The following is a 57,671-nucleotide window of genomic DNA, read 5'->3' as shown; positions in this document are numbered from 1 at the left end:
GCCATGGCCGCGGAACATAGCCATGCCGCAAGGAGGACGGCTCAACGATTCTGGCGAGCGTGCACCGCGTTACATCCGGGCCGTGCCGGCCCCGGGATTCAGGTGGCGATTCAACGGGCCACGGCCGCCGCGCTGGATGAGGACTCGCCTTGGGGCGCGGGCTCCGGGAGCTCCTCGGCCGGGGTGGCGGCGTTCTCTGGGAGGAACGCGAGCAGCACCAGCGCGGGCACGGCGAGCAGCACGGTGCCGGCGAAGAAAGTAGGCCAGCCCAGCCACTCAGCCAGGTAGCCGGAGGAGGCGGAGATGAGACGGTTGGCCACCGTGCCCAGCGCGGACAGGAGCGCGTACTGCGTGGCGCTGAAGCTCTTGTGGCACAGCGACATCAGGTAGGCGGCGAAGGCCGTTACCGCCAGACCGCCGCAGAGGTTGTCCACGGTGATGGTGGCCGCCAGCATCAGGTCGTTCTTCCCCACCAGCGCCAGCCCCATGAACATCAGGTTGGTGAGGGCTTGTGCCGCGCCGAAGACGAAGAGGCTGCGCCGCGTGCCCAGCTTCACCATCAGCACGCCGGCCAGCAGTCCACCCGCGATGGTGGACACCATGCCCAGGCCCTTGCTGAGCGCGCCAATCTCCGTGTTGGAGAAGCCCAGCTCTTTGTAGAAGGGCGTCACCATTCCGGCGGCGATGGCGTCTCCCAGCTTGTAGAGTACCAGGAAGAGGATGACGGCGACGGCGCCCTTGCGCGTGAAGTACTCCACGAAGGGCTTCACCACGGCGTCCGTCAGGTTGCGCGGCGGCTTCGAGCCCTGGGGCTCCGGGGCCAGGAGCGTGGCCACCACGCCCACGGCCATCAGCAGGCCCATGATGAAGTACGTCTGGGACCAGCCGGCGATGTCCGACAGCGTCAGGGCCAGGGCGCCCGCGGTGAGCATGCCCAGGCGGTAACCGGTGATGTACGTGGAGTTGCCGAGGCCGCGCTCCTCCACGGTGAGGATGTCCGTGCGCCACGCGTCCGCGACGATGTCCTGACTGGCGGACAGGAACGTCACCAGCACCGCCATGGCGGCCATGGTCACCGGCGCGTCCTTGGGATTCACCAGACCCATGGCGGCAATGGCGCCCATGAGCAGCACCTGCGTCACCAGCATCCACCCGCGCCGCCGGCCCAGGAAGGGCAGGGTGTAGCGGTCCATCAACGGCGCCCAGAGCACCTTGAAGGTGTACGGCATGCTCACGAGGCCGAAGACGCCAATCGTCTTCAAGTTGACGCCCTCGTCCTTCATCCACGCCGACAGCGTGACGCCCGTCAGCCACAGGGGCAGGCCCGAGGCGAAACCAACGGCCACGAGCAGCCAGATGCGCGGGCTCTTGAGAACTTCGAGGATGGAGGGCTTGGACATGGAGGGCGCGGGAGAACAGCGGCCAGCATAGAGAATCCACCCCGCGCGTCACCATTCATGCGCGGGAATGTCCGCTCGGCTGCCCTCCTGGCCGTCCGGCGCGGAGAAGTCCGGGCAGGTGGCGCGCTCACCCTCGGTGGGATTGAGTAAATCCCAGCGCCGTGGCGGGGCAGGAGCGACTGCATCTTCCGGGCGTCGTCCCGAGCGAAGCGCGGCGGACGCGCGTCGGCGCCGCCCTGGTCATTGCCGGCCACCAGCGCGAAGCAGCGCAGCGTGTCCGCGGCGGACGCGGACAGGGCGAGCACCCGCGCCAGGGCGCGCGTGGGGCAGGGCAGACGGCTCATGGCTTCTGCAGCACCCAGTGCGTCTGCGCTCCGGGGACTTCCAGTTCGGCCATCCGGCCGACGTCGCCATCCGCCTGGGCAAAGGCGCGCCGGGCGGCTTCCACCAGCGTCTCCTGGGGCAGGGGCTCGTCACTCAGCACGACGATGACGCGCTCAGCTCCGGAGCCGGTGAACTCCCAGCCTCCGGGCAGCCAGTGCTGTCCACTGCCAGGGACCACGGGGGCGCTGGCTCCCGCCTCCGGAAACAGCGGCGTCACCTCGCCAATGGCATCCACCGACAGCGCCGCCACGTAGCGGTGCGTCCCCGCCGTGTAGCCCACCGTCACCCGCTCACCCAGGTCGAGCGCCTCGGGCCTTCCCGGAATGGCCTCCCGCTGTGGCCCCAGCCCCCCGCCGATGAGCAGCTCCGCCGTCGCGCCGCCCTTGAGGCGGTTGAGTCCCTCGATGGCGCCCGACTCCGCGCTGGAGCCCAGCAGCGGGCGCACCAGCACCACCACCAGCAGCGACGCGGCGATGGCCACCGTCGTCGCCACCCAGCGTCGCGGCGGTGGCCGGGCGGAGTCCTGCTGCCGCCGCAGGGCCTGCTCCACGCCGGCCTCGAAGCGCCCGAAGGGGCCTTCCGCTTCGAGCCGTGTCTGGGCTGCCTGGATGCCGCGCAGGGCCTGGGCGCAGGACTCGCACGAGGCCGCATGGGCCTGGACGCGGGCGGCCTCGGTGGTGGTCAGCTCTCCGGCGCTCAGGCGGCGCAGCGTCCATTCCGATTCGTGCGCGCTCATGGGACCTTCAGCTCCTCTCCGCCCAGCGCCGCGAAGTGCTCCAACTGCTTGCGGCGGGTGGGCACCGAGCGGCTCCGCAGCGCGGCTGCTTCATCCAGCGTCATTCCATCGACGTGGTGGTGGATGGCGGCCGCCCGTGTCTCCACGTCCACGCGCACCAGTTCCCGCGTCTCCACGGCCTCCTGCCCGCCCTGGCCTTCAGGATGGTACCCGGCCTGTGGCCCTTCGCCGTAGGAGGCCGTCAGCCCCTGCCCGTTGTTCCTGGAGGGCGAGCGCATCTCCGCCATCGCCTTGGAGGGCAGTCCTTCCCGGAAGGTGTCTTCGTCGCTCGTCGCGTTGTCACAGCCCGTCACCAGCAGGGCGGCACATAGCAGGCTCATGGTCCACGTTCCCTTCGAACGGCCCCCGGCGGGCCGTGCAGCAGCGTGTCTGCCTGTATGGACACAGCTCGGCCGGAAAACGGAAAAGGCGCCTGCAGGGTGCGTGAAACGTCCGGAATCACGATGCTTGTAGGTTGGCTGCCCGCTCCCCAGGCATCTATTCCGCACCGGCGGACGGCTGAAATTCTCAGTCCTACCTTTCGGCCATGGAAAAGAGACACCCCAACCATCCCGGCGAGATGGGTACGGACGCGCAGCTGGCAGAGCGTGAGCGGGCCCCGGACGAACTCAACGCCCGGGCCAGGGCCGTCGGGTTGCTGATCGACGCCGGGGTGCCCTTCGTCGTGGGCGGTGCCTACGCCTATGCGACGTACACCGGCATCTACCGCGACACGAAGGACCTGGACCTCTTCCCCCGCAAGGCGGACGCGCTCCGAGCGCTGCAAGTCCTGGAGAAGGATGGCTGGCGCACCGAGCGCGCGGACGAGGTCTGGCTCTACAAGGCCTTCAAGGGCGACTACTTCGTCGACTTCATCTTCTCCTCCGGCAACGGCGTGGCGGTGGTGGACGACGAGTGGTTCGAACACGCCCCGCGCGCCACCATCTTCGGGCACGAGTGTCTGGTGGCTCCCGCCGAGGAGATGATCTGGTCCAAGGCGTTCGTGAACGAGCGCGAGCGCTATGACGGCGCGGACGTGAACCACCTGCTGCTGAAGGCGGGCCGGAACATGGACTGGGAGCGGATGATGCGCCGGTTCGACCGGTACTGGGAGGTCCTGCTCAGTCACCTGATGATGTTCCGCTTCGCCTATCCGTCCGAGCGGGACGCCATTCCCGAATGGGTGATGGCGGAGCTGATGAGCCGCACGCTGCACACCCTGCGCGAGGGGTGCTGGGAAGAGAAGCTGTGCCGCGGCAACCTGATTTCCCGCGTGAACTATCACGTGGACATCCACCACTGGGGCTTCAGTGACGGGAGGTCCTGGGACGAGAACGAACGACAGCGAGGGGACGAGAGTGGCGCGCGATCCGGGCTCGAAAATTCGGTTGGCGGCGGTCGGTGACCTGCACTGCCGCGAGGACCACCACGGTCGCTTCCGGCAACTGGTCAAGCAGGTGAACGCCACGGCGGACCTGCTCGTGTTGTGCGGCGACCTCACCGACCGCGGAATGATTGAAGAGGGCAAGGTGCTGGCGGAGGAGCTGTCCGCGCTCCGCGTTCCCTGTGCCGCGGTGCTCGGCAACCACGACTATGAGCACAACCAGGTGAAGGAGATTTGCGGCGAGCTGGCCAAGGTCGGCGTCCACGTGTTGGACGGGGACCACTTCATCTTCGAGAAGGTGCTGGGCGTGGCGGGCGTGAAGGGCTTTGGCGGCGGCTTCGGCAACGCGACACTCCAGGCCTTTGGCGAGGGTCAGACGAAGGCCTTCGTGCAGGAGGCCGTCACGGAGTCGCTCAAGCTGGAGGCCGCGCTGAGCCACCTCGACGTGGAGAAGAAGGTGGTCATCATGCACTACGCCCCGGTGCCGGACACGCTGGAGGGGGAGAACATCGAGATTCGCCCCTTCCTGGGCACCAGCCGCCTGTCCATGCCCATTGACCACTACGGCGCGGAGGCGGTGTTCCACGGGCACGCGCACCACGGCGCTCGCAACGGAAAGACGAAGAGCGGCATCCCCGTCTACAACGTGGCCATGCCCCTGTTGGCGAAGCACACCCCGGACCAGCGGTATGTGTTGCTGGAGGTGTAGCCACCCCTCGGGGCAGCACAGTGTCGCGTAGCCGATATTGTGCGACGTGTCTGGCGGGTGGGCGCCTGAGGACCCAGCGCGGCCTGTGGTACGCGGTGACCTGCTGCGTCGACCCCCGCTACCGGACGCGTCTCAACATGACAGGTGTTCCTCAGTGCCTCAACAGCGGCCTGGCTGGCCGTTCGTGCCGTCGCGGAAGTGAGCGCGCCCTCTCGACCGTGCGGGAGGTTCGATGAGCTCCTCCACCCCTCGCGTCAATCGTTTTGGACCACCGCTGCCGCCGCCGACGCTCGCTGGCTACGTGGTGGCGGCGCTGGCGGTGTTGCTCATCGCCGTCCTGACCTACCAGGCGCTGGAGACGCGGACGAACGCCGTGGAGATGGTCCGCCACACCATGGGGGTGGTCGAACGTCTCAAGACGCTCCTCTCTTCGGTGAAAGATGCGGAGAGCAGCCAGCGCGGCTTCCTGCTGACGAGCGAGGACAGCTACCTGGAGCCGTACACCAACGCCAACCGGCTGCTGCCGACTCAACTGGCGGAGCTCCAGACGTTGATGGGCGACAACGCGCTCCAGCAGCGGCGGCTGGTGACGCTCAACGCCCTCATCACCGAGAAGCTGGCGGAGATTCAGCGGACGGTGGAGCTGAAGCAGACGGGCCAGCCGGATGCCGCGCTGGCCCTGGTCCGGACCGATGAAGGCATCGAGCTGATGACCCGCATCCGAGCCCTGGTGGAGCAGATGGAGACGGAGGAGCGGCGGCTGCTCGAGCTGCGCGATGGCGACTTCCAGCGCGCGGCCACCACGTCGCTGACCGTCACCTGGCTGGGGTCGGCGCTGCTGCTGGTGCTCATCTTCATCGCGGCGTACATGACGTCGCGCGAGTTCCGGGCGCGCTCCATCCAGGCTTGGATGCAGCAGGGACAGTCGCTGCTGAGCGCGGCGATGCAGGGCGAGCAGCGCCTGGAGCAACTGGGCGACAACGTCCTGCGCCTGCTGGCGGAGTACCTGGATGCGCAGGTGGGCGCCCTCTACCTGGCGGATGAGGCGGAGCGCTTCCGCCGCTTCGCGGGCTATGCGCTGCCCGCGACCTTCCCGAACTCGGGCGCGGTGCTCCAGCCAGGAGAGGGGCTGGTGGGACAGGCGCTCAAGCACCGTCGCGTCTTCCACGTCCAGGACGTGCCCGAAGGCTACCTGCCCGTCAGCTCCAGCCTGGGGCAGGGGACGCCGCGGCACCTGCTGGTGGTACCCGCGCAGGTGGACGGCAAGGTCAACGCGGTGTTGGAGCTGGGCTTCCTCCACCCCATCCACCCCTCCGACCTGACGCTGCTCGAACGGGTGGCGGAGTTGGTGGCCATCGCCGTGCGGACCTCCCATGACCGCACGCGGCTGGAGGAGCTGCTGGAGGAGACGCAGCGCCAGTCCGAGGAGCTCCAGGCCCAGCAGGAGGAGCTGCGCGTCTCCAACGAAGAGATTGAAGAGCAGAGCCGCATCCTGAAGGAGTCCCAGGCCCGGCTGGAGGAGCAGCAGGCGGAGCTGGAGCAGACCAACTCCCAACTGGAGGCGCAGACGCAGCTGCTGGAGAAGCAGAAGGACGTCCTCACCCGGGCCCAGGCGGAGCTGACGGAGAAGGCCGAGGAGCTGGAGCGCACCGGCCGCTACAAGTCCGAGTTCCTGGCCAACATGAGCCACGAACTGCGCACGCCGCTCAACAGCTCGCTCATCCTGGCCAAGCTGCTGGCCGACAACAAGGATGGGAATCTCACCGAGGAGCAGGTGAAGTTCGCGCAGACCATCTCCGCGGCGGGCAACGACTTGCTCGCGCTCATCAACGACATCCTGGACCTGTCCCGCATCGAGGCGGGGAAGGTGGACCTCCTGCCGGAGGCGGTGAGCCTGCCGCGCTTCGTGGAGAACCTGTCGCGCACCTTCCAGGTGCTGGCGCAGGAGAAGGGCATCGGCTTCACCGCGCAGGTGGAGCCGGGAGCGCCGGCCACGGTGGAGACGGACCCCCAGCGGTTGGGCCAGGTGCTGAAGAACCTGCTCTCCAACGCGCTCAAGTTCACGGAGAAGGGCGTGGTGTCCCTGCGCGTCCTTCCCGCCGGTCCGGGCCGGGTGGCGTTCGCCGTCACGGACACCGGCATCGGCATTCCCGCTCACCTCCAGGGCCTCATCTTCGAGGCCTTCCGGCAGGCGGATGGCAGCACCCACCGCAAGTACGGCGGCTCGGGGCTGGGCCTCTCCATCTCCCGCGACCTGGCGCGGCTGCTGGGCGGCGACGTGTCGGTGGAGAGCACGCCCGGTCAGGGAAGCACCTTCACCGTGACGCTGCCGGTGGCGCTCGGCGACCGGACGCTGGTAGCTCGCGAGTCTCCTGGCGCGGTGGCCTCCTTCCGTGCGCCGGTGGCCCCGCCGCCCGCGCCCGTTCCCGCGTCGTTGGTGGAGACCGCGCCGCGCCCGCTGGCCGCCAGCGCCGTGGAGGACGACCGCGAGCAGTTGGCTCCGGACGCGCGCGTCATCCTCGTCGTCGAGGATGACCGGCGCTTCGCCCTCATCCTCCGGGACCTGGCGCGGGAGCTGGGCTTCCTGGCCATCGTCACCGACAACGGTAGTGACGCCTACCAGGCCGCCGTGCGGTACCAGCCGAGCGCCATCCTGCTGGACATGAACCTGCCGGACCATTCGGGCCTGGCGGTGCTGGACCAGCTCAAGCGCAACGCGAAGACGCGGCACATCCCCGTGCACGTCATCTCCGTGGCGGACCACTCGCGCGAGGCGCTGGAGCTGGGGGCCGTGGGCTATGCCCTCAAGCCGGTGCAGCGCGAGCAGCTCATGGAGGCCGTGCGCAAGCTGGAGACCAAGTTCTCCCCCGGCGTGCGGCGCGTGCTGGTGGTGGAGGACGACGCCCGCCAGCGCGAGAGCATCCAGCACCTGCTGGAGAGCGACGAGGTGGGCATCGTCGGCGTGGCCACGGCGGGGCAGGCGCTGGAGAAGCTGCGTGAGCGCACCTTCGACTGCATGGTGATGGACCTCAACCTGCCGGACCTCAGCGGCTACGAGCTGCTGGAGCAGATGGCCGCGCTGGAGAACGTCTCCTTCCCGCCCGTCATCGTCTACACGGGCCGCTCGATGACGCGCGACGAGGAGCAGCGGCTGCGGCGCTTCTCCAAGTCCATCATCATCAAGGGCGCGCGCTCGCCCGAGCGCCTGTTGGACGAAGTCACGCTCTTCCTCCATCAGGTGGAGGCGCGGATGCCCCCGGAGCGGCAGCGCATGCTGCAGGTGGCGCGCGACCGGGAGGCGGCGCTGGAGGGCCGGCGCATCCTGGTGGTGGAGGACGACGTGCGAAACATCTTCGCCCTGTCCAGCGTCCTGGAGCCGCGGGGCGCCAAGGTGGAGATTGCCCGCAACGGAAAGGAAGCGCTGGAGCGTCTGACGCGCAGCCTCGCCCAACCGTCGCAGACGGTGGACCTGGTGCTGATGGACATCATGATGCCGGAGATGGATGGGCTGGCGGCCATGCGCGAAATCCGCAAGCGCACCGAATGGCACAAGCTGCCCATCATCGCCCTGACTGCGAAGGCCATGCGGGATGACCAGGAGAAGTGCCTGGCCGCTGGCGCCAATGACTACATCGCCAAGCCTCTGGATGTGGAGAAGCTGCTGTCGCTCATCCGCGTCTGGATGCCCAAGGCCTAGGGACGGGCGGGCGGCATGAGGGCATCCAAGGACCTGGACATCGAGTTGAGGCTGCTGCTGGACGCCATCTACTTGAAGTACCACTACGACTTCCGTGGCTATGCCATGGCGTCGCTCAAGCGGCGCATGACGCTGGCCGCGGACCACTTCGGCTGCCGCACGTTGTCACAGCTCCAGGGCCGCCTCATTCACGAGCCGGACCTGTTTCCGGAGTTGCTCAACTACCTCACCGTGCAGGTGAGCGAGATGTTCCGGGATCCGTCCTACTTCCGCTCGCTGCGTGAGAGTGTCGTCCCGCTGCTCAGGACGTACCCGTCCCTCAAGGTCTGGGTGGCGGGGTGCAGCACGGGCGAGGAGGTCTACTCGCTGGCCATCCTGCTGCGCGAAGAGGGGCTGCTGGAGCGCACGCTCATCTACGCCACGGACATCAACACCCAGGCACTCCAGAAGGCGGAGGCGGGCGTCTACGCCGTGGACCGCATCGCCGCCTTCACCCAGAACCACAGCCAGTCCGGGGCTTCGGCCTCGCTCTCCGACTACTACACGGCGGCCTACGGGAACGCGGTGTTCGACCGCACATTGAAGAAGCACATCGTCTTCTCGGACCACAGCCTGGCCACCGACAGCGTCTTCGCGGAGGTCCAGCTGCTGTCCTGCCGCAACGTCCTCATCTACTTCAACCGCGAACTGCAGGAGCGCGCGCTCGGGCTGTTCAAGGACTCCCTCTGTCGCAGGGGGTTCCTGGGCCTGGGGGCCCGTGAGTCCTTGCGATTCTCTCAACACGCGTCGGCTTTCACCTCCCTCGTCTGGGAGGACCGCCTCTTCCAGAAAGTGTAGGGCGCTCGTGGACTTCGAAAGCCTCCGGGGCCGTATCGACGCCGTGGTGGTGGGCGCTTCCGCCGGGGGCGTGGAAGCGCTGGTCACGGTGTTGCCCTCGCTTCCCCGCGCGTTCCGCCCCTCGGTGCTCGTCGTCATCCACCAACCCCGGGAGCGACGCAGCATGCTGGTGGACATCTTCTCCGCGCGCTGCGCGCTCCCCGTCCGGGAAGCGCAGGACAAGGAGTCCGTCCAGCCAGGGACCATCTACTTCGCGCCGCCCGACTACCACCTGCTCGTGGATGAAGGACCTTCGCTGGCCCTCTCCGCGGATGACCCCGTGCTCTTCTCCCGGCCGTCCATCGACGTGCTCTTCGAGTCGGCCGCGGACGTTTACGGTCACCGCCTGGCGGGCCTCATCCTCACGGGCGCGAATTCGGACGGTGCGCGCGGGCTGGCGGCCGTGCGGGACGCGGGCGGCGTGACATTGGTGCAGCGCCCCGACACGGCCCACGTCGCCACCATGCCCGCCGCGGCGCTGGCGCGTGGCCCCGTGGATTTCGTGCTCTCGCTCGAACAGCTGGCCGACCTGTTGCGGAGGGTAGGAGGTGGACATGAAGGTTGACGGTATCGGGAAGGACTCCGTTCCCATGACGCCCCGGGTGAAATGCCTCCTCGTCGATGACCTCGAGGAGAACCTCATCGCGCTCGCTGCCCTGCTGCGCCGTGAGGACGTCGAGGTGCTCCAGGCCCGCTCGGGCGCGGATGCACTGGAGCTGCTGCTGGAGCACGATGACGTCGCGCTCGCGTTCCTCGACGTGCAGATGCCGGAGATGGATGGCTTCGAGCTGGCGGAGTTGATGCGCGGCTCGGAGCGCACGCGCGACATTCCCATCATCTTCGTCACCGCGGGGGCACACGACCAGCGTCGGCGCTTCAAGGGGTATGACGCGGGCGCGGTGGACTTCCTCTACAAGCCGCTGGAGCCGCACGTCCTGCGGAACAAGGCGGAGGTCTTCTTCCAGCTCCACCGGCAGAAGCAGCAGCTGGCCCACCAGTTGGAGGAGCTGACGGAGACGCTTCGCCTCAACGAGATGTTCACCGCCGTGCTGGGCCATGACCTGCGCAACCCGTTGAGCGCCATCCTCACGGCCGCGGACCTGCTCTTCCGCCGCACGGAGGACCCCGCTGTCCGCAAGAGCGCCAGCCGCATGCTGACGAGCGGCAAGCGCATGGGCCGGATGATTGAGGACGTTCTCGACCTGGCGCGGGCCCGGCTCGCGGGTGGCATCCCGCTGCGCCGGAGCGAGACGGACTTCGGTCTGCTCGTCCAGCGAATCGTCCAGGAGCACCACGCGGCGTTCCCCCAGCACTCCCTCGACGTGCGGAAGGAAGGGGACCTGGTGGGGGACTGGGATTCGGACCGGCTCGCGCAGGTGGCCTCGAACCTGATTGGCAACGCGCTTCAGCACGGGGACACCAGCGAGCCGGTGCAGCTCCGGCTGGATGGCAGCCACGCGGACTCCATCACCTTCTCCGTGTCCAACGTGGGCGTGATTCCCGCCGAGCAGCAGCCCTACCTCTTCGACCCGTTCCGGGGATGCTCACAACAGCGGGCTCGCACCGGAGGCCTGGGGCTGGGGCTCTACATCGTCCAGCAAATCATTCACGCGCATCACGGCAGCGTGGACGTGGAGTCCGGCTCCGGCCGTCACACCGTGTTCCGCGTCGTCCTGCCCCGGCGGGGGACGGAGGTCATCAAGCTGTGAGCTGCGCCAGGTCCTTGTTCCGCGCCGGCGCTCGTGAAGGGATGCCGGTGACGGGCGCTGACCTCGCGTGAATGGGCGCTGTCTTCTGATGGTGAGTCGGGGACGGGGTGGTCAGGGAGCTTGCTCCGTCTTCGCGGGCGGCTTCGGCGCGTCGGGGGCCTTCGGGGCCTCCTGCAAGTCCTCGGGCCTGGTGGGCAACGTCAGTCGTGACTCGGGCACCTTGAGGACGTCGGGGCCGGAGCCGCGGGCGTAGAGCGTGCCGGGCTCGTCGGGGACTTCAGCGCCGAGCCAGAGCCGCGCCAGTTCGCGTCCGTCCGCGCCTAGCAGCACGGCGCCGGGGGAGTCCTCCGTCACGCCATACCGGGCCCAATTCTTGGGGTTCGTCTCGCCGTAGCCCGTGGCCTTCAGACCTTCCAGCGCGCGCAGCAGCGAGGCGAGCTTGAAGTGCTGTGCCTTGCCCCGCTGCGGGGACTCCACGTCCCAGTGCCCGGCGCCTTCGTTGGCTTCCGACGTGCTCACCACGGTGATGGCGGGCGCGCCGCCGCCCGGATGGAACACGATGCGACGGACGTCCTGGCGCCGGAACTCCAGCACGCGCCGGTCCTTCAGCTCCCGGACGCTCACGTCCAGCACGCCGAGGGCGTCCTCGGGCACCTCACCCAGCACGGCTTGCGTTCCCTGCTCGCGCAACGCATAGGCGCGCACGGCGCCGTCTTCCGTCACGCGGGACATCCGCACGCGCACCGGCTCGCCCGGGCCACCGGTGAAGCGGGCGTCCACCACCGGGGCCTCCAGACCCAACCGCTTTCGGGACTCCGGCGTGTCTTCGGGGAAGGACAGTGCCCGCTGCTCCACCAGGGCCTTCAGCAGCTCCGCGACACGCGTCGCGTTCGCGTTGGCGGCCACCGGCGCGACCACCCGCCAGCCCGCGCCGTCCGCGTCCCGCGCCAGTTGATACGCACCCCGCGGCGCCTTCACCTCGATGCCCTTCAGCGCACGCTCGTCCAGGGGGGGCAGGAGGTCCTTGGCGCGCAGGGCGAAGGTGTCCCGGTCCAGGGCCCAGCGCACCGTCCCCGCGGCGGCGTGGACCGCCGGCTCCGCGTCCCGGCGTACGTAGACGGAGCCGTCGTAGGTGTTCTCCTTGCCACAGTGCAGCGTCACCGTGCGCTGGCGAGCGGGGTCCTGCGCCCCCTGGCCTTGGGCATCTGGCACGAAGGCCCGGGCCGTGACGGTGAAGAGGGGCGGTTTCAGGCCGTACGCTTCCAGGTCGGCGTCGGTGGGCGCCTCCTTCACGGTGGCGCTGAAGCTCGAAGACGCCAGCGTGCCGAGGAGGGTCTCCACCACGGCTGCCTCCGCGCGAGCGGACACGGGCGCCGTCAGCTTCCAGGTCCCGTCCTGCTCGCGAACCACCTCGGTGGTGTCCCCCCGGGCCCGCACCGTCAAGTGTGTGAAGACAGGCTTCTCGGCAGGTACCCCGTCGTCCTGTCCGCGCGTCTCCTCCGTCCCCGTGATGAAGAGGCGCTGCTGGGCGTCGGCCTTCCGCCGGGCCTCGCTCGCTTCGGATGCCTTCTCACCGGTGCATGCGGTGAGCCCCAGGCCCGCCGTGACGACGGTCAGGATGCTCCACCGCCACCTTCCGCGGGCCGGCGTCACTTGTTGCGCCTCGACAGCCAGATGGCCAGGCCCACGCCCAGCAGCGACAGTGGCATGAGGTCCGTGGCGAAGAATCGGATGCGGCTGAGCGTCGCCGCGTCCAGCTCCAGCGTGGACACCTCGCGGTCCGGCGGGCGGATGGTGATTTTCGTGAGCTGGTTGGACGCCCAGCCCAGCGCGTTCATCACGAGGTTGCGGTTGGGCTCATGGCCCCAGTTCGGGTCCAGGAGAAGCTCCGAGTCCCCCATCACCACCAGGCGCGCTTCATCAAAGCGCTTGCCCGGCGAGGCCTGGGTATCACGCGTCACGGCGGCCACCAGCACCAACTGGCCCGTCTTCTCGCCATCCGACGGCACCGCGTTCTCCTCTGGCGTGCTCTCCACCCAGCCGTACTGGGACGTGAGGACCACCGGCTGCACCTGGACACCCGGCGCCATCCCCAGGCGCAGCAGGGTCAGGCTGCGCGGGGTGGGGAACTCCACGTTGAGTCCCCGCTGGTGCAGCGGCTTGCCAATCTCGTGGTCGCTGTAGAAGAGGGACAGCACCACGAAGGGATTGCCGCTGTTGTACTGCGCGTCCGCGACGATGCCCTCATCCACCTGCACGCCGTGCTCCGCCAGCAGCCCGTCCAGGCCATTACGGAGGCCGGCGTCAGCGAAGTAGAGCATGCGCCCTCCGGAGGCGAGATAGCGCTGGAGCAGCTCCTTCTCCGGCGCGGTGTAGGGCCCCCGGGCCCCCGCGATGATGACCAGCGCGGCGTCCCGTGGCACGTCTTGGACACCCGCGAGGTTCAGCGGTTCCGCGGTGTAGCCCTCCTGGAGCAACTGCCTCCGGAATTCGGACAGGCTGGCGCCCGGGTCATGGGGCGGCGCCTGCTCCTTGTCCAGTGGCCACTCCCCGTGGCCGGTGACGAAATAGACCTTCTGGGTGCCCACCGCGTTCAGCTTGAGGACCGCGTGTGTCAGCTCCTGCTCGGACACGGTGGTGAGCAGCGTGTGCGTGGCGTGCTCGCCCTCGCCGCGTACCAGCACCACCGCCGTCTGGCCCTCACGCACCTGGTACTTCGCGGCCAGGTCCGGGCTTCGGCGCGGGTCCTTGAAGGTGTACTCGAACTTCCCCGGCGCTTCGGCATGGTAGAGCGCGAAGAGCGCTTCCAACTGGCCGTACTGGGCATGCGCCGGGGTGATGAACGCGATGGCGCGCACCGGGTCGGGAATGGCGGCCAGCGTGGACACCGTCTGCGGCGCCAGCGTGTGGATGCGCGCCTGCGTCAAATCCCAGCGCCGGTTCTGCTTGAAGGCCAGGGCGTTCACCGCCACCAGGACGGCGAACACGCCCAGCGTGGTGAGCACCGTGGTGGCGAAGAAGCTGCTGGAGCGGCGCGTGGCGAACTGGCCGAACTGCCGGTAGTTCGTCGCGCCGTAGATGCCCACCAGCACCAGCCCCGCGCCCGCCTTCACGGCGGCGGCGACGGCGCTGTCCGAGGTGATGAACAGGGTGAACGGACTCGACAGCAACAGCAGCAGTCCGAACGCGCCCAGGACCTTGCCGACATGCGCCGCCTTCATGTCAGGCCCACCGCTGCGCATCCACCGTGCGGTGGGTGAGGAAGAGGGAGAAGCCGATGACGGAGGCGAAGAACACCAGCGACTGCGCGTCCAGCACGCCCTTGATCATCCCCTGCAACTGGAGGTCGCAGGCGACGTAGGACAGCGCGGAGCGCAGCGGCTCCTCCGCGCGGCGGGCCACCTGGCCCAGCAGCATCCACGCCAGCAGGGCACAGAAGGTGAGGAAGGCCGCCAGCATCTGGCTCTCCGTCAGCGCGGAGATGAACAGACCCACGGCCATGCAGGTGGCGCCCCACAGCAGCAGCGCGCCGTAGCCCAGCAGGACGGTGGACCACTCCAGCACGAGCCCGGACTCGCTGTGGCCCAGCACGGACAGCAGTAGGGGGAAGACGAGCGTGAGCGCCAGCGTGGCGGAGATGACGCCCAGGCCGCCCAGGTACTTGCCCAGCACGATTTCAATGGGCCGCACCGGGGCCGTCATCAGCAGCTCGAAGGTGCGGTTGCGCTTCTCCTCCGCGAACAGCCGCATGGACAGGAAGGGCGTGACGACCAGGGTGATGACCAGGACGCTGCCCCACAGCTCCACCACCACCCCGTCCGTGAGGTTGCGGTACATGTTGAAGTCCGGGGACATCTGCGCCCAGCCCACCCGGCGCGCCACGCCCTGGACGTCGTTGAACGCCTGCAGCAGGTCCATGAAGTAGAAGGCCGTCAGCGCCGCCATCGCCGTGAAGACGGCGTAGGCCCACGGCGTGGTGAAGTAGATGGACAGTTCCTTGCGGGCAATCGCCAGGGCGGTGCGCATGGAGGCGGGGTCCTCGAAAAGGGGCCGCGCTCAGGCGGCGGTCAGCTTGATGAAGACTTCTTCCAGCGACGCGTTCTCCGCCTGCCCGTGGATGCGGGCCAGCTGGGAGATGTCGTCGTACGCGGCCATCTTTCCCTGGTGGATGATGAGCACCTTCTGGCACGTCATCGTGACCTCCGGGAGGATGTGCGTGGAGAGGATGACGGTGTGCTTGCCGGCCAGGCCCTTGATGAGGGCGCGCAGCTCGGCGCGCTGTGCGGGGTCCAGGCCTTCGGTGGGTTCGTCCAGGATGAGCACCGGCGGGGAGCCGAGCAGTGCCTGGGCGATTCCCACACGCTGCTTGTAGCCCTTGGACAGGTTCTGGATGACGCGGTCCATGACGTGCGTCACGCCCATGAGGGCGGCCACCCGCTCCAACTCGGCCTTGAGGGCGCTCCCCGACAGCCCCTTCAGCGAGGCGACGAAGCGCAGGTAGCCTCGCACCGTCATCTCCACGTAGAGCGGCGGCATCTCCGGCAGGTAGCCGATGCGGCGCTTCACCTCGAGCGGCTGGGCCTCCACGTCATAGCCCCCGACGCGGACCACCCCCTCCGACGGCGGGAGGAAGCCGGTGAGGATTTTCATGGTGGTGGACTTGCCCGCCCCGTTGGGGCCCAGGAACCCGAGAATCTCACCCGCCTCGACCTGGAAGGTGAGGTCGTCCACGGCCACCCGGTCTCGGTATCGCTTCGTGAGGTGCTGGACCTCGATCATCGGCATGGGCGCGGCATTAAACCCGACATTGGCGTGTCAAGGCGACACCGACTCCGGGTGTGGGCGTCGTTCAGCGGCTGGCCAGACTTCTGCAGGGAGGCCTGCCAGTGTGGTTTTCCGGACACGCCGAACAAGGGTAGTGAGTCGAATCATGCCAATCGTGGTCCAGAAGTACGGCGGCTCGTCGGTCGCCGGCGTGGAGAAGCTCCGCAAGGTCGCCCAGCGGGTGAAGGACAAGCGCGAGGCGGGCTATCAGGTGGTGGTGGTGGTGAGCGCCATGGGCGACACCACGGATGAACTGCTGGCGCTGGCGAAGGGCGTTTCGGTGGACCCGCCCCGTCGCGAACTGGACATGCTGCTCACGTGTGGCGAGCGCATCTCCATGGCGCTGCTCTCCATGGCGCTCCAGGAGATGGACGTGCCGGCCATCAGCTTCACCGGCAGCCAGAGCGGCATCATCACCACGGACGCGCACGCGCAGGCCCGCATCGTGGAGGTGCGGCCGTACCGCATCCACGACGAGCTGGCGCGCGGCAAGGTCGTCATCGTCGCGGGCTACCAGGGCGTCTCCTTCAAGAAGGAAGTGACGACGCTGGGGCGCGGCGGCTCGGACACGACGGCGGTGGCGCTGGCGGCGGCGCTGGACGCGGAGGCGTGTGAAATCTACTCGGACGTGGACGGCGTCTTCAGCGCGGACCCCCGGGTGGTGCCGGACGCGCGCAAGCTGGAGTCGCTGAGCTACGATGAGATGCAGGAGCTGGCGAGCGCGGGCGCCAAGGTGCTCAACGCGCAGGCGGTGGAGTGGGCCAAGGCGCGGGGCATCACCATCCTCGCCCGCACCGCGCACGGCCAGGGAACGGGCACCGCGGTCCAGGAGCTGGCCGTCCCCACGGACCACCGCCTCAAGGGTGTCACCGCCGACGCGGAGATGGCCGTGCTTGCCGCCTCGGAGCCGGTCCGCCTGGCGGAGCTGCTGGAGTTCCTGGATGCGCGCGCCGTGCGCGGGCGGACGCTGGACTTCGAGGGCCCGGTGGGTGGGGCACGCAGGACGGTCATCACCGTGCCCCTGGCGGACATCCACGGCGCGGACGCGCTGCGCCGGGAGCTGGCCACGCGCTTCGGTGCCGCCGTGTCCTGGCGCGAGGACCTGGGCACCGTCACCTGTGTGGGCGTGGGGTTGAACGCGGACTGGGCGCCGCTGCGCCGCGCGCTGGCCGCCGCCGAGGAGCTGGGGGCTCACGTCCACGCGGCCCATACGTCGCCTTTGCAACTGACGCTGCTGGTGGATAAAGCACACCTGAAGGCGCTGACGGCCCGGCTGCACCGAGAGCTCCTGGGAGGTTAGGCCTTTTCCTACCCTGGGCTTTTGTCCGGGTGATCCATCCCAATCATTGCTCCAGGAGGGCACCCGCTTCCCTCCTGAGTGTTCGTGGCTACCCTCCGGTCGAAGCGCCGTGGCTTGGAGGAACGGGATGGCTCAAGCAGGCCGTTGGGCGGGCTGGGTGTGTGGGCTTGCGCTCATGTTCGGTGGCATTGGCTGTGAGGAGGCGGCCTTGCGCCCGGTGATACCGGGTGACAAACATGACACGCCTCCCCTGAACGACGGCTATGACGGCGGCGACGGCGAGCCGCATCCGGGCCTCATTGATGCGGGGGTGCCGGACGCCGGCACCGGGCAGCCCGAGCCTCCGGACGCGGGCCCAGTGGAGCTGCCCGCGCGAGACGCGGACGCCGTGCGCAAGGAGAACCGCCGCCCGGGGACCACGGCGTGGCGCATCACCCGCAACGCCCACAGCCGCGAAATCGAAGGCTATGCGCTGAAGGCCACGCTGACGCAGGGCGAGACGCTGCGCGTCGCCGTGTCGGTGTCCGAGGCCCGGACCTTCCGCTGGTACGTGTACCGGATGGGGCACTACGGCGGCACGGGCGCCCGTGAGCTGGCACGCGGAGGCCCGGTGGCCGGCGTGCGCCAGGGCGACTGTCCCGCGGACCGGTCCACGGGCCTCGTCGCCTGTCGCTGGGCGCCCACGCTGGAGATACCCATTGGTGAACACTGGGTGCGCGGCGTGTACGTGGTGAAGCTGGTGCGTGAGGACAACCACCAGCGGTACGTGCCCTTCTTCGTGCGCGACGCGAATCCGCGCGCCGAGGTTGCCGTCCTCATCCCCACCGCCACCTGGGCCGCCTACAACACCTGGGGGGGCACCAGCCTCTATGACGACCGCGACCGGGTGATGCGCGAGCACGGCGTCAGCCGCGCCTTCCGGGTGTCCTATGACCGGCCCAACTATCGGGGTCATGGCAGTGGCCACCTGCTGACAGACGACCTGAGCCTGGTTCAGTGGCTGGAGTCGCAGGACCTGGACGTGGGCTACTTCACCGACGAGGACCTGGACGCCAGCTACGACTTCCTGGCCGGCGCCAAGGCCTTCTTCATGTCGGGCCACGACGAGTACTGGAGCCCGCGCATCCGCGAGCACGCGGACCGGGCGGTGGCGGAAGGCCGGTCGCTGCTCAACCTGGGCGCGAACAACGCGTACTGGCAGGCGCAGATGGAGCCGTCCCAGGACGGCCGGCCGCGGCGCATCATCGCCTGCTACAAGGGCCACGCGAACGACCCGTACACGGGCGCCCAGCGCACGGTGAAGTTCCGCGAGCGCGTCGTGGGCCGTCCGGAGAACGCGCTCCTGGGCGTGCAGTTCTCCTCCCGCTGGCACCAGTTCGGCTTCCCCGCCGTCATCACCAACCCGGGGCACTGGGCACTGGCGGGTTCGGGGCTGAAGGCCGGTGACACGCTGTGGATGGCCAACGGCTACGAAGTGGACCAGTTGGTGAGCAACGGCAACTCGCCGGAGGGCCTGGAGGTGCTGGCCGAGTCCCCGTTGCTGTCGCTTCAGGGCGCCTTCGGCTTCGGCCACATGGTGCTGCGCAAGCAGGGCAGCGCCTACATCTTCTCCGCGGGCGGCATCGACTTCGTGCGCACGCTGGCCTCCGAGGACATGGCGGACCCGCGCGCGGCCCGCATCGTCGCGAACGTGCTCTACAAGGCGCTGGGCCGGCCGGTACCCGACACGCTGGTGCGCTTCGAGCGGCAGAACGCGTCGAGCCCCCAGGGGCCCTCCGCGGCAGACGTGCGCACGGTGGCGGGCGTGCCCGGAAAGCGTGTCCGCGCCGGTGTCCCCGTGGCGGGCAACTCGCTGGGGGCGCCCACCGCGGTGGCCCTGCTGCCGGATGGAGGCCTCGTGGTCGCGGACGGCCTGGGCAACACGGTGAAGCGCGTGACGCCAGGGGGCGACGTGAAGACGGTGGCCTCCGGCCTCAATGGCCCCATGGGCATCGCCGCGGACGCCGCGGGCAACGTGTACGTGGCCGACACGGACCACTACGTCATCCGCCGCATCGACCCGGAAGGGAAGGTGGAGGTGTTCGCGGGCGGGACGCCGGGCCTGATGGACGGCCCCGCGAAGCAGGCGGCCTTCAACCAGCCCACGGGGCTGGCGGTCACGCCGGATGGCACCGCGTTGCTGGTGGCGGACATGAACAACGGCGTGATTCGCCGCATCGACCTGGTGGCGGAGGGCCACCCGGTGACGACGCTGCAGGGTGACTGGCTCTACCGGCCCTCGGGCGTGGCGGTGAGCGCGGATGGGAACACGCTGTTCGTCGTCGAGTCCGGCATGTCCCGGGTGGTTCGCATCCGCGACGGCCTCACGTCGGTGGTTGCGGGCACGACGCCGGGCTTCCGTGACGGCGCGCCGGAGTCGTCCCAGTTCCTACCGTACCTGGGCATCGCGGTGCTGAAGGATGGCTCGCTCGCAGTGTCGGACCCGGGCAACTACCGCGTGCGCCGCGTCGTCCTGAACGCGGACGGCAGCGCGCGGAAGGTGACGACGCTGGCCGGCAGCGGGCGCTACGGCCACTCGGACGGGCCGGGCGACGCGGCGGACCTCGTCCTCCCGGCCGGTCTGACGGTGGGGCCGGACGGCCGCCTCTATGTGGCGGACGCCGGCAATTCGCTGGTGCGCGCGATTACTCCATGAGCGCGGCGGCGGTGGCCTCGGGGCAGTCCGACTCCACCGCGCCGATGTCCGGCGCGGCGCCGCAGTAGGGCAGCCCCAGGTCCGTGCCCCGGTCCACCGCGCGCTCGCCGGGCATCAGCGTGTCCAGGTCCACCAGCGGCTCGCCGCTCTCATCCGAGTCCAGCTCCACGCCGTTCGACAGCCAGTGGGCGAGCGTGCTGCCCACCCACCCGCTCTGCGGGGCGACGAAGATGCCCGTGTTGAACGCGGCGTCGGCCAGGTAGAGGTTGGACGTCATGCTGAGGCCGGGCGCGGACAGGCCCATGCTGACGGCGTTGCGCGTGGCGAACAGGTTGTTGCGCACCGCGATGTTGGTGGACGGCCCACCGGTGCCGTGGCCCACCACGAAGGCGAAGCCGTCCGTTCCCACCACGGTGTTGTGCAGCACGCGCACGTCGCTGCCATTCTCGATGCGGATGCCGGAGCCCTCGGGCGTCTTCAAGTCGTGGATGCGGTTTCGGCGGATGGAGATGTTGGTGGGCGGCGCGCCCACGCGGTTGCCACCCACGGCGATGCCCAGCGAGGAGTCCGAGATGTCGTTGTCTTCGATGACGACGTTGCGCGCGGAGTAGTGCACGACCACGGCCTCGCCACGGGACGAGGTGGACTTCCCGAAGCCGTACATGCGGTTGCCGCGCACGACGACGTCGTGGCACGTCTTGAGGTCCACCGCGTTCTCCCGGTTGTCGTACATGTCGTTGTCCTCGATGAGGACGCCGCGCGCCGGGGCGTTGTTGCTGAAGCCCTCGGGGCCCAGGCACTGCACCGAGTCGCCCGAGTTGTCGTGGATGTCGTTGCCCCGCACGGTGATGTCCACCGACGTGGGCGCGATGACGACGCCATGCGAGTCGTCGTTGCCTCGCGCGAAGTGGTGGATGTGGTTGTTCTCGATGGTGATGCCGTTGGCGCCCGCGTCGGTGCTGATGCCGCTGCCGAACGCGCCGTGGTGCAGCTCGTTGCCCGCGAGCACGGTGCCCGTGGTGTTCCCAGAGAACGTCACGGCGACCTGGCGCTGACCCCGGACGTCGAACTCGAAGCCCTCGATGCGCCAGTGGGGGCGCTGCACGTGGGCCATGAACCAGCCGCTTTGGGTGGGGACGAGCTTGGGCAGGCCCTCGCCACGCAGGGTGATGGGGGCCTCGGCGGTGCCGGCCTTGGCGCTGGCGTCGATGATGAGCTTCTCTGCGTAGGTGCCCTTCTGGACGCGGATGATTTCCCCCGGGCCCACCCGCGTCAGGGCCTTGGAGATGGTGCGCAGCGGCTTTTCACGCGAGCCATTCGCCGAGTCGTTGCCAGACGGGCTGACGTACCACTCCCGTGTGTAGGCGGGCGGCTCCGGTGCCTGCGGCGCAGGGACGGGAGGCGGTTGCTGCACCACGGGCGTGTCGTCGTCGTCATCGCCGTCATGGCCAGAAACGTCGTCGTTGTCGTTCCGCGGCGGGGGCGTCGGCATGTTGGGGGCCGAGGGCCGCCGCGAGCCAGGGTAGCTGGGAAGGGGGCTCGAATCGGACGCTGGAGCAGGTGCCTGCGCGCCGTTGGAGCAGGCGACGCCACCCACGGACACGAGTCCGAGGAGGCACAAACTGCGCAGTCGGGACATGGGGGTCGGCTCCTGGGGGAAGAGGGCGAGCCGACAACGCTCCTTTCGCCGCGCCGTATTCTGTCGGAGGCCGCGCACGAGCCCTTCCCTGGAGCCGCTCCCTCACTGTTCCAGCCGCAGGCGGGGCGCTGGCTGCGCCCGTCAGCCAAGCAGGGGAGCGGGACTTCAGTCCGGCGCGCGGGTGCTGCCCAGAATCCAGGAAAGGTACGGCGCGTGCCCCTCCGCGATGTCCACGCGCAGCACCTCCGGGACGTCGTAGGGATGCAGCTCGACGATGCGCGCGCGCAGCGGCTCGAAGAGGGCCGCGCGCGTCTTGAGGATGAGCAGGACCTCGGGCTCGTCCTGGACCTTCCCCTCCCACCGGTAGATGGAGCGCAAGCCGGGGACGATGTTGCCGCACGCGGCGAGCTGCGCTTCCACCAGCGCGCGGGCCAGCTCGGCGGCCTTGTCCGCGGTGGGCGCGGTGACGAGGACGATGATGGCGTCAGTCATGGGGGGAGGATGCGCGAAGCCTCCGCCGGCCGTCGAGCGGGATGGCGCAGACCGCCGTCCCGCGTGACTACCGTCCCAGCGTGCGTCCGCCGCCCGTCGCATGGTGCATGGGCGCGTCCATCTCCTGCCGGGTGCGGCGCCGGTCCGGCGTGTCCTTCGGAAACTCTACGAATGTGCACAGCTCGCACAGCCGGCTGTAGATGCGCTCACCCACGCGCTCTCGGAGCAGCTCCGTGTCGCGGACCGCGCTGCGTGAGTCCTCGGTGGTGCGGTAGCCTGTCGGCGCCGTGCTTCGGATGGCGCGCTTCTCCGGCTCCAGGGAGTAGTTCGACGCGAACAGCGTGGTGCGGCCCGCGTTGTAGCGGCGGGCGATCAGCTCATCGAGCGTCTCCATCTCGAAGGGGCTGCCGCGGCCCTTGCCCATCTCGTCGATGGCCAGCACCTCCACCTCAGACAGGGGCCCGATGATTTCGCCGCCGCTCTTGCCCTCCTGGAATCCACGCCGGATGGTCGCGTAGAGGAGGGAGATTTCGACGTAGCGCCCACGCACGCCCAGCTCCAGAGCCAGGTGCGCCAGCGTCGCCGCAAGGAGGTGTGTCTTCCCGGTGCCCACGGGCCCGCTGAGGATGAATCCCTTGGACGAACCACCCGGCACATACTGGAAGGCGAACTGCATGGCCACGTTGCGGCCCCTGTCCTGTTCCTCCTTGGATGCGCGGTAGTTTTCAAAGGTCGCATGCGCTGCTGAGGCAGGCAGCCCCAGCGCATCGAAGCGTGCAATGCGCTGTCGCAGCTTGGTGCATGTGCACGTCTCCATCACCTCATAGCGCCGGGGACCCATCTTCTGGCTGAACTCGCCCTCGCGCTCGACCAGCACGTGCCCGCGCCCGCCGCACACCGAGCAGTGCTCGGAGCACGCGCAGATGCGCGCCTGGGCCTGGTCCCCGCGGCGCTCGATGACATAGGTCCGCCCGCCGCACACGCCACACGCCTCGCCATTCGCCTTTGGAGCCATCTCACGCACCGCCATACCAGAGCCTCTCCTCGGCCGTCAGTCCACTGAACGGGCAGTCAGGCGTCCCACCCACCTACATCTCCTTCACGCCCAGCCGCCGGCGCACCGTCGCCAGCACCCGGAAGCGCCGGGACACCTTGCGGGCGCGCGGCGACATCACCTGTTGTTCAGCGGACGCCGCCAGGGCCTCACGCCACACGGCGCACCGATCCAGGAAGGGCAGGGCGCGCAGCACCAGCAGGAACGCCAGCGCTTCCTGGGCATCCATGGCCGCCGGTTCTTCCGGGACATGCGCCAGGACGGTGATGCGCAGGTTGCGCACACGGTGCGACAGCGCTTCGTTCCGCCCCGCCAGGTCCTCGAGCGCCGCGCACAGCCGCGCGTGCCGCGTCTCTTCCCAGGACCGGGCCCGCTTGCGCTTGGGGCTGGAGGAGGGTTCCTCACCCGCGCCCGCCGCCAGCTCCCGGTACTTCTTGATCTCCGACTCCACCTGCCGCCGGCACGCGCGCAGCGAGCGCAGCACCGGCTCTCCGGGCCGCGCGTCCCAGAGGGCCTTCTCCGCCGAGCGGGAGATGCCGCGCGCCACCACCTCGAAGGGAACGCCTTCCCGGGCCCAGGTCGTCAAAAGCTCGGTGTCCAGGGCAGAGAGCATCAGCCCCGCACCACGCACAGCGAGGAAGTAGTCCTGCACCAGCTCTTCGAAGCTGGCGCTTTCGGGGAGGAGACTCATGATCCGACGCGTACTCCAGTGCAGGGAGGCCGGGCAACCGACCGTCCGTTCCCCCATACCTGGCAGGTCCGACATGGCAACTCCAGGGCGCCGATTTTCACAGCGAATCTGGAAGATTTTGAACCGACGCTCCCCGAGGAAAGCAGGCGGCCAGTCAGTGTTGACCCGCCGCGCGGAAACCGCGCATAGTGAGGGTCCCCGAATGGAAATTCCCGAAGATTCCCGGACACTTGCCTACCAAGCAAGCAACTGGGGACGCCGGTGCCCCTCTCCTAGGAAGACCATGCGCCGTTCGCTTCTCGTCTGCCTCGTCCTCCTGGCCACGGCCTCCGCCGCCCAGGAGAAGAAAGCCCCGCGCGATGCCGATCTCGGCCGGAAGTCCGCCACCGCGGTGGACAAGTCCCTGGCTGGCGACATCACCCGTGAAAAGAAGAAAGAAGAGGTCGCCCCCGCGCTCCAGTACGACCAGTTCCGGCTGGGCGTCGAGCTGCAGGTGGCCTCCAAGCGGCGCGAGCAGATCCAGTCGCTGAAGAAGATCATCTCCCTGTCGCCTGATCCGAAGGAGGCCCCCAGCCTCCTGTTCCGCCTGGGCGAGTTCTATTGGGAGGAGTCCAAGTTCTTCTTCTTCGAGGCCAACCGGAAGGATGACGACCTCATCCAGGCCATGAACCGCAACGACGCCGCGGGCCAGCAGCGGGCCAAGGCGGAGAAGGCGGAGTTCATCGCGAAGCAGAAGGAGTACGGCAAGCTCGCGGTGGAGCAGTACACGAAGATCGTCCAGGAGTACCCGAAGTTCGAGCGCACCGACGAGGTGCTCTTCTTCCTCGGCCAGTACCTCATGGAGGATGGCCAGGACCGCAAGGCGCTGGTGGCCTTCAAGCGCCTGGTGGAGAAGCACCCGCAGTCGAAGTACATCCCGGACGCCTACTTCGCCTTCGGCGAGTACTACTTCAACAACTCCAAGGGGAAGCGCCCGGAGCTGGAGAAGGCGCTGGCGGCGTACAAGAAGGCCGCCGAGTTCCCCGAGAGCCAGGTGTACGCCTTCGCCCTCTACAAGCAGGGCTGGTGCCACTACAACATGGGCGACTTCGAGTCGGCCAAGGACAAGTTCAAGACGGTGGTGCTCTACGGTGAGCTCGCTGGCGCCAACGCCCTGGAGAAGGACGGCGGCAAGGGCGGCGGCCGAAGCTCGCTGTTGCGCGAGGCGCGCGCCGACTACGTGCGGGCGTTCGCGCACCAGGGTGACGTGGCGCAGGCCCGGGCGGAGTTCGGCAAGGTGGCCACCAACCCGGATGATCGCTTCACGATGCTGAAGCAGCTGGCCAACCTGTACTACGGCGATGGCAAGGACCGCGAGGCGGCCATCACCTACAACGGCCTCATCAAGGAGAAGCCGCTGTCCCCCGAGGCGCCTGGTTTCCAGGGCCGCATCGTCGACTGCATCCTCCGCATGGGCAACAAGGAGCGCACCGTGGTCCAGGTGCGCCGGCTCGTGAAGATCATGAAGGAGGTCGAGGGCTCCGGCGTCATCAAGGAGGACAAGGACAAGAAGCTGCTGGCGGAGGCGAAGGAGCTGTCCGAGCGCACGCTGTCCAACCTCGCCGTCACCTGGCACAACGAGGGCAAGAAGACGCGCAACGAGGAGACGTTCCGCTACGCGGACGCGGTGTACAGCGACTACCTCACGCTCTTCCCGGAGAACCCCAAGGCGTACGACCTGCGCTTCTTCTGGGCCGAACTGCTCAACGACAACCTGCAGAACTTCGACAAGGCCGCCGCCAACTACACGCTCGTCGTGCTTCAGGACGCCAAGGTGCTGGAGGCCAAGGACGACAAGGGCAAGCCGAAGCCGGGCAAGCCGGGCAAGTGGCTGCAGAACGCCGCCTACAACGCGGTGCTGGCCTACGACGAGGTCGTCAAGGCGGGCGAGGCGCGGGGCGAGGGCAAGAGTGAGGCGGTGGGCTCGGACATCACCAAGAAGGCCGCCATCCCCACGCTGAAGAAGGCGCTGCTCGACGCGTGTGAGCGCTACCTCAAGTACGTGCCCAAGGGCGAGAAGCGGGTGGAGATCGCCTTCAAGGCGGCCAACATCTACTACCGCCACAACCACTTCGACGAGGCGGTGCTGCGCTTCAGCGAGATCGCGCTCGGCTACCCCGAGTACAAGTTCGAGAACGGCGAGCGCGCGGCGGAGATCTCCGCCAACCTCATCCTGGACTCGTACCACCTGCTGCAGGACTACGCGAAGGTGAACGAGTGGGCGCGGCGCTTCTACGCCAACGACAAGCTGGCGGTGGGCAAGTTCCGCGACGACCTGGCGAAGCTCATCGAGCAGTCGTCCTTCAAGCTCGTCAGCCAGCTGGAGGAGAAGAAGGAGTTCGAGAAGGCCGCCGAGGCGTACCTCGCCTTCGTGAAGGACTTCCCGCAGACGGAGATCGCCGACCTGGCGCTCTACAACGCGTCCGTCGACTACTACAAGGCGAAGCGCCTGGATAAGGCCATCGAGGTGCGCAAGCGCCTGTTCGCCGAGTACCCGCGCTCCAAGCACGTGCCGGACTCCATCTACGCGAACGCGGAGGCGCTGGAGGCCATTGGCGACTTCGAGGACGCGGCGGCGACGTACGAGGCCTACGTGCGCGGCTACGAGCGCAGCCTGGGTGAGAAGGGCAACGCCAAGGCGCGTGGTGGCGGCAAGAAGAAGCGGGGCGCGGCGGACGACAACAAGCCCGCGGTGGTGCAGAAGTGGGACGAGTCCAAGGCGCAGGTGGCGCTCTTCAACGCCGCCACCTATCGCGAGGGCCTGGGCCAGGTGAAGGCGGCGCTGCGCAACCGCGAGCACTACCTGACGCTGTGGCCGCGTGCGAAGGACGCCGACGAAATCCGCCTCTCCATCATCGACCTGACGGCCAAGAGCGGCGCCGCGTTCAAGGCCATCAAGATGCTGGAGGAGTACGAGCGCGACAACATGCGCTCCCCCAGCCGGTTCCTGGCCGCGGAGGGCCGCATCGTCGACCTGTACAAGAAGATGGGCAAGACGCGTGACGTGGCCCGCATGCAGAAGCGCATCTTCGAGCACTTCGACCAGCTGCCCCGCCGTGTGCAGGGCTCGCTGGAGAAGCCGGCGCTCGCCACGGCCGCGCAGGCGCAGTTCCTGTCGGTGGACCTGGACTGGAACGAGTATCGGCGCCTGAAGCTGTACTGGGGTGTCCCGCCGTCGCCGGACCGCTTCAAGGCGAGCATCCAGGACAAGAGCCGCGCGCTCCAGGTGGTGGAGAAGAAGTACGTGCAGACGGTGACGCTGGGCGCGCCCGAGCCCGCCATCTGCGCGCTGCACCGCATTGGCCTGGCGTATGACCACTTCGCCGACCGCCTCATCAACGCGCCCATGCCGCGCGGCCTGGACGAGGAGTCGGAGCAGGCGCTGCGCGACGAGTTCGCCAACCAGGCGCAGCCGCTCAAGGACAAGGCGACCGAGGCGTTCTCCGCCACGGTGGCCAAGAGCCGGGAGCTGGACGTCTACAACGATTGCGCCGCGGAGAGCCTGAAGCTGCTGCGCACCACGTACCAGCCGGACCGCTACCCCGACATGCCCGAAGAGAAGGTGGCGCTGAAGGGCCGCGTGCAGCTCATTGGCGGCGACCTGCTGGCCACCATCCAGGACGTGCCGCCGCCGGCGCCCAAGGCGGCGTCGGACGCGCAGCAGGCCCGAGCGGAGACGCTGCAGGAGGACCTGACGGACCTCACCGCGCAGCTGCGCTCGCAGACCGAGACTCAGGTGGACGCCCGCCCGGCGGCCACCACCGACGGCGCCACTCCCGCGAAGCAGGGCGGGAATGACGAGGAGCCGGAGGACTTCCTCTAATGAACCGGACGACCCGCACCATGCGCCTGTTCCCCCTGTTGGCGGCTGTCTCGCTGGCCGCCGCCGGTTGTACTTCCTCCAAGGCCACCGGCCCCGGCACGGCCAAGACGGCGGATCCGAACGCCGGCAAGACGGAGGCCGTGCAGCCCATCTCCAACACGGCCAAGGCCCGCTTCGAGGACGCGCTGAAGGCGTTCGACACGCAGAAGAAGGCCAAGGCCATCGACTACCCGTCGCTGGAGCGGAAGTTCCAGTCCGCCCTGGAGGCGGACGGGAACCTCGCCGAGGCCGACTACAACCTGGGTGTGCTCGCCGAGCGCCAGGGCAAGCTGACCGAGGCGCGCAACCACTACAAGACGGCGCTCACGAAGAAGCCCTCGCTGCGTCAGGCCTCTGAGAACCTGGCGGTGATGGAGCAGAACGCGGGCAACGTCGCCGGCGCGGTGGCGCTGTACCAGGAGGTGCTCCAGCGCTACCCGGATGACGCGCAGTCCCGCGCGCGGCTGGCGGAGATCTTCCGGCAGCAGGGGGACCACACCAAGGCCATGGACCTGACGCGCGCCGCGCTGATGCGCGACCCGCAGTCCACCACCGCGCTGAAGGTGATGATCCGCAGCTACCTGGATCGCAAGCAGCTCGCCATGGCGAAGCTGGTGGCCCTGCGCGGCGTGAAGCTGGACGCGGCGGACCCGGAGCTCCACCACGCCGTGGGCCTCATCCTCCTGCAGGAAGGGGATGTGGATGACGCGCGCCTGTCATTCAAGAAGGCGCTGGAGGTCCGCGAGGACTACGTGCCGTCGCACGTGGAGCTGGCGCAGCTGGCCCTGGCCGCGGAGAACTACCCCGCCGCCGAGCAGCACCTGCGCCGCATCCTCCAGGCGGACGGGAAGAACGCCGCCGCGCACCTGGACCTGGGCGTCGCCTACAAGGGCATGGGCCAGTTCGACAAGGCCATGCAGGAGTACGACGAGGCGGAGAAGCTCGACCCCGAGCTGGCGGCCGTGAACCTCAACCGCGCCATCATCCTCCACAAGGTGAAGGACGCGCCTGAGCGCGCCTCGGAGCTGTACCGCAAGTACATCGCCATGGCCGGCGGTGAGGTGGCGCTGCCCGCCGAGGCCCCCGTGTTCGCCCTGCTGCGCGAGGTGGAGGTCGTCGTCAACGCGAAGCGCGAGGCCAAGTTCGCCGAGGAGCAGGCGAAGCAGATGGAGGAGCTGCAGAAGCAGCAGCAGGCCCAGATGCAGGCCGCGGAGAAGGCGGCCGGGGCGGCGAACCCGCCCGCCACCGCCGCGACGCCGGCCTCCGGCACGGGCCCCGCGCCGCAGGTCACCCCCGCCAGCGGCAACACGCCGCCAGCGCCCGCCCCCGCGAACGGAAACTCCGACCAGAAGAATGCAGGCTCGGCGGAACCCGGGGAGCCGGAAGACGACCTGCTGTGAAAGTTGGGACGCCCCCGAGTGCCTTCGCTGTGGCGGGGGCACGGGGGATGATGCGAACCTTGTGTTTCCCCCTCATCCGGGGATTCGGTGTGCGAAGGGGCCTTCGGGTCCCTTCCGGGAGGCAGTGATGCGTAAGGCGTTGATGCTGTGTGCGGTGCTCGCGGTGACGCCCGCCCTGGCCCAGGACGAGGGCTCCAACCCGGGTGGTCCAGGGGAGGGCAATGTGCGCTACTCCAAGACGACCAACATCGACTTCGAGGACGACACCATCGAGGGCGACCTCACGAAGCCGGATGGCGAGTACATCGATGCGCGTGAGCGGGTGAAGCACTCGAACCTCATCCGCATCCGCGAGGACTTCGAGGACAAGGTGATGCAGTCCGTGGGCGAGCTGTAGCCAGCGCCACAACGCGGCGGGAACCCACCGCCGCGCGCGTTGTCTGACGCCGTACCCACTTTACGTTGGAGCCCCCATGGCCGTTCCTCTGACACTCAAGGTCTTCAAGGGCGACTCGCTGGTCGCCTCCAAGGACTACGAGCGCGACATCATCAAGATTGGCCGTCTCTCCTCGGCGCACCTGTGCCTGGAGGACGAGAAGGTCAGCCGCATCCACTCCGTCATCGAGGTCGCCAGCGACGGCACCATGTCCATCATCGACATGGGCAGCGTCGAGGGCACGTACGTCAACGGCAAGCGCGTCACCAAGGGGCTCCTCTCCTTCGGTGATGAAATCCGCGTGGGTGGCACCACCATTCGTCTGGAGAACCCGGCCGCGGTGGCCGCGGTGAACCTGGCGGCCGCGGCGGCCAGCTCGGAGGTGGTGACGGAGAAGAATCCGGTCATTGCCGCGCCGGCGCCGGCCGAGGGCCTGGCGCAGGCCGCGGTGGCCGCTCCGGCCGCGGGTGCCATCGACCCGTCCTTCGCCGCCACCCAGCAGAACCCGGTGGCCGCTCCCGTCGCGCCCGCTGCAGCCCCCGTCGAGGCAGCGCCGGAGGAAGCCGCGCCGCGCGTGCGGAGGGTTCGCCGCACGAAGTCCAGCGGTCCGTTGGGCGTGGGCCTGCGCTTCGCGTGGGGTGACCAGCGCGTGGGTGAGTTCTTCCTGGCTCCCGGCAGGAAGGGGGCCTTCGTCGTCGGCAGCGCCGCGGGCGTGGACTTCGTCATGGGGGACGCCCGCCTGGGCGCCCCGACGTTCGACGTGGTTCGTTCGGACGGTCAGTCCTTCACCATTCGCTTCACCGCGAAGATGAAGGGCGAGCTCACTCGCAAGGGCGAGACGCTGGACCTGAAGGCCGTCATCGAGTCCGGCAAGGCCTCGCATGAGGGCGAGGCGTACTCGCTCACGCTGGACGCTGAGGACTTCATCTGGGTGGACCTGGGCGGCGTGACGCTCGAGGTGGCCTTCCAGCCCGTGCCCAAGCGCGTCGTGGTGCCGCTGGGCGAGTCCATGGACTACACCGCGCTCAACATCTTCCTGGTGCTGTTCTTCATCGCGACGGCGTTCGTCATCACCGCGATGAACCGCACCGTCGCGGGGGACGAATACGCGGACGAGCTGTCGGCGGACAACGCCCGTATCGCCAAGCTCATCATCAAGCCGCCGGAGGCGCAGAAGAACAAGTTCCTCGAGCGCCTCAACCAGCAGAAGGAGCAGAAGAAGAGCGGGGAGATGGCGGCGAAGAAGAGCGGCGACGAAGGTCAGATGGGCAAGAAGGACGCGCCCAAGACCAACAATCGCACCGCGCCCAAGGGTGACCCGAACAAGAAGGACGAGGCGCGCGCGCTGACGGCGAAGATCTTCGGCGGCGGCAAGGGCGGCATCTCCACGGTGTTCGGCAAGAGCGGCCTGGGCGGCGACCTGAAGAGCGCCATGGGCAACATGTTTGGCGCCAAGGCGGGCAACTCCGGCGGCTTCGGCGGCATGGGGCTGCGTGGCACGAGCGGCGGCGGCGGCGGTACGGGTGACACCATTGGCATTGGCGGCATTGGCACCAAGGGCCGTGGCGGCGGCACCGGCACCTACGGCAGCGGCGTGGGCGTGCTGGGCGGCAAGCAGAGTGTCGACGTGGGTATCACCTCGTCCGACCCGGAGGTCATGGGCTCGCTGGACAAGGAGCTCATCCGTCAGGTCATCCATCGCAACCGCGGACAGATTCGCTATTGCTTCGAGAGCCTCCTCAACCGCTTCCCGAAGCTGGGCGGCAAGGTGGCGGTGAAGTTCGTCATCGCGGGGAATGGCTCGGTCGCCTCGTCGTCGGTGGCGCAGTCCACGGCGGCCAACGCGGAGTTGGAGACGTGCGTGGCCGGACGCGTTCGCACCTGGAAGTTCCCCGAGCCGAAGGGCGGCGGCGTGGTGGTCGTCACGTATCCGTTCATCTTCAAGCAGTCCGGCGAATAGCGCCGGGTGGCCTTTCTCCGGGTGGGCAGGCCTGACGCAGGCCTGCCCACCGCGCCTTTCCCCGGCTCCCACTCCCCCGAGGGGGCCGGGCCAACGTCAGGACCGCATGAAAGCCCTCGCCTCACTTGCCCTGTGCGCCTCGTTCGTTCTCCCCACGGTCGCGAGCGCCCAGCAGCCCACCACTGCCCAGGGCGACCGCCCGGCTGTCACGTTCGATGAAATCGAGCGAGGCATCTACTTCGCGGTGCTCGGTGGTCCCCTGTTCATCACCAACCCGCCGGCGGCCGAAGGCACGCCGCGTCCGTTCTCCTCCGGGCCCATGGCGCAGGTGGAGGTGGGCGTGGACCTGGGCGAGCACGTATCCGTCGGCTTGTTCCTCATGGGATCGAGCGTGCGGACGGGCGCTCAGTACGTGGGCAACTCCGGCGGCGCGGTGTCGGGTGACTTCTCCACCCTGATCCCCGGCGCGGTGTTGCGTGCTCGCCTGGTGGGGTTCGCTGACAGTCAGGAAGTGAAGCGCACCTGGTTCTATCTCCGTGCAGGTGCTGGCTATGCGATGTTCTCGCCGCAGCGGCTCCTCCCCGATTCCGACATTCTTGTGTTTGCCGGGCCCGGAGTGGAGTACTACACACGGCTGCGCCACTTTTCCGTAGGGCTCGAGGTGACGGGGCAGTACCTCGTCTCCGGGGGCTCGTTCGGGTTCGCGGTGGCGCCGAACATTCGCTACGCGTTCTAGCGGGAGAAAGACGTGCCTCAGGAGAATGGAAGCGGTGGGCCGCGCCCGGGTGGGCGTGGTCGTGACGGGGGTGCACCGGGCCAAGGTCCTCGCCGTGACGGACCGGGTGGTTTTGGTGGCCGTGGCGGGCCCGGACGCGGTGACGGCCGTGGGCGTGGAGATGGCCGTGGACGCGGGCGCGATCGCGAAGAGGGCCCCGTGGGCCCTGGTCAGCGTGTCATCTCCGAGCTGAGCATCCTGGAGAAGGCGCTCTCCAAGACGGATTTCGGGGCGGAGAAGGCGCCGCTGCAGGCCATTGTCCGCTCGCTTCGGCCCATGCGGCTGAAGTCGCTGGACGACCTGGACCTGAACACGCGTGGCCGCCTCATCACCACGCTGCTGCGCGTGCAGCGTCAGCCGAAGCCGGCTGCTCCCGAGGCGCCCGCCGCCGCGGAGGCCGCTGCTCCCGCCGAGGCGCCGGCTCCCGTGGAGGCCGCCGCGCCCGCCGAGGGTGAGGCTCCCGCCGAGGGTGGGGCGCCCGCCGAGGCACCAGCCACCGCCGAGGGGGAGGCCGCCGCGCCCGCCGAGGCTGCTGCTCCCGCCGAGGCTGCTGCTCCCGCCGTGGACCCGGCGCGGGAGAAGTTCGATGCGTGGACGGACGTCATCTTCCTCGTCGGTCAGGCCTGGCGTGCCGCGGGTGATGCCGAGCGCGCGGAGGCGGCCTTCGCGGCCAGCGGCCGTCAGCCCGGTCCCGAGGTCGAGGAGCCCGTCGCGGCGCCTCGCTCCGAGGAGCGCCGTGAGCGGGGCGAGCGTCCCGAGCGTGGGGAGCGCCGTGAGCGTGGCCCTCGGCCCGAGCGCGGTGAGCGTGTCGCTTCGGGTGAGCGCCGGGAGCGTCCGGAGCGCCGCGAGCGTCCTGCCCGGGGTGAGCGTCCGGAGCGTGGCGAGCGTCCACTGCCGGAGCTGACGGGCACCTGGGACGAGCAGGCGAAGCAGCTCGAGACCATGGGCCGTACCCGCGACGCGGGCCGGCTGCACGAGCGCAACAACTCCTTCGCGGAGGCGGCTCGCCTCTTCGAGGCGGGTGGCGACCTCAAGAGCGCCCTGCGCAACGCCCTGGCCGGGAGCGACAACGACACGGCCCGCCGTCTGGTGGGTACGCTGCCGCCGGATCAGCTCGCGCCCACGCTGGAGAAGGCCGGCGCCTACGAACTCCTCATGGAGCACTTCGTCGGCAAGGGTGACTTCGAGAACGTGGCCCGCCTCTATGAGCGCGCCCGTCAGTTCGACCAGGCGGCGCTCGCCTACGAGCGCTCCGGGAAGCTCACCCTGGCGCGCAAGTCGTACGAGCGCGCTCGGGACATCGCCAGCGCCAACCGCATCCGTGGGCTCGAGGTGAAGAGCCTGGTGGAGCGGGGGGACCGGCTCGGTGCCGCCACCCTGCTGGCGGCCGTGGGCCAGCGCCGCGAGGCGGTGGAGGTCCTCAGCCCGCTGCCTCCGCCCAAGGCCTTCCACTTCATGCAGCGTCTGAAGCTGGACGACGAGGCGAAGGAGCTGGCGCAGAAGGAACTGGCCCGGGCCGAGCAGGAGCAGAAGCCGGCCGGCCGCGCCCGGTGGCTGGAGCTGCTGGGTGACATCGCCGCCGCCGCCGAGGCGTGGGAGGGCGCTGGCCGCAAGGACAAGGCGCTCCCGCTCCACGAGAAGCTTGGCAACCTGCCTCGCGCCGCTCAGCTCGCGGAGGAGCTGCAGCAGCGTGACAAGGCCCTTGCCCTCTACACCCAGCTGAACGACAGCGCGGGTGTGGAGCGTGCGAAGGCGCTTCCGGAGACGACCGCACCTGCCCAGGCCCCCGCGGCGGATGCGGCGGACGGAAGCGAGGGTGGCGAAGGTGGCGAGACGCCGCCGGACGCTCCCTCGGCCGGGTAGCAAGAAGGCCAATGATTCCCGCCGTTTGGCGGGTTTTGCACGATTGCTCGGGGGCGCTGGCGACCGGTAGAGTTCCGGTCTCTGGCGCCCTCGCTGCTTTTTCTTTCCATTCCAAGGCCCGCCCCTCCATGCAACAGCCCACGCCCTCGTCGCGTCCCACGCTGCGCGTGTCCGATGACCGCACCTTCGTCGAAACCGAAGCGGCACTCGACAAGGCCGGCCGTGTCGAGGATTTGATTCGCCTCTACGAGGGGCGCTCGCGCGATGTCGTCTCCGATGAAGCGGTGCGCCTGCTGTGCCGCGCCGCGGAGCTCGCGCATGATCGGCAGCGCAACACGCAGCGCGCGGAGGAACTGCTCAAGCGCGCGTTGCTGGTGGCGAAGGATCCGCTCCCCGCGCTCCGAGGCCTGAAGCGGTTGCACGAGTCGCGGCAGGATGGCGCCGCGCTGGCGGACGTCCTGGAGCGGCTGGGCGGCGTCACGCAGGGCGAGGAGTGCGCGGGCCACTACGTGAAGGCGGCCGACGTCTACGAGCAGAAGCTGTTCCGGCGCGACCGCGCGGTGCTGTGCCTGCAGCGTGCGGCCCGTGCGAAGCCGGACCGCGCCATCTTCCGGCGCGTGCGTCAGTTGCTGTTGTCGGAGGAGCGCTTCCAGCCGGCCTTCGAGGCCTTGGAGCGCGAACGCGCGGCGCTGGGGGACGCGGGCATGGCGGAGGAGTACGCCGCGCTCGCCGAGCGGCTGGTGGACGACCCCACCGAGCATGAACTGGCGCAGCGGGTGGTGGATGTCGCCCAGGCGCTGGAGCCGCAGAACGCGCGGCTGGAGAAGGCCGCGCGCGCGTTGCAGCGCTTCGAGCAGACGTGGCGTGACCGCGTGCGGATGCTGCGCAGCATGTCGCTGGAAGAGCGCGACCGGAAGAGCGCGGCGCGCCTGTCGCTGCTCGTGGCGAAGCTCTTCGCCTGGTACGACCCGGGCGCGGCTGCGAAGGTGAAGGAGGCGCTGGACCGCTGCTTCCTGCTGTGGCCGGGCATGCCCGAAGGGCTGTCGCTCATCGAGAAGCTGACGGCGCGCTCGGGCGGTGATTTCGCGCCGGCGATCGAGCAGATCGAGGCGATGGCGGGCGAGGTGAAGGACCGCACCGCGCAGGTGGACCTGTGGCTGCGCGTGGGCACGCTGCGCCTTGGCCGGATGAACGACGCGGACGGCGCGCTGGCGGCCTTCGAGAAGGCCGTGGCGGCGGACCCGTCCCGCGCGGACGCGGCCAGCCTGACGGCCGAGCAGCTCCTGGAGAAGGGCCGGGCTCCGGAAGCCGTCGCGGTGCTGGAGCGCTACCTGGGCACGGTGAAGGACCGCTCCACCCAGGCGGGCATGCGGCTGCGGCTGGCGGACCTGTTCCTGACGCAGCTCAAGGACGCGGACGCCGCGCGTGAGCACCTGGAAGCGGCGCTGAAGCTGGACCCCACGCAGGCGCTGGCGGCCTTCCAACTGGCGCGGCTGTTGGCCGAGGACGACGAGTTGGACGCCGTGGTGCCGCTGCTGGACCTGGCCCTGCTGGCGCCGCGTCCGCGCCCGGAGCGGGTGGCCTTCTGCGAAGCGCTCGCGCTGATGTTCGAGGAGAAGGACGACGCGCGCGGGGCCTTCGAGGTGCTGTCGCGCGCCCTGGAGCTGGAGCCGGGCCGTCCGTTGCTGTTGAGCACGGTGGTGGAGCACGCGGAGAAGGCCCAGGCGCAGCCCGCGCTGGCGCTGGCGCTGCAACGCGCGGCGGAGGCGGCGCCGGTGGCGGAGGTGGCGGCCACGATCTGGCGGCAGCTGGCCCAGTTGCTCCAGGGCCCCCTGGCGGACCCGTCGCGCGCGGAGGCCGCATGGCGGGAAGTGCTGGCGCGCGCGCCGGGTGACGCGGCCGCCGTGGAGGCGGTGAAGTCGCTGCAGGCGGCCGCGGCGCTCGCGGACGACCCGAAGGCGCGGCTGGAGGCGGACGTGGCCCGGCGCGAGGCGGCCGGCGCGGCGCCCGAGGAGCTGGAGCCCTTGGTGCGTCAGTTGGTGCAGCTCGCGCCAGAGGATGCGGCGGGCGTGCAGCGACTGCAGGCGCTGTGCGTGGCCCTGTCGAAGTTCGACGAGGCGGCGGCGCTCGCGGGGCGGTTGGCGGGCCTGGCGGAGACGCAGCTGGAGCGCAACGAGTGGACGGCGCGCCAGGCGAAGCTGTACGCCGAGCGGCTGGGGCGTCAGGAGGACGCGACGGACCTGTTCCTCGGCCTCCTCTCCGAGAACGTCTCCACCGGCGTGGTGGTGGGCGGACTGGAGCGGTTGGCCGCGGCGGGCATTCGCACGGCGGAGGTGACGGAGGCGCTGGCGGCGCACTACGGACGCAGCGGCGACCACCAGCGGCAGGTGGCGGCGCTCCAGCAGCAGTTGGAGGTGACGACGGAGCCCACGGCCCGCAAGCGCCTCTTCTCGTTGCTGGCCAGCATCCATGAGAAGCAGCTCGCGGACAGCCGCGCGGCCTTCGACGTCCAGGTGCGCGCGCTGCGCGAGGACGCGAAGGACGAGGGCTCCCGCGCGGAGGCGCTGCGGCTGGCCAGGGACTTGTCCGCGCACGCGGAGCTGGGGCGTGTGCTGCGCACGCTGGCCTCCGAGTCCGAGGACCCTGCGGTGGCCGTGCCGTTGCTGCTCGAGGCCGCGAGCCTGGCGGAAGAGGGCGCGCTCGCCGCAGAGGCCATCGCGGCGCTGGAAGCGGCGGTGACCCGTGCGCCCGAGTCGAACGCGGTGCTGCAGCGGCTGGTGCGTCTGTACGGACGCGCGGGCCGGTCCGCGGACGCGGAAGGACTGCTGCGCAAGCGCATCCAGGGCGCGCGTGGGCAGGAGCGGCTGGAGCTGCTGCTTCAGCTGGTGGACCTCAACTCGGAGCTGGGACGCGATGCGCAGGCGGCCGAGGCGCTGCAGTCCGCGCTTTCGCACGGCGCCGAGGAAGGCCGGCATCTGCCGCGCCTGGCGGAGCTGTACGAGAAGGCGGGCCGGACGCGCGAGCTGGGAGACACGCTGGCGCGGATGATTGCGCTGGCCGAGTCCGCGGGTGACGCGGACAGAGTGGCGCGGCTGAAGCTGCGTCGTGCGCACCTGCTGCAGGAGTCGCAGGACGGCAGCGCGGAGGCGGTGCAGAGCTTCGCGGACATCCTGCTTCAGCGCCCCACGGATCCGGATGCGTTGGCGGCGCTGGAGGCCATGCTTGCCTCGGGCCCGGCGCGCGAGGCCGCTGCGCGTGTGTTGGTGCCTGCCTTCGAGCGCACCAAGGACCACCGCAAGCTGGTGGCCACGTTGGATGTTCTGGCGGAAGTGGCGAAGGACGACGCCGCGCGAGTGCAGGCGCTGCGACACGCGGCGCAGGTGCACCTGACGCACCTGCGGCAGCCGGAGCTGGCCTTCGCGGCGTTGGCGCGCGCACTGCGCCTGGCGCCCGGTGACGCGGGGCTGCGCTCGTCGGCACGGCAGGCGGCGGAGGACGCGGACTCGCTCGACAGCTACGCGGAGATCATCGCGGAGCTGGCGGAGGAAGGGGACGTCGGCCCCGCGCGACTGGCGCTGCTGCGCGAGCTGGCCGAGGTGCAGGAGAAGAAGCTGGACGACAAGGCCGGCGCGGTGAAGGCGCTGCGCGATCTGCTGGCCATCGAGCCGGGCAACCTGGACTGCCTGCGCGCCCTTCAGCGGTTGCATCGCGCGGGGGAGGAATGGGCGGCGCTCGCCGAGGTGCTGGAGAAGCTGGCCGCGGCGTCGCCGGAGCCCGCCGAGCAGCTGGCCTTCTTGCGCGAGGCGGCGCTGCTGCACGAGACGAAGTTGATGGACAAGGAGAGCGCCGCGGACGCGTGGCGCGTCATCGCGGAGCGCGACCCGGCGAGCCGTGAAGCCGCGGCGACCCTGGACCGGCTCTACACCGAGAGTGGCCGTCACTCCGACCTGGCCTGGGCGCTGGCGCTGCGCCGCAACCAGGAAGGGCAGAGCCCGCAGGGGCGTGAAGTCTCCTTCCGTCTGGCGGAACTCCAGCGCACGGTCCTGGATGACCCGAACGCGGCGCTGGGCCTCTACCGGAAGATTCTGGCCGAGGACTCGGGCCATCCAGGTGCGCGCGCGGCGCTCGAGGCCTGGGTGAAGGCAGCGGTGCCCGCGAGCGGCGCGGCGCTGGATGTGCTCGACCCGGTGCTGGTGCAGGTGGGCGACCACGCCCGCCGTGTGGCGCTGCGTGAAGCGCGGATGACTTCCGCGCTCACCGTGGAGAAGATCCTCCTCTCGGGAGAGGTTCGCCGCATCTACGAGCGCGACATGCTCCAGCCTTCGCTGGCGTTCATGTCCGCGGTGAAGTCCTTCGCGCAGGGTTTGGACCGGGAAGGCGTGCAGCCGGACCTGGAGCGGCTGGCGCGCGAGACGGGCTCGCACGAGGTGCTGGCCGAAATCTACGAGACGGCGGCGACGGAGCTGAACGCGGGAGACCCCGCGGCGCTGGAGTTGCTGCGGCGCTCGGCGGAGCTGCGCGAGTCGCTGGACCAGCCCGAAGAGGCCGCGCGGCTGTGGAAGAGCCTGCTGGCGGACGCGCCCCAGGACCGGCAGGCGCTGGAGGCCCTCTCCCGCCTGTACGAGAAGGGGCAGAACGCCAAGAGCCTGTCGGAGGTCTACACGCGTCAGGCGCAGCTCTCCACCGACCCGGAGGAGCGCGTGGGCCTGCTCCTCAAGGCGGGCGAGGCGTACGCGAACGCGGGTGAAGACGCGAAGGCCATCGAGACGTATCGCTCCGCGCTGGCGCTCCGGAAGGTGCCCGAGGGCCTGCTCGCGCTGGAGAAGCTCTACGCGAAGTCTCGGCGCTTCGTGGAGCAGGCGGACGTGCTGGACCAGCTCGCGGATGGCGCCGCGGATGAAGGCGCACGGCGCAACTGGCTGCTGAAGCGCGCCCAGCTCCTGGAGAAGGAAGTGGGGCCGGCGGAGTCGCTGCCGGTGTACCGGCGTCTGCTGGAGCTGGCGCCTGGAGACGGACAGGTGGTGGCGGGCCTGGAGCGGCTGATGGCGCACGAGGCGCCTCGCTCCGAAGCGGCGCGCCTGCTGGAGCCTGTCTACCGTGGCGTCAACGACACCCGGAAGCTGGTGGACGTGCTCGAGGTGCTGCTGCCGGGCGTGGCGCCCGAGCGGCGGCTGGAGCACCTCCAGGAGATCGCCACCCTGCGCGAGGCGCTGGGGCAGACGTCGCTCGCCTTCGTCGCACGCCTGCGCGCCTTCAACGAGGCACCGCAGGAAGCCGCGGTGCGCGACGAGCTGGAGCGGCTCGCGGCCGACTCCGGTGCTTTCGAGGAGGTGGCGGCGGCCTACGAAGACCAGCTGGAGCGCGGCGCGCAGGATCCGCTCGCCGGTGACTTGTGGCGGCGCCTGGCGGGCATCTACGACAACCGCCTCAAGCGTTACGACCTGGCCGTCCGTGCGATGGAGGAGATGTCGCGCAGGGACCCGAAGAACAAGTCGGTGTTGGACGCCATCGCCCGGGTCCACCGCCGCACAGGCGCGCACCGCGAGCTGGCGCTCGTCATGCGCCGTCAGGTAGCGGCCGAGGCGAACCCGTCCTCGCAGGTGAACCTGCTCTTCGAGCTGGCGCACCTGGCCGAGGAGACGCTGGCGGACAAGTCGCTGGCGGCGCAGTCGTACCGGGAAATCCTCGGCCTGCGGCCGGAGAACGCCAACGCGCTGAAGCTGCTGGGGCGGGTGCTCGCGGAGATGGAGCGCTGGCCGGAGCTGGCGCAGCACATCGAGCGGGAAATCCAGCTCGCGGACGAGCGCGGCGCCCAGGAAGAGGCGTCCGACCTTCGAGTGCGCTTGGGCCGGCTGAAGGTGTCGCGTCTGGACGACCCGCGCGGCGCACTGGAGCTGTACCAGGCCGTGCTGGCGCGCCGGGAGGGGCATGCCGGTGCGGTGGGCGCGCTGGAGGAGATGGCGCGCTCGGAGAGCCCGCTGCGTGGCGCCGCGGCCAGTGCGCTGGAGCCCGTCTTCGCCTCGGTGGGCAACCACCTGAAGCAGGTGGAGATGCTGGAGTCCCGTGCCTCGGCGGAGGCTGTGCCGCAGGAGCGCGCCGCGCTGCTGCGCCGCATCGCGGAAATCTACGCCGGCTCGCTGGAGAACGCGGAGATGGGCTTCCTGGCAGCCACGCGCGCGCTGCGCGAGCTGCCGGATGACCTGCGCTCGTTGGAGTTGTGCGTCGCGCTGGTGGACAAGGCAGAGGCGCCCGAGGAACTGGCCGCCATCCTGACGGAGGTGGTGGGCAAGGCGGGCGATGCGTCCCGCGCCGAGCTGTACCGCGCGCTGGCCCGCATCCAGACGGACCTGGGCGAGCCCTCCGAGGCGCTGGTGTCGTGGAAGCGCGTGCTGGAGCTGCGTCCCACGGACACCGAAGCGCTGGATGGCACCGTGCGGCTGGTGGCGTCGCAGGGCAAGCCCACGGAGCTGCTGGAGGTGCTGCGCCGGCAGCTCGCGGTGGCGGAGGACCCGGTGCGTCGCGCCACGGTGCTCTTCCAGATGGGCACGCTGCAGGAGGAGCAGCTCAATGACGCGCTGGGCGCGCTGGCCACCTTCCGGCGCCTGCTGGAAATCAAGCCGGACGACCTGCCCACGCTGGAGCGCATGGAGGCGCTCTGCCAGAAGCAGGAGCGCTGGCCGGAGCTGGCGGACGCACTGGCTCGCCGCATCGCGCTGATTTCCACGGAGGAGGGACTGGAACTGAAGTTCCGTCTGGCCATCGTGCGTGAGTCGCGGCTGCTGGACCGCACAGGCGCGCTGGCGCTGTACGGCGAGGTGCTGTCCGTGCAGGCCAACCATGCGGGCGCGGTGGGCCGCATGGAGGCGCTGGTGACCCGCGAGCCGCAGAACCTGCTCGCGGTGGAGACGTTGCTGCGCGCCCTCCGCGCCAGCGGCGACATCACGCGTCTGGCGCAGGTCATCGAGACGCGTGTGGGCGTGTCAGGCGACGCATTCGAGCGCAAGGCGCTCCTGGGCGAGCTGGCCACGCTGCGGGAGTCCCAGGAGGAGTCGGAGCTGGCCTTCCTGGCCCTCTTCCGCGCCTTCAAGGAAGACCCGAACGACGCCGCCGTCCGTGCTCGGCTGGAGAACGCGGCGGATGCGTCCGCCAGCTATGACGAGCTGCTGGCGGCCTACGAGGAAGCGCTGCCGCGCGTGGCCGAAGCCGCGGATGCCGCGCAGGTCTGCCTCCGGTTGGGACAGATGCTGGAGACGAAGCTGCGCGACTCGGACCGCGCGGTCTCCTACTACGAGCGCGCGCGCACGCTGCACCCCACGGTGCAGGAGCCGTCGCTGGTGGCGTTGGACAGGCTGTACCTCCAGTTGGAGGCCTGGCCGGAGCTGGCGGGCATCTTGGAGGCCCTGGTTGCTGGCGTGACGGAGCCCACGGACCGGGTGGGCTACTTGTTCCGCCTGGGCCAGCTCTACCAGGAGCGGCTGGACAGCCCGGACCGCGCGGCGGGTGCCTACGAAGGCATCCTGGCGTTGGACCCGGAGCACCTCGCGTCGGCGCGGCTGTTGGAGGGCATCTACGAGTCGGCGGGCGCGTCGGAGAAGCTCTACGGCATCCTGAAGCTCCAGGCGGAGAAGGTGTCGGGCGCCGAGCGCGACCGCGTGCTGGCGAAGATGGCGCAGGTCTCCGCCGAAGGACTGGCGGACCTGGGCGGGTCCATCGAGCTGTACCGCGAGCTGCTGGCGAAGAACGCGCGCAACGAGCAGGCGTTCTCCGCGCTGGAGTCTCTCTACGAGCGCGCTGACCGGCCGCAGGACCTGCGTGAGCTGCTGGAGGGCCGGCTGGCGGTAACGCTGGACCCCCGCGAGGTCGTGCGCCTCAATGAGCGCCTGGGCCGCGTCGTGTACCGCCTGCTGAAGCAGCCGGAACAGGCCGTGCCGTTCTTCAAGGCCGCGCTGGACCGGGATGCACGTCACCGCGGCGTGCTCGACACGCTGCGCGAGCTGTACGACGAGACGGGCCAGCGTGAAGAGCTGGTGGGCGTGCTGCGCCGGCTGATTCCTCTTCAGGAGAGCAGTGACGGCGTGAAGGCGCTGCGTCTGCGCCTGGCGGAAGTGCTCGCCGGCATGGGCCGCCGCGAGGAGTCCCTGGACGCCGCCCGGCGCGCGCTGGAAGTGGAGCCGCACCAGATTCCCGAGCTGGACCGCGTGCACGAACTCTTCGTCTCACTGCGTGCGTGGAACGACGCGGTGCGCGCGCTGGAGCTGAAGGTGCAGGTGCACCTCCTGACGGAGGAGCGTGAGCAGGCTGTCGCTGCTTACTTCGCGGTGGCGGACCTGTGGGTGGGGCAGGGCGGCAAGCCCGAGCTGTCCTCGGGCGCGCTGGAGAAGGTGCTCGAGCTGGACCCCGCCAACCGCACCGCCTACGAGCGCGCGTGCGACCTGTACCGGACGCACAACGACTGGCGTGCGTACGCCCAGGTGATGGACCGCTACATGCCCCACCTCGTCACGGACGAGGAGAAGCTGGCCGCGCTGCGCGAGCTGGCCCGGGTGCAGGAAGTGCGGCTGGGACAGAAGGACGTGGCCTTCCTGGCGCTGTGCCGCGCGCTCCAGTTGGACGCGTCGGACGACACGCTGCGCGAGGAGGTGGAGCGGCTGGCCGACGAGACGGGCAGCCACGAGGAGCTGGCCGCCGTCTACGAGGAGGTCGCCGACGAGCTGCCGCGTGGCGCCCTGGCCGAGCGGCTCTACGCGACGCTGGCGCGTGTCCACGACACGCACCTGGATGACCCGCAGGCGGCGGAAGCGGCGTTCCGGAAGATTCTCGAGTTCGACCCGACCAACGCCACCGCGCTGGATGGGCTCGCCGCGGTGTTCCAGCGGCGTGGCCGTCAGCGTGAGTACGTGGTGGCGCTGGAGCAGAAGCTGGAGGCCGCCGGCTCCATCGAGCAGCGCAAGGGCATCCTCCGCGAGATTGCCCGCGTCTGGGACGAGCAGCTGGAGGACCCTGTCGAGTCCGCCAGCGCGCTGCTGCGTGCGTTGGAGCTCGAGCCCGACGCGGAGACGCTCGGCGTGCTCACCGCGCTGTACCGTCGTCAGCGGTCGTGGCCGGACGTGGCGTCCACGCTGCTGCGGGCCCGGGACCTGGCGGACAGCATCGAGGAGCGCGCGCGCATCCAGGTGGAGGTGGCGGGCGTCTACGAGCGTGACATCGGCGACGACGAGTCGGCGGTGGCCGCGTACCGGCAGGCACTGGAGTTCGACCCCGTCAACCGCGAGGCGCTGGAGTCGCTGGAGCGGCTCCACACGCGGCTGGACCACCCGGCGGACCTGCTCGCCATCTACGAGCGGATGCTGGAGCTGAGCGAGGACTGGCGCGAGAAGATCCGTGTCCTCTTCCGCAGCGCGACCATCTGGGAGGACAAGTACCAGAACCCGGCGAACGCGGACGTCTGTGTGGAGAGCGTGCTCGCCATCGATCCGCAGAACGTCCAGGCCATCAAGACGCTCATCCGGCTGCGCCGGGCGCAGGCGCGGTGGGAGGACCTCATCGCGGCGTACGAGCGGCAGCTCGCGCTGGCCGTCAGCCCGCAGGAGCAGGCCGAGCTCTACGTGGACATCGGCAACGTCCAGTACCAGCAGCTCAAGGCGCTGGACCGGGCGGTGAACAACTACCACGCGGCGCTCGCGGTGGACGCTGAGTGCCGTCCGGCGTTGCACGCGCTGGGCACGATGTACGAGCGCAGCGGCAACTGGCCCTTCGCGCTGGAGATGCTGTCGAAGGAGGCGGAGCTCGCGGGGCAGTCCAAGGACGCGGTGGAGCTGTACTACCGCCTGGGCAAGATCAACGAGGACATGCTGATGGACACGGGCAGCGCCCGGACCGCCTATCAGCAGGCGCTCGCGGTGGACCCCGGCCACCTGCCCAGCATCCGCGCCCTCAAGGGCATTCAGGAGCAGGAGAAGGACTGGAGCGGCTACGAGCAGACCCTGCGTCAGGAGGCGGAGCAGACCGAGGACCCGGCCGCCAAGGGCCGCGCGCTGCTGGACGTCGCGCGCTACCACGCGGAGACGCGCGAGGACCGGGACACCGCCACCGGCTACTGGCAGGAAGCGCTGAAACACATCCCGGACAGCCTGGAGGCCGCGCGCCCGCTGTCGGACGTGTACATCGCGCACGAGGACTGGGCCTCGGGCGAGCGGATGCTGGACATCGTCACGCGGAAGATGGCGGAGATGGCGGTGGCGGACAAGGACTCCGTCTCCGCCGCGGACCTCTGTCGTCAGCTCTATCGCCTGGGCTACGTGGCGGAGAAGCTGGGCAAGCGCGACAAGGCACTGGGCTGCTACGAGAAGGCCTACGAACTGGACGCCACGTACCTGCCCGCGCTGGAGGGTTACGGCAACCTGCTGGTGCAGACGCGCCGCTACGAAGGCGCGCTCAAGGTCTTCCAGACCATCCTCATCCACCACCGCGAGGAGCTGACGGACCTGGAGGTGGTGGAGGTGTACTGGCAGCTCGGCGACATCCACGCCGCGCTGAACCAGACGGACCGCGCGCAGAACCACTTCGAGAAGGCGCTGGCCATCGACCCAGGCCACGAGCCGACGCTGCGCGCGTTGGTGGCGCTCCTGGAGAAGCAGGGCCAGTACGAGAAGTCCGCCGAGCTGCGGCAGCAGTTGGTGGGCGTGCTGGAGGGCGAGGCCCGCGCGAAGGTGTGTCTGGAGCTGGGCCGCATCGCGCGTGACGAACTGCACGACCCGTACATGGCCATTGACGCCTTCACCAACGCGCTCAAGTCGCAGCCGGATGCGCCGGAGGTGATGGACCAGCTCTACGTGCTGCTGCGCGAGACGCGTCAGGGCCAGAAGGCGGCGGACGTGCTGGCGCGCATGCTGGCGCTCCCCGCGCTGGGCCTGGAGCCGCACAAGGCCAAGCGTGTCTGGTTCGCGTTGGGCGAGCTGCGCCGCGATGACCTGAAGGACGTGGAGGGCGCCACCGAGGCCTTCAACGCCGCCCTGGACCTGGACCCGCGCTTCGTGGAGGCCTTCAGCGCGCTGGAGGCGATGCTCGGCGCGGCGCGCCAGTGGAAGCAGCTGGAGGAGAACTACACGAAGATGCTGGGCCGGCTGCCCAAGACGCCGGAGACGCACGTGGCGCGCATGGCGCTGTGGCGCGCGCTCGGCGACCTGTACCTCCAGGTGCTCAAGCACCCGGAAGGCGCGGTGGCTGCGTACGGCGTGGCCGCCAAGGGCCTGCCCGACGACGCGGCGGTGCAGGAGGCCTTCGCGGACCTCGCCGGCCAGATGCCGGGCCGGGAGGACGAGGCCATCGCGGCGCTCCGTCGCGCGCTGCCGAACACGACGGACCCGCGCAAGGTGGTGGGCGCGTTGGTGCGTCTGTCCGCGCTGCGCAAGAACTACGACGGCGCCTGGCTCGCCGCGCAGGCGGTGTCCGGCCTGCTGGGCGAGGCGGGGGAGGACGAGCAGGAGATCCTCACCAAGCTGGGGCCCTACGCGAAGAACAAGGAGAAGGTGGAGCCGCGGCCGCTGAACGACCAGCTGTGGCACAACCACCTGTTCCACCCGAAGGCGCGCGGTCCGCTGGCGGAGCTGCTGGGCCTCCTCTTCGCGAAGGTGGGGCACCTGTACGCGGTGCCGTCCCAGCAGTACCAACTGGTGCCCAAGCGCCACCGCATCGACGTGGCCAGTGCGCCCGAGTACCACGTCCACCACTACCGGTACGTGGCGCGCGTGCTGGGCATGGAGGCGGTGGAGCTGTACTCGCCCTTCCTCGTGGCGACGCGTGAGCGGATGGCGAAGCGCTCCAACGAGCCAGCGCCCGAGCCGCTCATCAACGTGGAGTTGCTCCAGACGCACCCGGCCTCGCTGCGCGTGGGCGGCAAGTACTTCGCGGAGCAGGGCCAGAAGGAAGTCTATTATCTCCTGGGCCGCACCCTGGCGCTGGCGCGCTCCGAGCTGGCCTTCAGCCAGCGCGTGGCCCCCGAGCGGCTGGAGGCCATCCTCCAGGCGGCGCTGAGCCTCGTCGTGGGCAACGTGCGCATCGCGGAAGCGCAGCACCTGGTGGAGCCGGAGCGTCGGCTGCTGGAGCGGAGCCTCAACGAGCCGGACCGCGCGGCGCTGGCGAAGGCGGCGCGTGCCTGGTTGCCCACCGCGACGCCGCAGGCCGTGCGGCAGTACCTGGAGGGCGCGGAGCTCACCGCGGCGCGGGCGGGTCTGCTCGCCGCGGGAGAGATGGAGCCGGTGCGCCGAATGGTGCAGGGCGAGACGGGCTCCGCCTTCCGCGTCCCGGTGCGCAACAAGCTGCGGGAACTGTTGGTGTTCGCCACCTCTGAGGACCTGCACGAGCTGCGCGTTGCCGTGGGTACGCACGTGGAGGTACAGGTGCGCAGGTAGAGACAGACCCCGACGTGGGGTTCGTACGTTAAAAGGCAGGCGGGCGGACTTGGCTCCGAACCTTGACCCCTCCGTCTGCCACTTCTACGATTCAGGCGGGATTTCTCCCGTCATTTCCGAGGCTTACGGGAACGATGCGTTTCGTCTGCGACAGCTGCCGCGCGCAGTACATGATCAGCGACGACAAGATTGGCCCCAAAGGGGTCAAGGTTCGTTGCAAGAAGTGCGGCCACACCATCACCGTGCGTCCCGCTGGCGCGACGGCCGCGAAGGACTCCGCGTCTGAGTCTTCGACCTCCGAGGCCTCCGCCTCGACTGACGTGGGTAAGGGGAGTGACACGTCCGCCGCCACGATGCCGGCGACGTTGGGCACGCCGCCCGAAGGCGGTCTCTTCACCGACGTGGAAGAGGACGAGATTGGCGCCGTCTTCGACCAGGTGCTGAGTTCCGGCACGCAGAAGATTCCCACCGAGGCCGCGAACGAAGCCGCCGCGCGCGAAGCGTCCGCTGAGAACGTGCGCAAGCTGGCCGAAGCCGAGGCGGAGCCGGACAAGGAAGAAGCCAAGGCCAACGCGGCGGCGCACGAGTGGTACGTGGCCATCGACGAGAAGCAGGTCGGCCCCTTCAATGTCGAGAAGGTCAAGGACCTGTGGGACCGCGGCGAGGTGGGCCCGGACAGTCTCTGCTGGCGCTCGGGCTTCAGTGATTGGATTCCGTTGTCGGAGACGGCGGAGTTGGCGTCAGTGCTGGCGCCGCGGCCCTCCAAGCCCGTCATCGTCGCGCCCGAGCCTGTGTCCGGCTCGACGCCCACGGTGTCCTCAGGCCCCGTGCAGTCCGCCTTCAGCGCGGGCAAGGGGGCGCGTGGTGATTCCGGGCCCGCGGGCGCTTCCGAGGAAGCCGTGGGCTGGAAGCCGTCCGCGGCCAGCGTGCTGGCCTCGCTGGTGAAGGAAGAGAACGACGCGCTGTCGAAGCCGCCTCCGACGCCCGCGCCCGCGCTGGGCCGGGAGCCGGTGTCGCAGTCGCGACTGCTGGACGTGCCCATGCCGCCGCCGGAGCCGGTGTCCTCGCCGTCCCTGCGGGGCGCGGAAGTGCCGATGGCGCAGCCCATGGCCTCGCCCATGCCGTATGGGCAGCAGCCCATGCAGCAGTATCCGCAGCCGGCGCCCATGCCGTATGGGCATCAGCCGGGGCCGCAGTATGCGCAGCCCATGCCCGCGCCGTACCCGCCGCAGCCGAGCTACCCGGCCGCCTATCCGCCGCCGGGTGGGGGCAAGGGCAAGACGGGGCTCTTCGTTGGCATCGCCGCGGGGCTGCTCCTGGTCGGTGGTGGCGCCGCGGCGCTCTTCCTGAAGGGCGGCTCTGGTGCGGACGCGGCACCAGCGAATCCCCCGGTCGTCGCGGCGGCGCCCGTGGCCACGCCGACGCCGCCCCCCAGCAACCCTCCGCCGCCTCAGGCGAACACAGCCCCCGCGGCGGCCGCTCAGCCGCCCGTGAATCCCGCGACGCCGCCTCCCACGGAGGTCGCTGCGGCGCCGGTGAACTCGCCTCCGCCGGAGACGCCGCCCACGGCCGTCGCGGCGGCGCCCGTGGCCACGCCGACGCCGCCTCCGGTTGAAACGGCGAAGCCTGCGGAGACGGCAGTGGCGAAGGTCGAGCGGCCCACGAATCGACGCACCTCGTCGTCGCGTCGGGAGGACTCGGAGCCTCGCACGTCCGCGCCGGCGCGTGCGGAGCGGCCCTCGTCGAGCGATTCGGATGATGACTTCGACGAACTCTTCGGCACGAAGAAGTCGGCGCCGGAAGCAAAGTCGTCGTCGGCGCGTCCGACGGCCTATGTCCCCCCTGAGCCTGGGGGCGGGGTTCCGGACCGGCTGCAGCAGTCGGACATCATGGCGGTGGTGCTGGCCAACAAGCCGGCCATCGTGAAGTGCGTCAACGAGCAGAAGAAGAAGGACCCGTCGTTGAGCGGCAAGCTGGTGATGCGCTGGACCATCCAGACGAGTGGCAAGACGAGCGCGGTGTCGTGCCGCACGGATGAGTTCCGCACCACCTACATGGCGAGCTGCATCTCCGGGCTCATCAAGAGCTGGTCATTCCCTCGTCACAAGCGGCAGGGCGAGCCCATCGACTTCCCGTTCACCTTCTGAAAGGTGAGGGGCGTCCACTGAGGCCATCGCGACATGAACGTCGCGATGGCCTCCGCTCCCGCTGTCTGCTTGCGCGAAGGGTGAATTTCGAGGCCGAGCAGCCGTCCAGGTGGCGTCGACACTCGTTGACACGTCCGGACGGGCGGGACTAAGCCTCACTTGCTCGCATGGTTGTTGGGGCCTGTAGTCAGTGGCCGGAGGCCCCCCGGGCGGCGTTCCAAACAAGAGGAAATCTCAACATGCAGCTTCGCAAGATGATGTTGGTGCTCACTGCGCTTGGCGCGATGAGCGGTCTCATGGCTGGTTGCGGTGACGACTCAACGTCCCCGGGCGCGTGCACCAGCAACGACGAGTGCGGTGAGTCGGAAATCTGTCACCCGACCGCCCAAGTCTGCGTGCAGACCTGTAACTCTGGTTCGGACTGCCCCTCCACGGCGAAGACCTGCGCCCCGCTGGGCGGCACGGGTCCCAGCGCCACCACGAACATCTGCCAGTGCTCCACGGATGTGCTCTGCAACGGTGGCACGGACTCTGAGTCCACGGGCCTGGTCTGCTCCAACCTGGACAACGTCTGCGTGACGGCCTGTTCGACCGACGCCCAGTGCTCCGGCGACCGGACCTGCAACACGACCACTGGCCAGTGCGAAGAGGGTGACACCGAGCCCGTGCCCGGTGAGAGCTGCACCGGTGAGGGCCGCTCCACCTGTGGCTACGGTCTGATCTGCACCAGCAGCACCTGCTCCGAGCCGCCCGCTCCGACGTGCCAGAACTACACCGCGTACCCCAACAAGGCGGCGGACGTCGGCACCACCGGCCCCATCATCTACGACATGGCGACTGTCAATGCGGTGGCGGGCACGACCGCTTGGTGTCCGGGGGCGAAGCGGCTGCGTCTGTCTGTTTCTGCGTACACCGATGCTGCGTCGCCGTTCCCTCAGACCGCTCCGGAACTGGGCAGCTTCTACTACGTGAGGACGGATGGATCGCGAATCAACGCAGTCATCAGCAATGGGGCGAATGACTACGTCATCACTCAGAACGGTACCCGCGCTGACATCATCGTCAACCTGTGTGTTCCGGCTGACAGCACCACCACTTTGGTTGGCTACCACTTCGGTGACGGCAACTTCTTCTGCTTCCGGTCGAACTACTAGGACTTGATTGCGGACTCCCCGGAGCTTTGGGTGTGGTGCGGCGATTCGCAGCATGCTCACAGCACGGGCCACGATGAATCTTCTTCGCGCTCGACCGTCTCATCATGGGAGCGCGGATAGTTCGGCGTCTTGATAAGGAGAGAACATGCGGTACACCAAACTGATTCGGACGATGACTCTCGGGCTGGCCCTGGCTGCCCCGACGGCGATGGCCAACGATGTCGCTGTCAAGCTGAAGTGCCCGGCCGGCGCGACCCAGGTCGGTACGAAGGCTGAAGGCCTGTCCTGCGCGAAGATTGATGCGGCGCAGGGGACCCAGGTCGCGCATGGCGAGTACGTCGCGTTCCACCCGAACGGGGTGAAGGCGGCGCAGGGGCAGTTCGAGAATGGGTTGAAGGTGGGCGTCTGGACCTTCTTCGACGCCGCTGGAAACAAGCGGGGAACCACTGAGTTCAAGGATGGCGGGTGGGATGGCAAGCGCACCGCTTACTTCTCCAACGGCAAGCCCCAGCGCATTGAAGAGTACAAGAGCGGCAGGAAGCATGGTTTGACGCAGGAGCTGTCCAAGGACGGCAAGGTCGTCAGCAAGGCTCACTACGATCACAACCGCCTCGTCTCTGCTCAGTAGGCAGGTGACTTCATTGCGGTAACAAGGGCCTCTCCCTTTGGAGAGGCCCTTTGTTTTTGAGGCCTTCCCCAGCCGGGTCGACTCAGTTAGGAAGTTGCGTGTGAAGCCCCCCTCCCTTGCCCCTGCCTTGCCCGATATTCCCATCCGACCGGTGGGGCAGATGGGCCTGCGCGAACTCGAACGGATCCGGCTAATCCTTCGGGGCGGCTCGGTCATTGACTGGCGGAGGATGTATTTTCAGACCCGGGATGAGGTAGATGCCTTTCTGCGACTGCTTCAACTGGATTTGTCCCAGTCCTTCGATGAAGTCTGGGCGCGTCAGGTCCTCGCAGAGGCCGTCGAGTATCTCCGGAAGACGTTCAACTACCGCGTGTCCAATGTGGTGGCACAGCCGGAAGAGATTCATGACCTTTTCCTTTTTGCGTCGGGAGTAAAGGGCTCTTCCCGCCATCGTCGAATTGCATGCGTCGTCCTCAAGGTGATGCACGTCATTCAGCACATCGAAGGACGGGATTTGCTGTTCCGCCTGGCTATTTCAGAAGCCGAACTGGCGGAAGTGGTGACGGCGAAGGTCTTGAGTGTCGCCACGGAGATGCAGGCCAAGGGATTGCCTGTCGTGGAGTTTGCTCACTCCATCAAGACGCAGGACTCACTCATTACGAAGCTGCTGGCAAAGAAGGAGACGGTTGCTGCGCAGGTATATGACCGGACTCGATTCCGTGTGGTGACAAAGCGGCGCGAGGACTTGCTTCCTGTTCTCTACTACCTCACCCAGCGCCTCTTCCCCTTTCACCTCGTCGTTCCAGGGCAGACCGAGAACACGCTGCTACCGTTCAAGCAGGTGCTCGCTGAGAACCCTCATTTCGAGCAGTTCATACCCAAGCTGCAGCTCGACCGTGATTTCGAGGACCGAGAAGGTCCCGGTAAAAACATTTATTCGGGCAACTCGTATCGGGCATTGAACTTTGTAGTGGATATCCCCGTCCGAATGGATGCGTATCTTCCTACCCCCGAAGAGGACGACCGTCAGCGCAAGGGGAGGATCGTTATTTCATTGGTTGAGTTCCAAATCGTCGACGAGGAGACGGCTCGGATTAATGAGATGGGAGAGAACTCTCACGATGCCTATAAGCGAAGGCAGAAGAAGCGAGTTCTCAAACGCCTGAGCCAAGGCCTCGTGGTCCCCAAGCGTCAAACGTGACAGGTCCCTGAACTCCGAACTGATGAAGAGGAGCGCTCACGGCCGACTCCAGCCAAGCGTTCGGCCATGAGCGCTTCCATTACATCATTGATTGTGACGATAGACGTGAATGTCGGTGCTGGTTGAGCCTGCTTCGTGCCAGGCCAGCCATGGGCGGCTTTGGCGATCCATGTCAAGCGTGGGCCGATGTGCTTGGGCACCACTCCCTGTCATGGAGCGCAAAGGCGGACCGATGGGCTCCCAGGTGGCGGCGCGTTGGCGGGAGACATAGATAGAACGCTGGGAGTTCGCGACGCCGCTCCATGCCACCGTGGGAATGCCGTTGTCGCCAATGGCGAGCGATGGCTCGGTATTGTTTGTCGAGTCGTGACTGAGGAGCATCGGCTCGGCCCACTCGCTACCTGTCCAGTTCGAGAAGTGAATCGAGCCTTCTACTGTGCTCTTATGCACTTCTTGCCATGCGACGGACGGCACGCCAACTGCTGAGGTGGCGATGCTGGGGGTGACTGCGGCTACCGACTGGGGCGCGGTGATGATGCTGCTCCCCACTGCTCCTGAATGGTTCAAGAGCACGCCAATGACACGGGTTTCATGTTGGGCGTGGTAGGCGTCGTATGAGACGAATACGTTCGCGCCGTGCGCGCTGATGGTCGCTCTTCCAGTCGTGTCATAATCCAATGGACGATGTACGTCGATGGTCGTCCAGTTCGTCGCGCCTGCGCTAAGTTCAAAAGCAACGAGCCGGGGAACGCCGAATTGATGTGTTGCGTAGACGTAAATGGCTCCGGTGCTTGTTGTTGTTATGCTGGGTTCCGCGATGAACCTGTCTTCGGTTCCCGTAATGGGAAAGGCAGGTAGGTCCTCCCAGAAGGTGTTGTTCCAACGCCGCGCATATAGGTTTTTCCCGGTTCCAACTCCCGTCGCTTCCTGCCAGGCGAGCAACACCCTTCCCGAGGCATCAAGATGCAGCGTGGGGTTCTCTGCATGAGTCCCGGTGCCAGCAAGTCCACTCAGCGCTCCGCCCAGATGGCTCCAAGTCGCCCCGTTCCAGCGGGCCACATGGATGTTCTTGGCTGAGCCATCAAACTCAGACCAGGCGACGACGGGCAGGTCATCTGCATCCAGCTTGAGTACTGCATTCTCTGCTGGTGTCGATCCAGCCCTTGCACTGAGAGCTCCGCCAACGGGGAGCCAGACAGGGACTGTGAACTGCCATTCGGTGGTGGACTGCAGCACATTGCCCGCCAGGTCCAGAATGGGCTGACTGCCGGTTCCGAGCTTCACCAGGACGGTACTGGGGGCAGGCAGGGGCGTGGTGGGCGTAATCGTCAACGTCGTTCCGTCGGCGGAGAGGCTGACGGTTGTCTCAATCCGGGTGTTGCCGTGAGCGAGCACTTCCACGTTGTCTGGAGATATGCTCGCAGGGCGCACCGGCTCGCTGAACGTCGCCTCCAAGGAGGCACGCGCGCTGACCTGAGCATCGCTCGATGCAGGCGCGCGGCTCGAGACCTGCGGAGGCGTGCGATCCACGATCACCGTCCGTGCGATGCTCGTGAAGGTTGTGCCGCCTCGCGCGGCTCGCGCCACAAGTTGGAACGCTCCCTCGGGCATCCCCCGGGTGTCCCACGTATAGGTGTACGGCGGCGCCGAGACACTCGCCAGAAGTTGCGTGTCGCGGTGGAACTCGACAGTGTCGGCTGCGCCCCCCTCAATCGTTGCTTCCAACGGCAACGCTCCGTTGGTGTAGGTGGCAGAGTCCGCTGGGGCGGGAGCCGCCCATCGCACGACCAGGTCTCCGGCCGGCACGACGGTGAGCTTGAGCGAGGCTGTCCGGAAGTCGTTGCCAGATGCTGCGCGGACCGTGATCGTCGTTTCTCCAGCCGCCGCGCTGGGGGAGACCTGGAGGGTCAATGTGGCGGTGGTCTCCCCAACGGGAATCGCTGTGGGCTGGGCGGTGATGCCGGAAGGCGGTTGCTCCAATGACACGGAAATCCTGTCCGAGTATCCCTCGGCCCGAACGATAGCGACCTGAATGGGTCGACTGCCGCCCTGGAGTGCGGAGTCTTCGCTGGGGCTCAGGCTCAGTGTGAACTTCGTCGTGGGCTGTACCCCTCCGTCCGGGGTTGGGTCGGGCTCGACCTCCGGGACGTTGATGCACGCAGTGGACAGGGTGATTGCGGTTAACAGCAAGGCGCAGGGGAGTCGGGACATGAGTCGGATGCTTGGCAAAGAGCGTTCCAGGAGCCGCGACGGTTGTTGAGGATGCCTGCGCCCGGCGAAGCTGTGGCCTCTCCGAGCAGCCCAAAGGCGAATGGTGCAGGGCGTCGCGTTCGCGTCTCGGACGCATACCACGCCTCGTGGCAGCCCCGTCCTCACCGGCGGATTCCAGTCTGAACGCGCGGATGCGCCACGAAAACACGAACGCCCGCACTCCCAGCACGAATGCGGGGAGGCGGGCGTGGGCACCGGGGCCGCAGGCGGCCTACTTCTTCTTCCGGTTCTTCTTCTTGTTCTCCTTCTCCCGCTTGCGGCGCTCCTTGATGGCGTCGCGGTCCTCGCTCTTGCCGGCGGCGGAAGGCGGCGCGTAGCCCATCAACCGGGCCTTGGCCATGGCGGCCTGGCCCATGGGCGGCGTGTAGCCGGGAGCAATCTGCGGCAACTGCATGGGCATGCCCATGCCGGGCATGCCGCCGCTCATCATCTTCTCCATCATCTTCGGGTCGCCGCCGAACATGCTGGAGAGGTCCATGTTCTTCATCTGCGACAGCTGACCCAACTGCTTGAAGCCGGGGATGCGGCCCAAGAGGCCCGGATTCTGGCCGATGGTGCCCATCACCTGCTGCATCATCCCGAACTTCTGGAGCAGCTCCTTGACCTCTTCGACCTTGCGGCCGCTGCCCTTGGCGATGCGGTTGATGCAGCTGTTGTTGACGGTATCTGGCCGCAGGCGCTCCTTCGCCGTCATCGAGTCGTACATCGACTCGATCTTCGTGAGCTCCTTCTCGTCCGGGTTGAGGTGCTCGGTGAGGTCGCCGAAGAGGGGGAACTTCTCCAGCAGATCCTTGAGCGGTCCCATCTTCCGGACCATGCGGATCTGCTCGACGAAGTCCTTCATCGTGAACTGGCCGGACAGGAGCTTCTTGGCATCCTCCTCGGCCTTCTTCTCGTCGACGACCTTCTCGAAGTCCTTCATCAGGCCGACGATGTCGCCGAACCCGAGGATGCGGCCCGCGAGGCCGGCCGGGCGGAACTCCTCCAGCTTGTCCATGGACTCGCCCATGCCGAGGAACTTGATGGGCTTGCCCGTGACTTCCTTGATGGACAGCGCGGCGCCGCCGCGGGCGTCACCGTCCAGCTTGGTGAGGATGAAGCCGTCCAGCGTCAGCCGCCGGTCGAACTCCGCCGCCGTGCGCACAGCGTCCTGACCAATCATCGCGTCGCACACCAGGAGGATGTTGTCCGGCTGGACGTTGCCCTTGATGGACTCCAGTTCGGCCATCAGGGACTCGTCGATGGCGAGCCGGCCGGCGGTGTCGATGAGCACTACGTCGCACTTCTGCTCGCGCGCGGCGGCATAGCCCCGCTTGGCGAGCTCGGGCGGCTGGATGCCGGGCTCGTGGTAGACGGGGACCTTGAGCCGCTCGCCCAGGACCTTGAGCTGATCCACGGCGGCGGGGCGGTAGATGTCGGCGGCGACGAGCAGGGGCTTGCGCCCTTCCTGGAGGAGCCGGCTGGCGAGCTTTCCGGTCGTGGTCGTCTTACCGGAGCCCTGGAGGCCCACCATCATGATGCCGGACAGCTGGCCCTTGGGCTTCAGCTTCAAGCTGGTGTCGACGGGCCCCATGAGGGCCTCCAGCTCGTCGTGGCAGATCTTGATGAAGTGGTCCATCGGGCTGACCTTGCGCTTCTGGCCAGCCGTGTCGGTGATGGTCGTCTGCACCAGCTCGCCCACGGACTTCTCGCGGACGCGGGCGACAAACTTCTTCACGACGTCGAAGGCGACGTCGGCCTCGAGCAGGGAGACGCGGATGTCGCGCAGCGACTCGTCGACCAGCTCCGGGGTGAGCTCGCTCTTGCCGGCGAGGCGGTTCTTGGCGGCGCGGAAGCCCTTGGTTACGGTCTCGAGCATGGGGGGCGCTTTATAACAGGGTCAGGCGGGATGCGACGGTGGAGCACATTCCGGCCGTCGAACTGTGAAGAGAAGGGGGCCCGGACCGGCCTCCCTGGCGGCGAATCCGACCCGGGGCCCTGGATTCTTCAACGCTCTTGAGGGGTTGGCGCATCCCTGAGCACCCTGGCGCGGGCCTCGAGGCATCGCTGGGCGCGAAATGAGGCGCCCAGGCCTGCCAGGAGCCCCAGCGGAGAGGGAAGAGAGCCTGGGGCTGCACGAGGCCTTTGCCGGAGGTAGGACAGGCCCTGTAGGGTGCTGCCCGCAGCAGGGCACGAGTGGCGGAACTGGCAGACGCAGCGGACTTAAAATCCGCTGGCCCGTAAGGGCCGTCCGGGTTCGATCCCCGGCTCGTGCATGGACTCCGGGCGGCTCCCGGAGGAGGCTCGGGGGACGCACACCCGGTTTCCGGCAAGGTCTTCATGAACGCCACCTCGCGCCGCCGTTTCCTCCTTCAGTCGGGTCTTCTCGTGGCCGCCTCGGCCATCGGGTGTCGGCGCTCGGAGGCTCCGGCGGTCATCCTGCAGTCGCAACGCAATGTGGTGCAGACGCTCGAAGGCGTCCCCGCGACGGACGGAGCCGGCGTTCGCTTGACGCGGGTCATCGGGCAGCCCTCGCTGCGGAACCTCGACCCATTCCTCATGCTCGACCGGTTCCACTCCGATGACCCCGGGGCCTACATCAACGGCTTCCCGAATCACCCCCACCGGGGCTTCGAGACCGTCACAGTCATGCTCGAGGGGCGAATGCGCCACCGGGACAGCCGTGGCAACAGCGGGCTCATCGCCGGAGGTGGCTCGCAGTGGATGACGGCGGGCCGTGGCCTCATCCACTCGGAGATGCCGGAGCAGGTGCAAGGGTTGATGTCGGGCTTCCAGCTCTGGCTCAACCTCCCCGCGAAGGAGAAGATGTGCCCGCCCGCCTATCAGGACCACACGCCAGAACAACTCGCGGAGGAGCGCCTGTCTCCCTCGGGGAGCCGCGCGCGTGTCATCGCGGGCCACATGAACGGGCTCCAGGGTCCCGTGCGTGAGCGCCCCACGCGGCCGCTCTTGCTGACCCTGGCGCTCGAGGACGACCGTCCTTTCGAACTCGACACACCGTCGGACCACACCACCTTCGCCTTCGTGTCCACGGGCGAGGTCGACCTGGGACCTGAAGACACGTCGAAGCCGGTGCGCGAGGGCTCGCTGGCATTGCTCGGCCCGGGGAGCCGGCTTCGCGTGCGCGCGAGGAATCGCCGGAGCGAGTTGCTCATCGCCGCGGCGATGCCCCTGCGTGAGCCCATCGTCCAGTACGGCCCGTTCGTCATGAACACCCGCGAGGAGATCCAGCAGGCCTTTGACGACTATCGCGCGGGCGTCCTCGACCAGGGGTGATGGTCGTCAAGCCACGGCCGACTGGCCACAGAAGTCCAGCACCTCCGCGAAGGGCCAGCCCTCCAGTGCGCCGAACAACTTGTGGCCGCCGAGCTTCGCCCGCGTGAGGGCGGGGCTGCTCAATCCGCAGAGGAACCTCGCGGCCTGCCTCGGATGCCCGAGCGACTCGGGATGTTTCGCGGCCAGGGCTCGGAAGCCCGCCACGTCGAGGCCCTCGGGCAGTGTCGGCCTCCGGCGCACCGCGGGAAGCACCTGGGCCTCCCCGGTCCGGCAGAAGGTGCAGTGCCCACACGGCTGCTCCCGCCGCTGACCGAAGTGGGCGACCAGCGCATTGCTCTGGCACCCCGCATGGGTGACGAGCTTCAGTACGTCCCGGACACGCGTGACCTCCTGGGCCTCGCGCTGCTGAAACCGCTGATGGAGGAGTGCCGTGAGCGCTGCTGCGTCCTCCTGGGGCCGCAGCCGTGTGAAGCGCTGCCGCGGCTCGGAGACCTGGAGCAACACGAGCCCCTGTTCCTCGAGATATTCGATGGCCCGCACCACGCGCTCGCGGGGCTGCCGAAGCGAACTCGCCACCTCGGCCGGGTCGAGCGAGTACCAGGTGCGTCCTTTCTTCGCCT

36 protein-coding genes and 1 tRNA gene (2 of these 37 cut by a window edge) are annotated in these 57,671 nt (G+C 68.7%); 22 read left to right on the top strand and 15 right to left on the bottom strand.

The window, feature by feature from the left end:
• The 4 genes from pgm to BLU09_RS28840 all read right to left on the bottom strand — a co-directional run.
• Positions 1-5, bottom strand: partial view of a phosphoglucomutase (alpha-D-glucose-1,6-bisphosphate-dependent) gene (gene pgm, locus BLU09_RS28860; protein ID WP_090493114.1) — the 5' portion only. Its footprint begins 1,633 nt before the window's first position; the window shows 5 of its 1,638 coding nt (coding positions 1-5); it begins with the start codon at positions 3-5; its stop codon lies off the left edge, out of view.
• 105 nt (positions 6-110) lie between these two features.
• Positions 111-1,400: an AmpG family muropeptide MFS transporter gene (locus tag BLU09_RS28855; protein WP_090493112.1), complete on the bottom strand. Its 1,290-nt coding sequence runs from the start codon at positions 1,398-1,400 to the stop codon at positions 111-113.
• Positions 1,401-1,740: 340 nt separating this feature from the next.
• Complete coding sequence (locus BLU09_RS28845) at positions 1,741-2,520, bottom strand: zf-HC2 domain-containing protein (RefSeq protein WP_090493110.1); 780 nt, start codon at positions 2,518-2,520, stop codon at positions 1,741-1,743.
• On the bottom strand, positions 2,517-2,900 hold the full coding sequence (locus BLU09_RS28840) for a hypothetical protein (protein ID WP_090493108.1): 384 nt from the start codon (positions 2,898-2,900) through the stop codon (positions 2,517-2,519). The genes BLU09_RS28845 and BLU09_RS28840 overlap by 4 nt, the downstream gene beginning before the upstream one ends.
• Positions 2,901-3,106: 206 nt before the next feature.
• On the opposite strand from BLU09_RS28840, the gene BLU09_RS28835 reads away from it, so the two are divergent.
• From BLU09_RS28835 to BLU09_RS28810, 6 genes are all read left to right on the top strand, one after another.
• Positions 3,107-3,964 (top strand): nucleotidyltransferase, encoded by an 858-nt coding sequence (locus BLU09_RS28835; RefSeq protein WP_373284025.1) that lies wholly within the window; start codon positions 3,107-3,109, stop codon positions 3,962-3,964.
• Positions 3,948-4,652, top strand: a complete 705-nt coding sequence (locus BLU09_RS28830) for a metallophosphoesterase family protein (RefSeq protein ID WP_090493104.1) — start codon at positions 3,948-3,950, stop codon at positions 4,650-4,652. Before BLU09_RS28835 ends, BLU09_RS28830 begins: the two co-directional genes overlap by 17 nt.
• Positions 4,653-4,884: 232 nt before the next feature.
• Positions 4,885-8,349, top strand: a complete 3,465-nt coding sequence (locus tag BLU09_RS28825; RefSeq protein ID WP_090493102.1) for a response regulator — start codon at positions 4,885-4,887, stop codon at positions 8,347-8,349.
• Positions 8,350-8,364: 15 nt separating this feature from the next.
• On the top strand, positions 8,365-9,186 hold the full coding sequence (locus tag BLU09_RS28820) for a CheR family methyltransferase (protein WP_090493100.1): 822 nt from the start codon (positions 8,365-8,367) through the stop codon (positions 9,184-9,186).
• Positions 9,187-9,193: 7 nt separating this feature from the next.
• Entirely contained in the window at positions 9,194-9,790 is a 597-nt protein-coding gene (locus tag BLU09_RS28815) for a chemotaxis protein CheB (protein WP_090493098.1), read from the top strand.
• The gene (locus BLU09_RS28810) at positions 9,780-10,934 is read left to right on the top strand and encodes a hybrid sensor histidine kinase/response regulator (protein WP_090493096.1); all 1,155 of its coding nucleotides are present in this window, start codon (positions 9,780-9,782) and stop codon (positions 10,932-10,934) included. The genes BLU09_RS28815 and BLU09_RS28810 overlap by 11 nt, the downstream gene beginning before the upstream one ends.
• Before the next feature lie 111 nt (positions 10,935-11,045).
• Here the strand turns inward: BLU09_RS28810 and BLU09_RS28805 are convergent, their stop codons facing one another.
• Genes BLU09_RS28805 through BLU09_RS28790 form a run of 4 tightly spaced genes read right to left on the bottom strand, consistent with a single transcriptional unit; the run spans position 11,046 to position 15,713 of the window.
• Positions 11,046-12,587, bottom strand: coding sequence for a DUF4340 domain-containing protein (locus BLU09_RS28805; RefSeq protein WP_090493094.1), 1,542 nt, complete (start codon positions 12,585-12,587; stop codon positions 11,046-11,048).
• Positions 12,584-14,155, bottom strand: a complete 1,572-nt coding sequence (locus BLU09_RS28800) for a GldG family protein (RefSeq protein WP_090493092.1) — start codon at positions 14,153-14,155, stop codon at positions 12,584-12,586. Before BLU09_RS28800 ends, BLU09_RS28805 begins: the two co-directional genes overlap by 4 nt.
• Position 14,156: 1 nt before the next feature.
• On the bottom strand, positions 14,157-14,960 hold the full coding sequence (locus tag BLU09_RS28795; protein WP_090493090.1) for an ABC transporter permease: 804 nt from the start codon (positions 14,958-14,960) through the stop codon (positions 14,157-14,159).
• A 30-nt stretch (positions 14,961-14,990) separates the two neighbouring features.
• Positions 14,991-15,713: an ABC transporter ATP-binding protein gene (locus tag BLU09_RS28790; protein WP_011554860.1), complete on the bottom strand. Its 723-nt coding sequence runs from the start codon at positions 15,711-15,713 to the stop codon at positions 14,991-14,993.
• Between the two features lie 151 nt (positions 15,714-15,864).
• Here BLU09_RS28790 and BLU09_RS28785 point away from each other — a divergent pair, with 151 nt between their 5' ends.
• Both BLU09_RS28785 and BLU09_RS28780 read left to right on the top strand, forming a co-directional pair.
• Entirely contained in the window at positions 15,865-17,058 is a 1,194-nt protein-coding gene (locus BLU09_RS28785; protein ID WP_090493088.1) for an aspartate kinase, read from the top strand.
• Between the two features lie 127 nt (positions 17,059-17,185).
• Positions 17,186-19,753: a N,N-dimethylformamidase beta subunit family domain-containing protein gene (locus tag BLU09_RS28780; protein ID WP_090493086.1), complete on the top strand. Its 2,568-nt coding sequence runs from the start codon at positions 17,186-17,188 to the stop codon at positions 19,751-19,753.
• Here the strand turns inward: BLU09_RS28780 and BLU09_RS28775 are convergent.
• The 4 genes from BLU09_RS28775 to BLU09_RS28760 form a co-directional block, all read right to left on the bottom strand.
• Positions 19,743-21,392, bottom strand: coding sequence for a right-handed parallel beta-helix repeat-containing protein (locus BLU09_RS28775; protein ID WP_090493085.1), 1,650 nt, complete (start codon positions 21,390-21,392; stop codon positions 19,743-19,745). The two genes, BLU09_RS28780 and BLU09_RS28775, sit on opposite strands and share 11 nt — an antisense overlap.
• A gap of 165 nt (positions 21,393-21,557) precedes the next feature.
• Positions 21,558-21,884: a divalent-cation tolerance protein CutA gene (gene cutA / locus BLU09_RS28770; protein WP_090493083.1), complete on the bottom strand. Its 327-nt coding sequence runs from the start codon at positions 21,882-21,884 to the stop codon at positions 21,558-21,560.
• Between the two features lie 67 nt (positions 21,885-21,951).
• Positions 21,952-22,914, bottom strand: a complete 963-nt coding sequence (locus BLU09_RS28765) for an ATP-binding protein (protein ID WP_090493081.1) — start codon at positions 22,912-22,914, stop codon at positions 21,952-21,954.
• Between the two features lie 58 nt (positions 22,915-22,972).
• Entirely contained in the window at positions 22,973-23,629 is a 657-nt protein-coding gene (locus tag BLU09_RS28760) for a hypothetical protein (RefSeq protein WP_171443714.1), read from the bottom strand.
• A 283-nt stretch (positions 23,630-23,912) separates the two neighbouring features.
• Here BLU09_RS28760 and BLU09_RS28755 point away from each other — a divergent pair, with 283 nt between their 5' ends.
• The 12 genes from BLU09_RS28755 to BLU09_RS28705 all read left to right on the top strand — a co-directional run bounded on the left by BLU09_RS28755 (position 23,913) and on the right by BLU09_RS28705 (position 51,504).
• Entirely contained in the window at positions 23,913-27,491 is a 3,579-nt protein-coding gene (locus tag BLU09_RS28755; RefSeq protein WP_186817856.1) for a tetratricopeptide repeat protein, read from the top strand.
• A complete protein-coding gene (gene gltE, locus BLU09_RS28750) occupies positions 27,491-28,930 on the top strand; it encodes an adventurous gliding motility TPR repeat lipoprotein GltE (RefSeq protein WP_090493077.1) in 1,440 nt (479 codons plus the stop codon). Before BLU09_RS28755 ends, gltE begins: the two co-directional genes overlap by 1 nt.
• Before the next feature lie 127 nt (positions 28,931-29,057).
• On the top strand, positions 29,058-29,327 hold the full coding sequence (cglF, locus tag BLU09_RS28745; protein WP_020478881.1) for an adventurous gliding motility protein CglF: 270 nt from the start codon (positions 29,058-29,060) through the stop codon (positions 29,325-29,327).
• A gap of 76 nt (positions 29,328-29,403) precedes the next feature.
• The gene (gene gltG, locus BLU09_RS28740; RefSeq protein ID WP_090493075.1) at positions 29,404-31,326 is read left to right on the top strand and encodes an adventurous gliding motility protein GltG; all 1,923 of its coding nucleotides are present in this window, start codon (positions 29,404-29,406) and stop codon (positions 31,324-31,326) included.
• 106 nt (positions 31,327-31,432) lie between these two features.
• Positions 31,433-32,062, top strand: coding sequence for an adventurous gliding motility protein CglE (cglE, locus tag BLU09_RS28735; RefSeq protein WP_011554849.1), 630 nt, complete (start codon positions 31,433-31,435; stop codon positions 32,060-32,062).
• A 25-nt stretch (positions 32,063-32,087) separates the two neighbouring features.
• Positions 32,088-32,294, top strand: a complete 207-nt coding sequence (locus tag BLU09_RS39935) for a hypothetical protein (RefSeq protein WP_186817855.1) — start codon at positions 32,088-32,090, stop codon at positions 32,292-32,294.
• On the top strand, positions 32,261-33,964 hold the full coding sequence (locus tag BLU09_RS28730) for a DEAD/DEAH box helicase (protein WP_186817854.1): 1,704 nt from the start codon (positions 32,261-32,263) through the stop codon (positions 33,962-33,964). Before BLU09_RS39935 ends, BLU09_RS28730 begins: the two co-directional genes overlap by 34 nt.
• A 128-nt stretch (positions 33,965-34,092) precedes the next feature.
• Positions 34,093-46,374, top strand: a complete 12,282-nt coding sequence (locus BLU09_RS28725; protein ID WP_090493072.1) for a tetratricopeptide repeat protein — start codon at positions 34,093-34,095, stop codon at positions 46,372-46,374.
• A gap of 134 nt (positions 46,375-46,508) precedes the next feature.
• A complete protein-coding gene (gene gltJ, locus BLU09_RS28720; RefSeq protein ID WP_090493070.1) occupies positions 46,509-48,521 on the top strand; it encodes an adventurous gliding motility protein GltJ in 2,013 nt (670 codons plus the stop codon).
• A gap of 239 nt (positions 48,522-48,760) precedes the next feature.
• Complete coding sequence (locus BLU09_RS28715; RefSeq protein WP_228564843.1) at positions 48,761-49,675, top strand: hypothetical protein; 915 nt, start codon at positions 48,761-48,763, stop codon at positions 49,673-49,675.
• A gap of 145 nt (positions 49,676-49,820) precedes the next feature.
• Complete coding sequence (locus tag BLU09_RS28710) at positions 49,821-50,303, top strand: toxin-antitoxin system YwqK family antitoxin (RefSeq protein ID WP_090493066.1); 483 nt, start codon at positions 49,821-49,823, stop codon at positions 50,301-50,303.
• A gap of 100 nt (positions 50,304-50,403) precedes the next feature.
• The gene (locus BLU09_RS28705) at positions 50,404-51,504 is read left to right on the top strand and encodes a TIGR04552 family protein (protein ID WP_244172090.1); all 1,101 of its coding nucleotides are present in this window, start codon (positions 50,404-50,406) and stop codon (positions 51,502-51,504) included.
• A gap of 84 nt (positions 51,505-51,588) precedes the next feature.
• On the opposite strand, the gene BLU09_RS28700 is transcribed toward BLU09_RS28705, so the two are convergent.
• Both BLU09_RS28700 and ffh read right to left on the bottom strand, forming a co-directional pair.
• Positions 51,589-53,715: an Ig-like domain-containing protein gene (locus BLU09_RS28700; RefSeq protein WP_090493065.1), complete on the bottom strand. Its 2,127-nt coding sequence runs from the start codon at positions 53,713-53,715 to the stop codon at positions 51,589-51,591.
• Between the two features lie 271 nt (positions 53,716-53,986).
• Positions 53,987-55,633, bottom strand: a complete 1,647-nt coding sequence (gene ffh / locus BLU09_RS28695; RefSeq protein ID WP_090493064.1) for a signal recognition particle protein — start codon at positions 55,631-55,633, stop codon at positions 53,987-53,989.
• Between the two features lie 311 nt (positions 55,634-55,944).
• Between ffh and BLU09_RS28690 the strand changes: the two genes are divergently transcribed.
• Both BLU09_RS28690 and BLU09_RS28685 read left to right on the top strand, forming a co-directional pair.
• Positions 55,945-56,030 (top strand) — tRNA-Leu (locus BLU09_RS28690).
• A 64-nt stretch (positions 56,031-56,094) separates the two neighbouring features.
• Positions 56,095-57,051 carry a pirin family protein gene (locus BLU09_RS28685; RefSeq protein ID WP_090493063.1) on the top strand — a complete coding sequence of 319 codons (957 nt, stop codon included), beginning with the start codon at positions 56,095-56,097 and terminating at the stop codon, positions 57,049-57,051.
• A 6-nt stretch (positions 57,052-57,057) separates the two neighbouring features.
• On the opposite strand, the gene BLU09_RS28680 is transcribed toward BLU09_RS28685, so the two are convergent.
• Positions 57,058-57,671 carry the end of a RecQ family ATP-dependent DNA helicase gene (locus BLU09_RS28680; protein ID WP_244172089.1) on the bottom strand. The gene runs 1,342 nt beyond the window's last position, so 614 of the gene's 1,956 nt are visible here — the last part of the coding sequence; the start codon falls outside the window, past its right edge; its stop codon occupies positions 57,058-57,060.

Source organism: Myxococcus virescens (assembly GCF_900101905.1).
GTDB lineage: Bacteria > Myxococcota > Myxococcia > Myxococcales > Myxococcaceae > Myxococcus > Myxococcus virescens.
This window is presented reverse-complemented; position numbering and strand designations above follow the sequence as displayed.

Coding starts and splice junctions, on each gene's coding strand:
- BLU09_RS28855 (WP_090493112.1), bottom strand. CDS start 1,400: ATGTCCAAGCCCTCCATCCTCGAAGTTCTCAAGAGCCCGCGCATCTGG.
- BLU09_RS28845 (WP_090493110.1), bottom strand. CDS start 2,520: ATGAGCGCGCACGAATCGGAATGGACGCTGCGCCGCCTGAGCGCCGGA.
- BLU09_RS28840 (WP_090493108.1), bottom strand. CDS start 2,900: ATGAGCCTGCTATGTGCCGCCCTGCTGGTGACGGGCTGTGACAACGCG.
- BLU09_RS28835 (WP_373284025.1), top strand. CDS start 3,107: ATGGAAAAGAGACACCCCAACCATCCCGGCGAGATGGGTACGGACGCG.
- BLU09_RS28825 (WP_090493102.1), top strand. CDS start 4,885: ATGAGCTCCTCCACCCCTCGCGTCAATCGTTTTGGACCACCGCTGCCG.
- BLU09_RS28820 (WP_090493100.1), top strand. CDS start 8,365: ATGAGGGCATCCAAGGACCTGGACATCGAGTTGAGGCTGCTGCTGGAC.
- BLU09_RS28810 (WP_090493096.1), top strand. CDS start 9,780: ATGAAGGTTGACGGTATCGGGAAGGACTCCGTTCCCATGACGCCCCGG.
- BLU09_RS28800 (WP_090493092.1), bottom strand. CDS start 14,155: ATGAAGGCGGCGCATGTCGGCAAGGTCCTGGGCGCGTTCGGACTGCTG.
- BLU09_RS28795 (WP_090493090.1), bottom strand. CDS start 14,960: ATGCGCACCGCCCTGGCGATTGCCCGCAAGGAACTGTCCATCTACTTC.
- BLU09_RS28790 (WP_011554860.1), bottom strand. CDS start 15,713: ATGATCGAGGTCCAGCACCTCACGAAGCGATACCGAGACCGGGTGGCC.
- BLU09_RS28785 (WP_090493088.1), top strand. CDS start 15,865: ATGCCAATCGTGGTCCAGAAGTACGGCGGCTCGTCGGTCGCCGGCGTG.
- BLU09_RS28780 (WP_090493086.1), top strand. CDS start 17,186: ATGGCTCAAGCAGGCCGTTGGGCGGGCTGGGTGTGTGGGCTTGCGCTC.
- BLU09_RS28775 (WP_090493085.1), bottom strand. CDS start 21,392: ATGTCCCGACTGCGCAGTTTGTGCCTCCTCGGACTCGTGTCCGTGGGT.
- cutA (WP_090493083.1), bottom strand. CDS start 21,884: ATGACTGACGCCATCATCGTCCTCGTCACCGCGCCCACCGCGGACAAG.
- BLU09_RS28765 (WP_090493081.1), bottom strand. CDS start 22,914: ATGGCGGTGCGTGAGATGGCTCCAAAGGCGAATGGCGAGGCGTGTGGC.
- BLU09_RS28760 (WP_171443714.1), bottom strand. CDS start 23,629: ATGAGTCTCCTCCCCGAAAGCGCCAGCTTCGAAGAGCTGGTGCAGGAC.
- BLU09_RS28755 (WP_186817856.1), top strand. CDS start 23,913: ATGCGCCGTTCGCTTCTCGTCTGCCTCGTCCTCCTGGCCACGGCCTCC.
- gltE (WP_090493077.1), top strand. CDS start 27,491: ATGAACCGGACGACCCGCACCATGCGCCTGTTCCCCCTGTTGGCGGCT.
- cglF (WP_020478881.1), top strand. CDS start 29,058: ATGCGTAAGGCGTTGATGCTGTGTGCGGTGCTCGCGGTGACGCCCGCC.
- gltG (WP_090493075.1), top strand. CDS start 29,404: ATGGCCGTTCCTCTGACACTCAAGGTCTTCAAGGGCGACTCGCTGGTC.
- cglE (WP_011554849.1), top strand. CDS start 31,433: ATGAAAGCCCTCGCCTCACTTGCCCTGTGCGCCTCGTTCGTTCTCCCC.
- BLU09_RS39935 (WP_186817855.1), top strand. CDS start 32,088: ATGGAAGCGGTGGGCCGCGCCCGGGTGGGCGTGGTCGTGACGGGGGTG.
- BLU09_RS28725 (WP_090493072.1), top strand. CDS start 34,093: ATGCAACAGCCCACGCCCTCGTCGCGTCCCACGCTGCGCGTGTCCGAT.
- gltJ (WP_090493070.1), top strand. CDS start 46,509: ATGCGTTTCGTCTGCGACAGCTGCCGCGCGCAGTACATGATCAGCGAC.
- BLU09_RS28715 (WP_228564843.1), top strand. CDS start 48,761: ATGCAGCTTCGCAAGATGATGTTGGTGCTCACTGCGCTTGGCGCGATG.
- BLU09_RS28710 (WP_090493066.1), top strand. CDS start 49,821: ATGCGGTACACCAAACTGATTCGGACGATGACTCTCGGGCTGGCCCTG.
- BLU09_RS28700 (WP_090493065.1), bottom strand. CDS start 53,715: ATGTCCCGACTCCCCTGCGCCTTGCTGTTAACCGCAATCACCCTGTCC.
- ffh (WP_090493064.1), bottom strand. CDS start 55,633: ATGCTCGAGACCGTAACCAAGGGCTTCCGCGCCGCCAAGAACCGCCTC.
- BLU09_RS28685 (WP_090493063.1), top strand. CDS start 56,095: ATGAACGCCACCTCGCGCCGCCGTTTCCTCCTTCAGTCGGGTCTTCTC.